We start from the raw sequence: 47,805 nt of genomic DNA on the forward strand, positions 1-47,805 counted from the left end.
TATTGGGCTGAAGCCTGCACCAACCCTGATACCCGTGCCATTCGTACCTGCCCGCTTTTCCGCTCGCGAGGTGAACCACTGGAAGTCGGCTGGGGTACTACGATAAAATTGAGACGTTCCGCCGCGTTGTCTTTGCCCCCCCCCTCCGTGCAATCCCGATCGGGTTGCTGGCGAGCCGTCCATGTCTGAAATCGTCCATTGCCCGAAGTGCCATTCCGCCGTCACGGTCGGTGCGGACCAAGCCGGCAGACGCGTGCAGTGCCCCAGTTGCCTGAAGGAATTCCTCGCCCCCTCATCGCTCGGTGGTGCCGGATCGAGCGATGAAGATGAGGATTGGCTGTCGCTGGCTGATCCAGAGGAGCTCACCGCTCCGCCCACCGCATCCGACTCCGGATCACCGGCGGCAGCGCCACCGGATGTCGACGACGACGACCTGTTCGGCGAAAACCCGTTCGTCGACCTCCCCGACGAGGATGGTTTGGACAGCGAATCGGACCCGACAGATCTGTTCGCAGGACTGCCATCACTGGACGAACTGCCGAGCTTCGCGGGCGGCCCAGCAACGGGCGGCCCAGCAACGGGCCCGACGGCCGGCCCGGCGGCGGCCAAGCCGACGCCGCCACCCGAAGCCGCCGCGACGATCGACCCGAACGAAGAGTTCCGGGTGACCTGCCCGATCTGTGGCAGCATGCTGTCGGCCAAAGTCAAGCAGACCGGAAAGACGATCAAGTGCGGTGACTGCTACAGCGAAGTCCGCGTCCCCAAGCCGCCGAGAAAAAAGATCCAGCCGCAGCGTGACGACAACGCCGAGACGTTTCAATTCGTCGAAACCGGCGCGACCGGCCGGCCGGAAGATCCCTTCAAGAAAAGCGCCGACGAACTGCTGCGCGAGGCCGCCCGGGAGCCTGACGACAAGCAGTCCGAACCGGCGTTCGACGCCCCCAGCACCATCGGATGGTTCAAAACCGTCTTCGGGATCTTCGTCGACCCCGGGGTCATCAGCCATTTTTTTGGACTCTCGATCCTGTTGGCGATTCCCGCGGCCCTGACGGTCGCGCTGCCCGTCTTTGCACTGGGCATGTTTCCACTGGGATTACTCGGGATCACCCTGGCGGTGTCCTGTGGATTCGCGATCCTTTTCGGCGTGGCCAACGAACATGACCGCATCGAAGACTGGCCCACACTCGACCCGACCGCCTGGTTTGAATCGCTGTGGCTGGTCGTTGCGGCGACTGCGATCGCCGTGGGACCGGCCTACGTCATCGCCACACTGTTTGTCGCCGTCCCGGTGGTCAAGCTGGGCCTGGTGATGTTCTCGATCTACGCCGCGTTTCCGATCATCTTGCTTTCGATGTTGGACGAACAATCGATCACGTCGCCCTTTTCCGCCGACGTCAGCAAGAGCATCACGCGGTGCCAGGAAGAGTGGGGTGCCTTCTACTTTTCAACCGGACTGCTGTTTGCCGCCCTGTTCGGCTACTTCGTGATGTGCTCCCTTTCGCCGGCCAGCATCGCGATCGGGGTGACCCTGTCGATCGGCGTGGTGTTCATGTACTTCGCCATCCTGGGGCGGCTGGCGTTGGCGATCGGCGAGGTCGTTGACCTGACGGCCTTGGACTCCGAGGACGACGAAGAAGAAGATTAGTCGGCAAGAAAGTGGCGTAAGCTTCCAGCTTGCGTTCTCGGTTTCACTTGTGAAACGCAAGCTGCACGCTTACGGCACTCTTTATTGTTTTGTGCTTAGGCGTTGCTGCCATAGGGCCGCGTGCTGATGACACCTTCGGCGGGACTTGATGCGGTCCCATAAAGCCGCTTGGGGATGCGGCCGGCCCGAAAGGCGTGACGACCTGCGATCGCGGCATGCTTCATCGCCTTGGCCATCAGAACCGGATCGCGGGCGTGGGCGATCGCGGTATTGAGCAGCACCGCATCCCCGCCGAGTTCGAACGCTTGGCTGACGTCGCTCGCAGTGCCGACTCCGGCGTCGATGATCACCGGGTAATCGGGATCGTCCTCTTTGAGATACTCTAGGATGATCCGCAGGTTATTGGGATTGAGCAATCCCTGTCCGCTGCCGATCGGGCTGCCGGCGGGCATCACGCTGGCCGCGCCCGCCTCTTTGAGTCGTCGCGCCGTGACGGGACAATCGCTGGTGTAGCAGAGGACTTGGAATCCGTCGGCGGCCAGTTCGCGACACGCCGCCACCGTCTCGGCGGGGTCGGGCAACAAGGTCTTGCTGTCGCCGAGGACTTCGAGTTTCACCCAATCCGCGCCGGAGTTACCGAGCGTTTTGAGGATTTCGCGGCCGAGTTTGGCGGCGCGAATGGCATCCGCGGCGGTGTAGCAACCGGCGGTATTGGGCAACAAGGTGTAACGATCCAGATCGATGAAATCCAAGATATTCTTGCCGCCGCGGTCGTAAAGCCGTTCGCGGCGGACGGCCACGGTGACGCAATCGGCTCCGGACGCATCGAGTGAGTCACGCATCTGCTCCATCGTGTCGTAACGCCCGGTGCCGACGATCAACCGACTGGCGAGCGTGTGGGAGCCCACGACGAGCGGTGCGTCATCGGCCTCGGCAGAAGCATTGGGAGTGGATGCGATGGACAATGGATTACCCGCCTCCGACCAAGGTTACGACTTCGACGTCGTCGCCGTCACGAACGATCGTGTCGGCATACGTTTCACGTGGGACCACATCCGCGTTGATCTCGACGGCCAAATAGTTCGGCGGCACCTCGACGGTGTCGAGCAGTTGCTCGACACTCATTTCCGAATCGATTTCGACGCGTCGGCCGTTGACGGTGATAGAGATCATCGGTTGGACTCAGTCATTGTCGTCGTCAAAGGCCGCATCAAAGGCGCGGGTGCTGGGCGAGAAATCCAGCTTCTTGGTGAACTGGCACGCTTCGGCGGCACCGAACTCGCGCTCCATCCCACTGTCTTCCCACTCGATCGACAGCGGTCCGTTGTACCCGATGTCGTTGAGCGCGCGAATGATTTCTTCAAAGTTCACTCCGCCGCGCCCGGGGCTGCGGAAATCCCACCCGCGTCGCGGGTCACCGAAATTCAGATGGCTGCAGTTGATCCCGCTCGTTCCGTCCAAGGTCACGATCGCATCCTTGATGTGCACGTGGTAGATCCGATCGGGGAAACGACGCAGAAACTTGACCGGATCGACGCCCTGCCAAATCAGGTGGCTGGGGTCGAAGTTGAATCCGAATTCGGGCCGGTGGTCGAGTGCTTCCAGCGCTCGCTCGGCGGTGTAGATATCGAAGGCGATTTCGGTCGGGTGGACTTCCAGCGCGAACCGCACGCCGCATTCGCCGAACACGTCCAGGATCGGATTGAATCGCTCGGCCAGCAAATCGAACCCGGCATCGATCATGCTCGGCGGAACCGGCGGAAAGGAGTACAGCAGATGCCAGATGCTGCTGCCGGTGAAGCCGTTGACGACTTCGACGCCGAATTTCTGGGCCGCCCGTGCGGTGTTTTTCAGTTCTTCGATCGCCCGGGTGTTGACCGCATCGGGATCGCCGTCGCCCCAGACGTAATCCGGCAAGATCGCTTGGTGGCGTTGGTCGATCTGATCCAACACGGCTTGGCCGACCAAGTGGGCGCTGATCGCGTGGCACTGCAGTCCGGCGTCGTCGAGAGCCTGGCGTTTCTTGTCGCAGTAATCGTCCTCGGCGATCGCCTTGTCGACTTCAAAATGATCGCCCCAGCATGCCAGCTCGATGCCGTCATAGCCGAATCCGCTCGTTTTTTGGACCATGTCGGTGAACGGAAGGTCTGCCCATTGACCGGTAAACAGGGTGACAGGACGCGACATGAAGCTCTCCAGAGGGAAACGGGAAGGTGAGAAATACGAAAAGATGAAATTGGAAGGAATGCGATTCGATGCTTCCAGCGGTATTTTGCGCACCCACTGCTAAAACCTGCAACAACCCTGAAAACCCTGCAACCACCCCGAAATCGCGGTTCACGGTCAAAATGGTGGTCACCGGACCCAATTTGGGCACCCTGGTCACCGAGAGAGTTTCAATTCAAAGCGGCTGGAGACCACGCCGAGTCCATTGAGCGTTACCATCCTTGGCCTAGAATAAGATGGCTGAAACTCCCACAAGGCGATTTCTGACCCGTGTGCATTTCCGACCCGTGTGTTTGGCCCGGCTCCTCCTTTTTCTGCAAGACTCGAAATGGCTCATAAAAACGGCAAGACGGCTTCGGCTCCCCACCCCACTGGTTCCACCACCGCAGAAGCTGTCGCCAATCGACTCCGCCAATCGCTGCTCCATCAGCGGGAAGAGTTGGAGGTCGATAAACTGTTCCGAGCCCTCGTCAAGCTGGAAGGCAGCGACTTGCACCTCAAGGTCGGCCAGCCGCCGATGGTCCGCGTCGGCGGGACGCTCAAGCCGCTCAACCGCGGCCCGATCGACTCCGAAGAAATGGTCGACCTGTTGCTGCCGATGATGGACGAGCGCAACCTGCTGATTTTCGAAGAGGAAGGCGGTGCCGACTTTGCCTACCTGATGATGGTCGACGGCGTGCGTTGGCGTTTTCGTGTCAACATGCTCAAGTCGCTGGGGAATATTGGCTTGGTCGCCCGGCGGATCAATAACTTCATCCCCGACTTTCGCGGGCTTTACCTGCCCGATTCGATCGAAGGCCTGTGCCACTACGAACAGGGCATGGTGCTGTTGGCCGGGGTGACCGGTAGCGGCAAAAGTACGACGATCGGATCGATGCTCAACTACATCAATTCGATCTACCGCAAACACATTTTGACCCTCGAAGACCCGATCGAATTTATCTTCACCGAAGACAAGTGCCTGATCAACCAGCGGGAAATGGGGCAGGACGTCAAGGATTTCAGCATCGGGATGAAGCATGCGGTGCGTGAAGACCCCGACATCATCTTGGTCGGGGAACTTCGTGACGAAGAGACTTTCATGACGGCGATTCACGCCGCCGAGACCGGTCACTTGGTGTTCGGAACCATCCACGCGGCGAGTGCGTCGACGACGATCGGCCGGATTTTGGACCTGTTTCCCGAAGAAATGCACAACGCGATTCGCAGCGCGATCGCGTTCAACATGAAAGGCATCGTCGCCCAAAAACTGCTCAAAAGCATCAAACCCGGCGTCTCACGAGTCCCGACCTGCGAAGTGATGACGTTCAACCCGACGATCCGCAAACTCGTCCTGGAGGGCAAGGACGAGAAACTGCCCGACGCAATTCGCATCGGTGCCGATGACGGAATGCAGGACTTCACCATGAGCCTGAAAGGCCTGATCGACGACGAATTGATCGATCGTCCCACCGCCTTCGCCGTCGCGCCGAACAAAGACGCGCTGAAAATGGCTCTCAAGGGCATCGATGTGAAAGCCCCCGGTATCTTGTAAGCTCTTGCGGCGACCACTTCCTTTGCCAACTCAACTCATCTGCTCTTGCCCGTAATTGATGGCCGAACAACCCCCACCCCAACTCTGGCAATCCGTTGCCCCCGTCGAATTCTCGCCCAAGCTTAGCGACAACACGAAAGTCCAAGCACTGCTGATCAGCACCCGCCAAGGTGCCGGCTATGAAGTCGCTGCCGGGCAGATCTCTCACGCGATTCAGTCGCGTGCCACCCAGGTCTTGCTCGACTTCACCGCCGCCGGCTGCCAGATGCGGTACATGATCGACGGACTTTGGGAACAGTTGCCGGCACTGGACCGCGAAACGGGTGACGGCATGTTGTTCGCGCTCAAGCAACTGTGCCTGCTCAACCCCGCCGATCGGCGGAGTGCCCAGTCGGGTTCGGTCGCGGTCAAACTCAAGAAAGAAAAGTTTGACCTGGTGCTGCAATCCCAAGGCGTGCCCACGGGCGAACGCGTCCTGGTTCGCTTGGATTCGCTGCAGATCCCATTCGAGACGCTCAGCGATCTCGGCATGCGGGACAAAATGGTCGCCACCTTGAAGCAGCACCTCAACGATGAAGCCGACATCGTGCTGCTGACCGCTCCGAAAACCGAAGGCCTGACGACGACCTGGAACGTGGGCATCAACGCCGCCGACCGCTTCTTGCGAGATTTCCAGTCCTTCGAAGACCAGGCCCGACCGGAACCTGAAATCATCAACATCAGCGCCAATTATTACGGCGGCAGCACGGGCCTGACGCCCTATGAAGCGGTCCGCAAGGCGATCCTCAAAGAACCCGACGTCTTTCTGTTCCCCGGAACCGTCGATGCCGAATCCTTTCAACTGGCGCTCGACCAAGTCAGCAAAGCGGAAAAGAAAATCATCACACGGATGGTCGCCGGCGGGGCGGTCGAGGGGCTGGTGCGTTTGATCGCCCAATACCCCGAGCAACGCGCCAAGATCGCGCAAAAGGTTTCCTGCGTGCTCGGCCAACGTCTCGTCCGCCGACTTTGCGATAACTGCAAAGTCGGATTCCAGCCGCCGCCCCAACTGTTGCAACAACTCGGCATTCCCCCGGGACGGGTCACGCTGTTGTACCAACCCTTCATTCCGCCGCCGATCGAACAACAGGTCGATGAGAACGGTCGCCCCGCACCGATCACGCCGTGCCACAAATGCCAAGGCCGTGGCTACCTGGGACGCATCGCCATCTTTGAACTGCTCACGCCCGGCCCGCAGTTGCGCGACGCCTTGACCAAAACCCAGGACGTCGCACGGCTGGCCGGAATCGCCAAATCCGAAGGTTTCCACGGCGTGCAAACCGAAGCGGTGCTGACCATCGCCCGCGGTCTGACCGGTTTAGATGAACTGAAACGCGCCTTCGCCAAGAAAGCGTAACCGTGGGGTAAGCATCCTGCTTGCCAATCGGAGGCGTTCGCGGAACGGCGTGCGCCGTCCTGTCGATTGGGTGAGCCGTGACGCGTGAGCGGTCGGGCATCCTGGCGTTGCCCGAGGCCTGACGGCCAGCGGCTCACCATTGACTCAGCTGAACCCGATTGAATCAACAGACCGCCAGCCGTCCGGTCTCACCCTCAATCAGAAACGGTGACCGGGCATGCCTCGCGAGCTCGGCAATCGCAAGCTGGAAGCTTACGCCACGTTTAGATCACGCCTTCGAATAGCGCCGACCCGATCCGCACCATCGTCGCGCCCACGGCGATGGCTTCGCGAAAGTCACCGCTCATGCCCATCGACAGTTCGGGCAACGCGTAACGGCCGGATTCGACCAGCCGGTCACGCAAATCCGCGACGCTGCGAAATTGGTTCGCCGCCACGGCCGATTCCGTTCCCCATCCCGCCATCGCCATCAATCCCACGACCCGCACCGCGACGAGTCCGGGAATTTCCAACAACCGGCCGACCGCCTCGGGCGAAAGACCGGTCTTACTCTCATCGCCGCTGATGTTGACCTCCAACAAGACCTCGGCGACGCGTTGCTGGCGACTCGCTTCCTGGTCGATCGCGCGCAACAACCGCTCGCTGTCGACCGAATGGATCAGAGGATCAAAGCGGAGCATCCGCCGGAGCTTGTTGGTTTGGACATGACCGATCATGTGCCAGCGCAAGCTGCGATGGGGGTCGGCGGAGACGGCCGGGGCGATCGCTTCGGCTTTCTGCCACAACACTTGCGGACGGCTCTCGCCCAAGTCGCTGCAGCCGGCGTCAAAGAGCATTTCCGTCGTCGCCGCGTCGACATACTTCGAGACTCCGATCACGCGGACCGAACCGGGATCTCGGCCCGCCGCGGCGGCGGCTTGGCGAACCTCGTCGTTGACGGACATCCAATTACGACGGATCCGTTGGGCGGTCTCATGGGGCTGCGACATCGCGTTCATTGCGTCAGCTGGGATTGTCTTCCACCGTGATCAAGTCCTCGTATGACTCTTCCTTGACATCGAATCGGGCACAATAAAAGTCGGCGATCATTTGTTTGCCCAAGAACGTTCGTGGCCCCGACGGAGCCATCGAACGGTAAAGGATCCAGTGGGACTTTCCCATCTGAATCCGATACGCCGCGGCGGTACGCTGCGGGATCAGTTTCAATTGCTCGGCAACCGTCAGCTGTCGCCATGTTCGTTTCATCGAAAACCGGTCCCGCGAAACGTCCACCCAGAGGGGCACGAACAACTGACCGTGGCCCTGTGAGGCGAGCAACAGGTGTCGATCTTCGGTCGCCCGCAGCCGCGTCGGCGAAGGCGAATTTTTCCATTCCGCTGCCGACAACGGCAACACCAACGCGCGTCGACGATGGTCGCCAAGAAACAACTCCGTCGTCTCCGCTTCAGGCTCCACACCGATCCCATCGGCAAGCGGGAAACGGATCTGATAGTCGATCAACGGCAGGGAGGTCGATATCGCCTCACTGTCAACACCCTGGTTACGGTCGTGCCGCGCGTCGGCGGCCCGATGCAGTTCTTCATGGAACTGTCCCCGAACGATCGCGTCGGCAAAGAAACAACAGCGATCGTCGCGCAGGACCATGAACTGACGCTGCAAAACATAACCCGCCTCGTGCAGTTGCTCCATTTCCAGATAGTGGACGTCGTCGTCGGTGTACTCGCAGGTCGACACCCAGTCGCCCAGGGGTTCAAGGGGCTGACCGTCGATCGCGATAGTGGTTTCACAGCGACCACTGATCACCGTCGATTTTCCTGCGGTCCATTCCAGTCGCGACTGGCGATCGGCGTACTCGACCACCGTTCGCCCGCGCCGCACGTCCCATTCGGGAAGCAGACAGGCCACTTTGGCCTCTTCGTCGTGCAACATGGCTTCCGGCAAACTGACCTGCCACGCCAGTCGTCCCTTCGTCTGCCCTGTCCCCAAAGCGGCCTTGATCGCGGGCTGCAACGTTTCCGGATCCAGTTCAGCGGCGGAGGTCAAAAGCCCGTGTTTTCCCAAGTCATCCTGCACGTCTCGCTCGCTCAAACTTGAGAACGCCTGGACGCCACCGCGACCGGTCAACGCTGCAACCCACGTCGTCAACTCGATCGCGATCTCGTCAATCGCTTTCTCAAAGGCCGTGGAGACGACCGACGTTTTGGACTTTGACTTGCCGTTTTTTCGCTTCGTCTTTTTCGCCGGCTTGGGTGGTTCGACGAACTGCAGCAGACGACGTGAACGCAATAAGGAAGCCAACACGAGCCGGCACTGGTGTGGCCGGGCGAGCACGGCCGAAACGGAAAGATCATCTTGCTCACACCACTTCTTGAGCGCCTCGATGCTGCTGCCGGCCAACCGACGGCACGAGGGCAGCGCGGCGAGACGCTGCGAAAGTGTCAGCCCGATTTCGGCAACGCCGACCAAAACGGCCGGGTGAGTGGGATCACATGGAAGCAGGCCGTCACGAAACTCTTGAATCGTCCCCAACAGGCTCCACCAGTCGGGTTCCTCAAGGTGCTGCAACAATCCCGGCATCGCCGCCGACCAAATCAGGACATTCCAGACGTCGCTCAACACGTCCGGGCTGCGGATCAGTGACTCTTGAAAACGTCGCACCATCACGTCCGGCTCGATCGTGCGAAATCGCTTGCCGCCGGTGCTCGCACCGGCCGCCGTCCGGGTCAACCATTGTGTTTGGATGTCGCAGGGCGTTTGCAACGCGGTCGCCGCCCCCCAACGATAAATCGTTCCCCGCCACACCGCGTCGCCAAAGACCACGCCGATCGGTTGCTTCTGTTGGGCGGCGAGGATCCGTTGACGTAAGGTCGTCCACTGGGCGGACGTCAGAGGGGATTCCTCAAGCACCACCGCGTCATTTCCGGCTGTCGATGTAGCGGCAGCGGCAACCGATTGCGGTGAGGATTCGCTCGGGTCAGGCATTTTGGGTTGTCGACGCTTTCGGGGCATGGGAGGCTGGATTCGGACAGGTCGAAAGGCGAAGATGGAAGACAGACGGCAGCGCGACAAAAAGGGCACCGGTCGATCGGACGCTACCTTACTCGCCATGCTTGACTCTTGCACCCACTGTCCACGCGTCCCATCGCATCCAAATCCAATCTCATCTGCGGCCTTTATGAATAAACGAATCCCACTCGGTTTAGGCTGTTTGCTTCTCGGGCTTTGGATTCCGTTGGTCGGTTGCGGCCCATCGGCCCCCCAAGACGCGACCGACACGGCAACGGAACGCCCCTCCGAACTTTCCGATCCGCTGAATTCGGCAATCGCCGGCGAACCTGAGACGCATCCATCCGATCCGGCCGCCCCCCCGGTTGAACCGCAACCGAAACCGAAATCCCCCGAGCCCTCCGACCTCGTCGCGGCGCCGGACGAAATGGAGTCCGGTCCCGGTCGTCCGCTGCCGTCACCGCCGGACATGTCCCCGAACGAGGACAACGCGAACGCCGAAACGGCGACTGCCGACGCCGCCCCGGAAGCCGCCACGCCCGAGGAAGAGCTTCCCCAATGGGAACCCGACGGGCCGACCGCCGAAGAAATCGCGCGGAAAGCATTTCAGCCGCCGCCGGATGCGAAACAGCTGAGCGCCACCGGTCGACTGTGGATTGATCCCAAACGTCAGCGTGTGATCATCGATGGCTATGTCGCGCTCAAACGCGGGGCACTGGAAATGTTCGCCTGCCCGGTCGGGACGAAAGAACATGAATCGATCGTCGCAGCGCTGGCCCGATCGCGTGAAGTGCACGCCGCCCTGCTGGCGGTCGATGCGACGCCGGGAACCCCGGTGCGATTTCGGCCGGAATTTGCGCCGCCGACCGGCCAGGTGATCCGGGTCTGGGTCTGCTGGTACGATGCCCAGGACGAATTCCACGTCGTCGATGCCCGAGAGTGGGTCCAGGATTTACAGACGGAAAAGGCGATGACGGCCGAATGGGTTTTTGCCGGCAGCGGGTTCTGGCAGGACGAAGAAACCAAACAAGAACACTACATGGCCGACTCCGGCGACATGATCTGTGTCTCGAATTTTTCCAGCGCGATGTTGGACGTAGCGATCCCCAGCAGTGCCGACGCCGACTCGCTGAGGTTTGTGCCGTTCGAATCCAAGATTCCCGATCGCGACACCCCGGTGCGGCTCTTTTTGCTGCCGGTGTCGAATCCGTCGGACGCACCGCCGCCGTCAAAACCGGCCGATCGTGCCGAATTGCCGACCGCGAGGGATGTCCCGCGGGCCCAGTGATCCGATCGACAACATTTGACTGGCAAATAGCCCGCCAACTGCAAAAACCGGTAGAAATGCACAACCGGCACGGCCGCAACATTCATGGTGTCCGGGGGGGCTGATCCCAAGTGAAAGGACGAATCCGGGGATAGGATGAAAAGTGCAACGTAGTGTTCGATGACGAAAACCGCCCGGTCTGGGCGATTCCAACCGTCGGAGCACAACACTATGCACGCGTTGAAACAGAAACTCTCTCGAACGTTCGGCCCGGACAGCCTGATTTTCGGATCGGCGGTCCTCTTTCTTGTCTTCATGCACCAGATGGCGTTCGAGGATCGTTTCGTCCTGATTCTGTATTATCTGGCGGCCGTCGGATCCGCCTATGCGCTGGTCCGTCGTCGCGCCTTGGGACTTGCCAGCGCGATTGTCGCCGTCGTCACCGCGACGATGTTCGCCCAGCTCTACTACGCGGCTGAACCGACGACCTGGAGTCCGATCTTCGACGCGGTCCGGGACATGGCCGCCCTGGGTGCGGTGCTGTTTCTCACCGTCCGCGTGTTGATGGCCAGCTATCGGCTGCAACGTGAAGAAAAACAGCGGGCGCTGGAAAACCAAATCCAGGAACAACTCGTCGCGATGCGTGCCCAGGCCCTCCGACAAACCTCCCATGAAGTCCGCACGCCGCTGTCCACCATCACGGCCATCAGCGAAACCTTGCTCGACGGAAGCACCGGCGAGCTGAACGAATCGCAACGTGAGTTTGTGCAAGACATCGATGATTCCGCTCAGCATCTGTTGGCGCTGGTCAACGACATCTTGGATTATGCCAAAGCCGAAGCAGGCATGATCCGCTTGGCACCACAACCGGTGGCGTTGGCCGAATTGGTCTCCCAGTGTGTGTCGATGGTCAGCGTCCGGGCGAAAGACGAAGAGATTTCGATCACCGCTCAAGTCGACGTGGAGTTGAACGAAGTGATCGCTGACCCATTGCGACTGCGACAAATCCTATTGAACCTGCTCTCCAACGCGATCAAGTACAACTCCAGCGGCGGCAGCGTGATCGTACAGATCCGCCCCGACGAAAAGAACATGTTCCGCATCAGCGTGCGAGACACCGGCCGCGGCATCGCTCCAGAACACATGGAGCATTTGTTCGAGCCCTATTATCAAGCCGCGATCGCCGACCAAGGCATCGGCACCGGACTCGGTTTGGCGATCATCAAGCACCTGACCGAACTGCACGGCGGAACCATCGACGTCGAAAGTGTCGTCGACACCGGAACCATGTTCACCATCCGTTTGCCGCGTGAAGCGGAAATGTGCGACGAACCGGCCGGCGAACGAACGCTGCGTCCCGAAGACGCGGTGTTGAATCTTGATCTGGCAGGTGTCTAGTGCTTCGTCAATGTTTAAACAGAGGGTGCCGCGGAAAAGGGGTCAGGTACCAAAAATGCGGAGCACCCTGCGGGCCATTTGGTTTTTGTACCTGAACCCGTTTCCGATCCAAAACTTGAGCCAGCACGGGAATAGAAAGGTTGATCATGATCGAACGCAATGAATTGAATACAGGTTTCGCCGAAGGGTTCGCCGAATCGTTTTCGCAAGCGGCCGTGGATGCCCAACGCAAAATGCGAATCCTGGTCGCCGACGGAAACGCAACGATTCGCAAGCTGTTGCGGATGGGGCTGGTCGGAGAATCGTACGAGATCATCGAGGCCACCAACGGGCCCGACGCCTACGCCTGCGCCACCGCCACGCCGGAGCCACACGCGATCCTTCTGGACGCCGGCTTGGGCGGAGGGATGGACGGATTGAAAGTTTGTCGCGAATTGAAAAGCGACATGCAATACCGCACCATTCCGATCGTCATGCTGACGACCACCGGATCGAATGAAGAAATCAATGAGGCGGTCGAGGCCGGCGCCGACGAGTTTCTGAGCAAACCCATCAACCGCGGCGAATTGAAAGTCCGCTTACGATCGATCACGCGGCTTCACAAGGGCAATGCGGAATTGATCGGAGCCGAAAGCGTGGCGCTGTCTCTGGCCCGTGCCGTCGCCAGCAAAGACGGATACAGCAGTGGCCATGTCGAGCAAGCCGCCAACTTCGCCGTCGCGTTCGGGAAAGCCATCGGCCTCGACGCGGCGGAACTCAAGATGCTTCGCTACGGAGCGATCCTTCACAACGTCGGAAAGATCGCGATCCCCGATTCGATTCTGGAAAAGACGGGACCACTCACCCCGCGCGAGCGCGCCCTGTTCCACCAGCACCCGCGAGTGGGCTGCGATATCTGCGCGCCGCTGAAACCGTTGGCCCCCGTGCTGCCGATCATCCGACACCACAAAGAACACTTCGATGGAACCGGCTATCCGGACGGTTTGCGCGGCAACGAGATTCCGCTCAAGGCTCAAATCGTCGGCATCGTCGATGTCTACAGCGCCCTGACCAATGATCGCCCGTTTCGACGCGCCAAGTCGCAAGCCGAAGCCGTCGAAATCTTGCGACATCGCGCCAAGCAGGGAATTCACGACCCCGAACTGGTCGACAAGTTCTGCGAAATGATTCAAGACGAAGCCCCCGAAGACGCCGCGGATGCTTCGACCCACTCCGTTCCATCGCACCTCGCGACTCCCGCCATTTAACTTTTGTTCTGCCGAACTGCCATGCCCACCGAAAAACGAAAAGTGCTGATCGCCGAAGACAATCCCGGCTTGGCTCGCGTGTTGTCGTTCAAATTTAAATCCTGCGGATTCGAACCGATCACCTGCGGCAACGGCGGCGAGGCATGGAAATCGTTCTGTGATAGCCAAATCGCTGCGGTCGTCAGCGACCATGAAATGCCGATCATGTCGGGGATCGAATTGATCGAACGCGTCCGCGAAATGGACGCGACGCTGCCATGCTTTTTGGTCACCGGACGTCAACTGGAATTGTCGCGTGACCCCCGCGTGGCCAAGTTGAAGATCCATACGGTGTTCGGCAAACCCTTCAGCCCCGGAACCGTCGTCTCCGCCGTCAGCGACGCCATCAATCAACATGCGTCCGGAGTCGCCTGCCCACCCGCCTCCGCTGCATCCACGTCGACCGGGGGAGTGCCGTCGACCGGTCAACCAGGAGCAACTGCATGAGTCCAGCGGTCGAGCAAAACGGTACGCCCCGAGGCGATGCAGACGAGGCAGCGGTTTCCGAGGCAGCGGCTTCCAACGTCAAAGTCTGCACCTACGACCAAGGTGGGCTCGACGGTTCACTCGCCCATATCCTGGCCGAGGGGATCGGTTTGTCGGTCACGGTGGTCGAAGCACGTGACGGCGGACACCCCTTGATCGTGCAGGCGACCGCCGACCCGCATCGCGTGCACACCGAACACTCGACCGGCACCGCCACAGTTCGCCAAGCACTCGCGCTGCCCGCCGGAGGGATCGCCGTCTGGTCGGCGCCCGCGGACCATGCCGAACGAATCGGCCGCCACGCGTTGACACTGCTCGACCTTGAAATCTCACGCAACGAAACCAAACAGTTACTGGCCGAAGTCGATTCGTTGACCAACCAGGTGATGCAGGACTTTGAAGAGTTGTCGCTGATCCGCGCGCTCGCCTCCAGCCTGGAACTTCCACAGACCGAAGAGGACACTGACGGTTTCGTGCTCGCCTCGCTGATGCCCTTGGTCAGCGGCGTGGGCGCCGTCTCGATCGCCGCCATCTTGGTGGATGATTCCGGACGACAGCAACGTCGCCCTCTCTGGACCGGAACGCAACTGATCCAAGACGAATCGGTGTTGGAACTGATCCAAAGCCATGCCGCGGAATTGAGTCAGCAACCGGTCGTCCGCAATCGCAATATCGGCGACCAACATTGCGGCGTCGCCGGATTGGACGAATACGTCATTGTCGAGTGTTCCAGCGAAGGGCGTCTGCACGGCTGGGTGATGGCGTGCAATCGGGTGAAAGATGATGTCGATGACGTGCCGTGGGCTCAGCTCGGATTCACGACCGTGCAAGCGTCACTGATGGAAACGGCAACCAATCAGTTGGCCGCTCAACTCAACAACATTCGCTTGCTTCGGCAAAAAGAAGAACTGTTTACCGATGTCATCCGCGCACTCGTCAACGCCGTCGAAGCCCGCGACCCCTACACCTGCGGGCACAGCGAACGCGTCGCCAGCTTCGCCCGTTGCCTGGCATCGAAGATCGGGTTCACGTCCGCGGAATGCGAACGGATTTACTTGACCGGTCTGTTGCACGACGTCGGCAAAATCGCCATCCCCGATGGCGTGCTGCAAAAACCCAATCGGCTCAACGACGAAGAACGCGCGATCATCGAAACGCACACGGACTCCGGCTGGCGCATCTTGCAAGAACTCGATGCCCTGCAGGACATCTTGCCCGGTGTGCTCTACCATCATGAACACTGGAACGGTGAAGGCTATCCCGATCAATTGGCCGGGGAAAACATCCCGATCGATGGTCGGATCCTGGCCGTCTGCGACGCCTTCGATGCGATGACCAGTGATCGCCCCTATCGTCAAGGCATGTCGATCGACCGCGCGGTCACGATTCTCACCGACGGCGCAGGCACATTCTGGGATCCCAACCTGATCCAAGTCTTTCATCGGAACATCGACGAAATCAACGAAATCCGCATCAACCACCAGCCGCGTCGACCCGCGACCCGACCGGCCCCCATCGATGGGCGGCCCATCATCGGGACCCCGGGATTCACCGTCCCCGCCGAGACGCCCCAACCATCCACGCCCGGCCAGTCGTAGGCATGCGTGTCGACACCGCTTCAGTCACCCTCCCCGGGGGACGTCGATTCTTTTACTGCGGGATTTAGCAACTGATTTCGATTCTCTCCCTCTGGGAGAGACGGCGTTTGCGCAGCAAGCAAACGCCAGAGAGGGCCGGCGTTACCCAAGTCTTGGCGACTCCCGCTACGATCAACTCCGCCACTGATACAATCGACGTCCCGCAGCGAGGGCAGGGTCGAACGACCGGGGAGCGTTCGCGGTGGCTCAACACCCTCTGTGACGACAAACACTTGCGACTCACGCCGCGCGACGTTGCGTCAATCCGCTCGCGCCGGACGCCCGATCGATCAGCAATGAGAAATCACCCGGCTTGGCGATCACCAGGTCGACCCCGGCCTCCATCGCCGCGGACTTTGCTTTCGGCGTGATGTTTCCGCTCACCCAAACGTGCTCCCGCGGCGGATCCACCAAGCGGTCCATCAAGCGGTCCCAGGGCTGACCTTGAGTCGCCGAATCATCCCACCAGATTTCGTCAAAGCGATGCAGGGTCGCCAACTGGTCGGGCCGGCACCAGATCGCCGAGGCCGGGCCGGAGGAGGCGATCGACAGCAACGCCGACGCGTTGGCGTAGCTCGACGCAACGACCGCGATACTTTGCGGCGCGGCACTGGGCGGGTTGGCCCATCCGCAGCGTCGTAGATACCCCGGCAAAAACGATTCCCACTGATGCCAATGAATCGTCGGCACGTCAAACAGATCGGCCGGCGAAGGTCGCGCACCGGCACACAGCGGCCCCAACAACAACACCGCTTTGGCATCCCCATGCAACCGACAGAGCGTTCGGAATAGCTCGATCGATTCGGCCGAGTCATTGTCGCGGCAACACAAGATCGTTCGCACCGCCGACGCCGGACGCAGCAATGCTGATTTTAGATCCGCGCGATAAGCCAGCTGCGAAACGTGCGACTCGCAAAAGTCATAGGCATCGCAGTACGCGTTTGAATCGCGATCGCCGATCCACAGCAACGTCCCGTGATCCGTCACACCGCCGTGATCGACCAAATGCATCGACATCTCCCCACCCCGAAGTCCTGTTCGCTTCCATTATGCCGACAACAAAACGTCTGCCTCTTGCAGGCAATGCCATGCTTCGCCCGGGTTTTCACAAGCCCGCAACCGGTTCAGAAATGATTCCATCGCGATCAGTCGGCTGATCTTGGCCAGGGTACGAAGGTGTGCCGAATCGTCGTAAGAGCAGATCAGAAAAAAGACATCGGTCATGTGTCCGGTGTCGGAGAAGGGGATCGGCGCCTGGCTGACGGCCAAGCCGACGACGGTGTCGGCCAAAATCGAGGTTTGGGGGCGACGGGGGTGCATCAGCGCCACGCCACAGTCCAACGCGGTGGGATGCATTTGTTCACGGCTCTTGACGGCCTCCGCCATCGCCGGCGCGTCCCACATCATTCCCGAAGCGGCGACCAGGTCACACATCGAGCGAATCACCGATCCGCGCGTCCGAGCCCGCAACGGAATCTCGATGGTGTCGACGGTGCATAATTCATGCAACTCTCGGTCCTGCGTCTCATCGGTCATGCGGTCCACCACGCGTTGGACGCGTTCCAGTTCAACGCTGTCGTCGCTGGCACCGATTTGATCCTCCAGCCAGTGATGGATCTCGGCCTCGTTGAATCGCCATTGCCCGCCCACCTTGCGCCCCGGCAGACGACCGCGGAGCACCATCTTCTCCACTTTTGCAGGCGTGATATGGAGGTATTGCGCTAATTGGGCTAAATCAAATTCTTCCATTGTCGGCCTAATCAGTTTCTTGGTTGACGCACGTGTTGGCTGATTTCTTTGGTCGACACCGTTCGGAAAAGGTCCCAGAAAATCTTGTTGCGTGTTGTCCGTCCGCAGACGCGGAATTCGCACGAAGCGTCTGATCAATTCGCACGCGTGTCGGTTTCGTTGCCGCGTATGGTGACTGACCGGCACGGGTTTAGGGAGGTCCAAAAACTCCGGATTCTCGGTGAAATCTTTTCAGATTCACTCAAGTTTCATCGCTCCGAAGCCGGTCTCGGTCTTGACCGTGATCACCGATGGAAGCTATTCCCGAGTTCAAGCAGAAGATTTTGACAGCCCCCAACGCTTTGCGGCATTCGTGTGACACTCAGCTCGCCCAGTCCCAGTCCGGCATCGACGCGGCCCTTCCGGCTTGCGGGAAGGCCCGATGGAGCAACGTCCCTGTTCCGCCTGGCGGGCGCGCTTGCATGGCTGGGCTGGATCGCAGTCGCGGGAGCGTCTGCACAATCGCCTGGCAATTCGCTGGATGTTCCACAAACACGTCTCGCCCCGATCACCGCCCCGACCGGCCCCGTCGCGTCCCCGCCGGCAGCTTCGGGACAGGGCTACTCGGGACAGGGCTACTCGGGGCAGGGCTACTCGGGGCAGGGCTACGGGTCGCCCTACAACAGCGCGGCAGGCGTTTCCCAGTTTGATCCCTATGCCGGAGCGCCGGCGTCGGGGTTTGTCCAACCGTCCACATCCGCGCCGATTTTGGGCTCGCCGTCGGGACTGGGCGGCGGTTTATTCGGCGCCCCGACCACCGTGGCCCCCCAAGGTGGATTCTTCGCGCCCGCTTCGCCGCAAGCCACTTACGGAACGCCGATCTACGGTGGACTGGCCAATCAACCGCCACCGATGATCGATGCGGGAAACCTGTTCGGCGGCAACGGGTCGGCGGGCCTGCCTTTGAATCCGTCCAGCAACTATGCCGCTCCGCCGTCTTACGGATATCCGTCGACCGCCTACCCCAGCGGCTCGCCTTCGACGCTGTTCCCCGGCGGACTATTCGGCAACACGCCTTCATTTTCACCGCAGCTGAATCCCTATCGTTTGATCCAACGGATGCGGTTTCGCCACACCTACCTTCAGGACGGCAACGGTAGCGACGACCTGGGGATCAATGACACCGATTTGGCGTTGGCGTTTGCGATACCGAGTTTCCTGTATTCGACTCAACCATTGTTCATCGCGCCATCGTTTTCGATACACCTGTGGGACGGCCCGCAATCGATCACCGGCGCTGATTTGCCGGGCAGCGCCTACAGCGCCTTTTTGGACTTCGCCTGGCAATCCGATCCCAATCGAATCCTGGGCGTCGACTTGGGCCTCAGCGTGGGGATGTTTAGCGAGTTTCAATCCCTCGACATCGACGCCTTACGAGTCCGTGGTAAGGGGCTCGGCACGTTTCGCATCACTCCGGCATCAACGTTGAAAGTGGGCGTTTATTATTACGATCGTGTCGACATCAAACTGCTGCCGGCCGTAGGTCTGTTCTGGCGTCCCAACCCGTTCACGAAAGTCGATCTGTTTTTCCCCCAGCCGCGTTACTCACGTTATCTGTCCACGGTGGGTACCAACGACGTGTGGTGGTACGTCGCCGGTGAATACGGTGGCGGGTCGTGGACCATCGAACGAGATGGCAAAGGCGAAGATCAGGTGGACATCAACGACATTCGCTTGACGACCGGTTTTGAATGGGGCGAAAGCCAGCGGATGCGCGCCGGGCTGCGGACGTGGTTCTTCGAATTCGGTTACGTCGGCGACCGGAAACTCGTCTATCGTCGCAACCCTGCCGACAACCTCAGCGTCGGCGACACCTGGATGTTCCGCCTAGGCCTGGGATATTGATCCGCCGCACCGTGTGTTGCGAAATGGCAACGTCGCGGCGCGACGTGACGTGGCGAATGATCAACACGACGGCCGTCAACGTCTTGATTCACGAGAGAAACACGGCCCGAGATGCCGTGGCACGCCGGTTGCGTCTGTCGCATCGGCATGAACGTCTCTTCCATCGATCGACTCATCTCGCCGCCCCGTGCCGCCGGTGCGCGTTTCCTGCTGCTCAGTTTCATCGGGGTCAGCTTGCTCGGCCTGGCCGGCTGCTCGCCTCCCGCGCTGTTTGAAAATGAATCCGGCGCCTTCGTCCCGAGGATCGACTCCGACGCCGTGATCCCACGCGGAATGCGGCGGACCAAGAACGGTTGGGAAGACGCGTCGCTGTGGCACGTTTCGACGGAGTTTCAATCGCGATCGATCCAGTGCTGGCTGGACATCCAACGGCACCGAGAACCGCACTGGTTGAGGAAGTTTTTTGAACGGATTCGGACGACACCGCCGCTGATGATCGCCGTCATCCAAATCACTGCGATCGCAGCGATCGTCCACATCAGCCAAGCTCACAAAGCGGAACCGGTCAGTAATTCGGCTAAAACTTCCTCTCAACCGTTGCCCTGATCTATGATGCACTGCTGCACCCTCCATCCCGTCTCCGCCACACGCACCCGGCGCAGGTTACCGTGACTCGCATTCTTATCACCGCATTTGAGCCCTATGACCGTTGGAAGCAAAACTCCAGCTGGTTGGCGCTGGTCGACCTGACGAGTTGGTACGAAGGCGCGTTGGAGATCACGACACGTCGCTACCCGGTCGATTTGCCGAAACTGCGCGAGATGCTCGAAGCCGACTTGGCCCGCAACTACGACTTCGCGATTCACCTCGGTCAGTCGCCCGGATCACCCGTGATCAAACTGGAATCGGTCGGACTGAATCTGCGAACCAACGGCGAACCCTTGCTTGTCGATGCGCCGGCGGCCTATCGTTCGACGCTCGATCTGGACGGTTGCCTGGAACGCTTGACCGCGGCGGGAATTCCGGCCCAGATCTCCCACCATGCGGGCACCTACCTCTGCAACGCCGCGCTGTTTCTGAGCCAACACTATGCCGAGATGATGGGGCGTCGAACGCAGAGTCTGTTCCTCCATCTGCCGCTGACACCGGCACAAGTTGCCGCCGACGGATCGGCACTGGCCAGCATGAGCACGCCGATGCAAAGCGCCGCGATCGCGGTGGTCAGCGAGCATCTGGCACAAGCCGATCGCTAGTGCGTTGTGACTGCTACAGCGAGTTGGAGAATGCCGACTGCGTGTGCTCTTGGCTGGGTCGGGCGGTGGGCAAATTCTTGTGGCTGAATGGCGTCAATGCGCCAGCGGGAAAGTAAAATGCCTTGATATCGGGGTGGCGAGAATCCGTCATCGCGCCGACACGAACGACCGTGCCATCAGATAACTCAAGCGTGTAGTCGCAGTCTTTCATTGTTCACCTTCCTGCGTGCAGCTGGACACCAAATCGATTGCCCCCATGCCTCAAGCGTTCCGATCAACAACAGTGGCTTGGACACTGAAGTAACGCGGCAGTGCATCACAAGTCCGCATCGAACTGCCAGGATTTTTGGGAAATGTTTGATTCTAGCTTTCCCCCCGAGACGAACTCTCGCCGAACCGGGTGAAGCGACATGGAGGACGACACGGGAGAACCGCGTCAAAGAATCCTAGACCATGTTCAAGCCAACGCCGCACGTGAACCGCTCGCGCGGCGGTTAACCGTCAAGACCATATTCTTTGATCTTCTTGTGGAGCGTGTTGCGATTCATTCCCAGCCGAGTCGCCGCTTTGGTTTGCACACCGCCGCAGGCCTGAAGGACTTGCGCGATCAACTCCTTCTCCACCACATCGACGACACCACGATGGACATCCGTCGAGTCACGTCCGGCTTGGTCCAATCCGAGTTGCACGACGGTCTTTGTCATCGTTTCGAAGTCAACCGGCCCGGCCGCCTCCAGATCCGCCGCCGGGATCGGCTGACCACTCGTCACGCAGTCGGGCAACAGCTCCACGAGCAACTCGTCGGTTTCAGCCATCACCACCGCGCGCTCGACATAGTTCTGCAACTCGCGCACGTTTCCGGGCCAATGATAATCTCCCAATGCTTCCATCGTGCCGGGGCCGATGTGGGCCACGTAGCGATCGTTCAGCTCGTTGTAGTAGTCCAGGAAATGCGAAACCAACGCGGGGATATCGTCGCGGCGATCGCGCAGCGGTGGGATCTCGATCGGCACCACGTTCAACCGCCAGTAAAGGTCTTCGCGGAAGCGTCCCGCACGAACTTCGCCCATCAGATCCCGGTTGCTGGCCGCGATGATTCGAACGTCGGTTCGAAGCGTGGTGGTGTCGCCGACGCGTTCGAATTCTTTCTCCTGCAACACGCGAAGCAGTTTGACCTGCAGCGTCAGAGACGTGCTGTTGATTTCATCCAGGAAAATCGTACCGCCCTGGGCGGCTTCGAAGCGGCCGGTCCGATTGCTGACCGCACCGGTAAAGGCGCCGCGAACGTGACCGAACAATTCGCTTTCGAGCAGACTTTCGCTTAGTGCCCCGCAGTTGACTCGTACAAAGGGACGGCCGCTGCGATGGCTCAACTGGTGAACCGCACCGGCGATCAATTCTTTGCCGACCCCGGTCTCACCGAGCACGAGCACCGAAGCGTTGCTGACCGCGACACGTCGGGTGATGCGATAGACCTCCCGCATCGCCGAGCCATTTCCGATGATTCCCGGCAAGGGAGCGTTCTGAAGTGTAGTTGCGGGGTTGCCGAGCATTGCCATGAAGCGATCACGGCGGAACCGGACTCTCAATCGAGCCTCGATCACCGCAGGCGTTTCGCCTGATCCAGGAAGTCGTGAAGATTCCGCCCGTTCCGCCAGCGCATCGGAGTGCCCCAATGCCAACGAGCAATCGTGCTACCTCAGCACTGCCGCGAAATTAGCGTTTTGCGGCGGATCCCGATACCGGGTGTGTTTTAACGAGGCTACGAATCACCTTGGAGGGCTGCTGCGCCGGTCATGCGAAAACGGGTCCGCTCACCGATCGAAAGCGGTGGCAATCGACGCTTCGACTCGATTTCGAACAACACATCGGTCAGCGCCGCCGGACTGCCCGGCAGCGGGACCAGGTGAACGGCGGGCGTGTCGTCGCTGATCCAGCGATTGGAGGTGGTCTCCAACTCGGTCCGCCGGAGACTTTTTTCGCTCGTTTCCGCGTCACTGTAGAACACAATCGGAATCCGCTTGCCCTTGGGCTGACGCCTGACCCGATCGACCAATTCGGCCGGTGCCGCATCGGCAATCCTGATCTTGCTGACAACCATTCGCAGGTCCCCGCCACGCTCAATCGCCCGCTCGACCGCGATCGCCGACGTCACCCGCTCGACCGCGTACCCCATCTGGTTGAGGATCGATTCCTGACGGAGTGCGACGACCGGACGCGTTTCCAACAAGATGACCAGCGGGGGGGAATCGAGTGACGCCATCTCCGCCAACGTCTTGCGAACGTAACTCGCCCCTGGAAACGCGAACCCCCTCTCCGACGTGGAAACAACCTGCCAAAGACTGTCCGCCGCCTCATAACGAATCCGCGGCTGGGGATCCCGAACCGCCTCGACCAACTCAGAAAACCCACCATCGCGACTGACCAGCAACTCGGAACCCGCGTTGCCCGAAGCGATGGAATCCGACAGCAGACGCACGATGCCGACCGAGGCGGGGATGTCGTTCCGACTGCGTAGCTCTGCCAGTGCGACCAATAGCGATGATGGATCCAATTGATCGCGATACAACTGCCGGACTTGCTCGACTTGGTCAGGATCCCCCCAATTCACGTCGACCATGACACGATAAGCCAGATCAGCGGCCAACACGCTGCGGGCGACCGCAGGGGGCAAACTTCCCAGCCGCCGCAATCGTTGCGCTGCGTCATAGGCCTCGCGGTATCGCCGAAAAATCTCCGTGCTGCGGTTGGGCTGCACTCCCGTGCGATCGTCATTGACCGACCAAAGGATCGCCGGTGACAAGTCGTTCGGCGTTCGCATCGCAACCGCCCGCAGCGTGTTTAAACGATCGGCCAACACCGCGATGGCGTCGTGCTTTTCAAACCCCTGGGGAAACACCGAGGAACGACGCGCGACTTGGGCTTCCTCCGCCGTCGCATCACTCGCCAACGCCGAAGAGATCAACGTGTCGGTTGCCACGGCAGGATCGAGAACCCGCAGCGCGTCCAAGGCCGTGGCACGAACGCGCGGGGCTCCGTAGAGTGCGAGCTGATTGAGTGCTTGAGCACCACCGTCGCCGAGCGCTTTGAGCACGCCGAGCAACTTGGCGCGATGACCAACTCCCACCCCCCCGGCGATCGCGGAGACGATCGCTTCAATCGCGGCGTTCCCCCCCGCCATCAAGGTTCGATTGGCGCCAAGATTGGCATCAATCGCATCGCCGGCAAGTTGATCGATCGCGGCGCGGAGACGCTCCGGCGACTGCTGGTTCGCCTTCGCCGCAGCCGTCATCTTTTTGATCGCTGAACGGCTGGCGTCACTGAGATCGCTTCGAAGCGAGATCCGCAACAGCAACTCGTTGCCGATCGCATCGGCTGCTTGGGCCAGCTCGGTCGAATCGCCGACACCATCGATTTTCGCCAGCCAACGGTCGACTTGGGGCCAGGCTCCGATTCGAGCCAGTGAGCCGATCGCTTGGGCCCGGTCGAGCCCGCCCCGGGCGGCGGTCGATTCGAGCTGACGGACCAGCTCGTCGGTTTTGGCCGAGACCTCGGTCGGATCAGAGGCCTCCGAAGGCCCGTCGTCGAATTGACCGGGAGCGCCGGCGGCCAGGAAAGCCACCGACGCAAGAGAGACGGCGATGATCAAGACGTGAAACCGCATGATGGGCAAACGGGGGGGGAGAGGAGTGGAATAGTGCCGGGGGACCCAGCGATATCTTAGTCACCGAAAGTCCGATGTGCGCCTCATCCCTTTGCGTTTGGCCGAAGGGGACGCCGCGTCAAACCGCGAATCGTCGTTTGACATCACCATTTGGCGCGAGTCGGCGGGCCCCCACCGATGGGAACACCGCTTCACTTCGCGGTATTGCACTGGGGCCGAACCGCAAGAAAAGACACCAGGCGACGGAGTCCTTTGACAGCCACCATCCCGAGTGGCCAGGCGGCATGCAGCCGCGGATCACTCCTCGCTCGGGGCGTCCGCCATGACCTTTTCCAAATCCTTCCAATTCTGCCACTCAATCGTGCCTTCCTGAGGCACCGGATCGCCCGACTCCCTGACCATCTGATTGAGTTGCTTGGTGCGTTTTTCGACCCGCCGTTGCCACTGTTGATGCAGCTCGTCTTTCGTCCGACCCGACGTCTTGGGGCGATTCTTGTCTTGGACGCGAGCGAGGAACCTGCGATCGATGTCGCGGGTGTAATTGACGTATTCTTCGGCGCTCAATCGTGCCTCATACTCCTGGCTGGTGAGCGTGGCGTGCGCCGACGAAAGGCCCCTCTCCTTGCCCGTCAGAGCTCCCGAGCGAAAGGGCAGGGTGAAGGCCCATGCGATCAGTCCGGTCGAAAACAAGAACGAGCCCAGGATCGCGAACTTCGCAACGTTGCTTCGTGGCAACGGGTGATTGCGATCACTCTTGCGTCGGCCACCGACCTGAACGCCGCTGTCGTGACCGGTCCGGTCACTTTCGCGGCGGTTCAGCTCGGGCGGTTCGCCCGGCGTTGCGTTACTTTTCTCTGGCATGGATGCTTCCCCCGACAGGTTTGGACGTGGACTACTTGGTCAAGATGGTGGGCAAGTTATTGGCGATCTCCTCAAAGATCCGCACGAGATCCTCGCCGGTCGCCGCGTGATAATGCTTTCCGCCGCCGATCGCCGCGACTTCACGCATGTCCTGCTGGTTGGCGCCGTCGCCAAAGGTCACGGTGTGGATCGTCAACAGATAATTGTTGACCAGCGACTGGGCCACGTTTTCGGCCCACGGAGTTTGGTTCTGATTGCCGTCGGTCATCACGACCATCGTCTTTGCCGCGAACGGTCGTGCCCGGCTGTGAATCAAGCCCTCGATGCCTTCTTGCATCCCTTTGCCGATCGCGGTGTTGCCACCGGTATTGAGCTGAGCAACTTTGTCACGAACGATCTGAAGATCCTTTTCCAGCAACGTGTCCAGGGTCGCGCTGCTGGAATAGCTGGCCAGTGAGACCTGTTCTTCTTGGCTGGTCTCATCCAGCACATCCAAGAACGCGTTGACGGCGACTTCAAGATCCTGCCAGGCGTTGGTCGGCGGCTCGCCCTTGTTGAAGTAGTTCTCGTACATGTATTGCTGGTAGGTCACCGAGTCATGGCCGTTGGCATAGGAATAGCGCCAGCGCCCGCCGGACCACCATCGATTCAGTTGACCTTGGCCGGCCGCCCAATCCTTGGCATCGGTCGAGAACGGGTTTTCGTTGTAATCCCAGTCGAAATCGATGTCGTCCATCGACCCCGATCGATCCAAGATCAACGAGATATCGCGGTCCACCTGCATCGCGACCGAGTCGTGTTGCGTTTCAAAATCGTTGGTGCTGAGCAAACCGGGGATGATCAAAGGGACGTTGCCCGACAACGAGTCTTCCAGTCGTTTTCCATGGACACGAACGGCGCTGGCAACCGTTCCGTTGCGAACGGCCGGGGTCGGGATCTTGACGAAGTGATAACGGCTTCCGTCGCCGCCATGTTGCACCGTTTTGCCGAATTCGATTTCGCCGTCGTTGTCGCCCGGACGCAGCCGAAGTGGTTCGCCGTCGACCGTGTTCAGCGCGGCGGTCGCAACGGCGGCATCAACCGCGGCGTCGACGGTTTGCACCTCGCTGAACGCACGACCGGCAGAGCGTGCCGCCGCGTCGGTCGCGATCGACAGCTCCGTACGGGTCAGTTGCATGTGCGCGGCGTTGATTGCAAACGCGGCCAGGATTGCAAGAACGGGCAACACGACCGCGGTCATCGCCATGACCGTCCCGCGACGGTGTTGCGATCGGGCGTGGTTCACGCGTCCTTTTCGAGGAGATTTGACGTTCATGGTGTAGCTCGCGGAAATGGGACGAAAAGGAATGTCAGAGGAGTGGAAAAGGAAGACAAGGGTTACTGTTCGTAGAAACCGTCGTAGCGTTCGGTCCGGATCCGAGCGGTCGATTCGATCGTCGCATTGGGCAAAAACATCGGTGCAAAAAGTGCGATTTCGTCGAAATTGACAGTCACGGTGACCACCACATCGGGCGCGTCCGCATCGAGTGGCTCGACGTTGACCTCGTACCCCGCGTTGGTCATCATCCCCATCACTTCGTCCGCCGCAGCCTCCGCTTCTTCGACCGTCGCCCCGGGCACCATCGCGCGGCGCGCGGCGAAGTAGGCTGCATCTTGTGCCAGGTTTCGGATCATGTTCATCCGAGCGAATTCCATGCAGGTGAAGATCAGCACGAAAAAGATATTGGCGCAAATGGCGAATTCCACGGCAGCCGCTCCGCGTCGACGATTGCCGGTGCGTCGACGTTTCGATCGAGGCTTACATCTGGAACGTGGTTTCATGGCTGGGGTCCGCAGCGGAAATGATGGGGCAAGCAAGCGTTGATTCGGGTGGAGCGGTCAGTTGTTCGGCAGATTCTTGTACTCTTTGCGTAACGTCACATCCGCGGAAAGACTGGTCCCTGAGAACATCACCGAGGGGATCAACAGGTTTCCATCGCAGGGCACGGTGACCGTCGTGGTGACGTTTTCCAGTGTGTCCGCGTCGGCAAAATCCGGCGAACTGAACGTACAGGGATTTCCGTCGTATTGAATGTTCCGCTCGTCCAAGAACTGCTGCACCCTGGCGATCACATCGGCGTTGGTGCGGCCCCGCGCGACACCGCGACGCGCCCCTTCATAGGCCGCCAACTTGATGGACTCTTTCAAGAACAACATCGAACAAAGATCGATGGTTCCGATCGTCAGCGCGATCAGTGCCGGCAGGCAAACGGCGAATTCGACGGTGGCGGCACCACGACGCCTGAATCGGCGGGAGGGACGACACGAATTCGTGTTACGACGCTTGGAAAGAATCATGACGAGAGGCGATGAATTGAGGGAACGAGTGAATTCCGCTGTCGGAACCCTAGCTCGCAATCCTGTCGCAAGACGGACATTTCATCCGTCACCTCTCACAAAATTGACGCAGTTTTTCCGTCACCGGCTAAAGACAATCGGTGCGGCCGGACTCGTTCAATCGCTTGACGGCCTCTCGCACTCGCTCTTCGGCCGATTTGGGCGCCACCAGTGTCGCGTCCTTGGTCTGCACGACGATCAAGTCCTCGACTCCGATCGTAACGATCGTGTGGCCGGGTTCGCCAAAAATGATTGAACCGGTCGTATCGATCCCCAGATGCTCGCCGACGACCGTGTTGCCGTCGGCATCGGCTTCGTGCAACCGTCCCAGCGATTGCCAACTGCCGACGTCATCCCATTGAAACGGAGCCTCGATGACGGCGACGTTGGAATACGATTCCATCACCGCGTAGTCGATCGACGTCCCTTCGATCGCGCAGAATTCTTTTTCAAGGACCTTGTCGTAATCGGGCGAACCGATCGCGTCGGCAATGGTCTGGATGTGCGAATACATCGCCGGCTGGTTGGCCTTGATCGCCTCAAGGATGACTGAAGCCCGCCACAAAAAGATGCCGCTGTTCCAATAGAAGTCACCCGACTGCAGATACCGCGTCGCCGTTTCTTGGTTCGGCTTTTCGCGAAACTGGTCGACCTGATACGCCTTGACCCCGGACGCGCCAGCGTCGGGACCGCCAGATTCGATCGCCGGTCCCCGCTGAATGTAGCCGAAGGATTCGGCCGGATAGGTCGGTTTGATTCCGAAGGTGACGATCCGCTCGGGATCATCGATCACCAACCGTTCGGCCGCCGAGATCGCACTGCAGAATTGCTCGTCCGTCCCGATCACGTGATCCGACGGCATCACCGCCATGATCGCGTCGGGATCCTGGTGAGCAATCAACGCGGCGGCCAATCCGATGCACGGAGCGGTGTCGCGTTTGGCCGGTTCGCCGATCAAGTTTTCCGCCGGGTGCGTCGGCAATTGTTCCGCGATCGGATCGACCAAGATCTTGTTGGTCACGATCAGCTGCCGCTGCGGCGGTACCAGCCCGGCCAGCCGATCGCTGGTCGACTGGATCATCGTCCGTTGCCCGGAAAGGGCCAGCAACTGTTTCGGCCGCAACGTCCGACTCGCCGGCCAGAACCGCGTCCCACTTCCGCCTGCCATGATCACCGCGTACAGCATGTCCGATCTTCTTGAATCGTGTAATGAAGTGTCTTGGGCAAACCTAGCGAATCATTCGGCGAAGGGTAAGCCGTCAAGGCGATTAGGGTTTGGTCGCCCAAAAGTCCAGCACCCGTACTTTGTCCAACACCGGCTTGAGCACCTCCACAAACGCCTGGTGATCGGGATGCGGCAGATACGCTTCTCGCCCCTCTTCGCTGTCGAAGGTGACCAAGAAACAGTGGGTGAATCCGTCGTCGTGCGTTTCCGGGCTGTTGTTGGTCGACCATTCGAACGCGCGAATCGTGTCGATCTTCTCCGGCAGTTCGGCAAATGCTTGTTCAACGTTCTTCACTTCTTCACGCGACGCGGAATCCTTGAACTTGAAGAACACCGCATGCTGCAGCGCTTTCTCCGGTTGCTCCTGTTTCGAATCGCCCCAATAGTCCAACACAAACACGTCCTTCATGTGCGGCCGCAACACATCGCCGAACGCCTTGTGCGCCGGATGGGGCAGGTAGGCTTGACGCCCCGCGTCGTCGGCGAACGTCAGCAAAAAGCAATGCGTCAATCCGTCATCCAAACCCTCGGGGCTGTTGTTGACCCCGTACTGAAAATCGATGATCGAATCGATCTCGGACGGCAGCTCGGCGAACGCATCGACCACGCCCTGAATGTCCGCTTCGCTCGAAGACTCTTTGAACGAAAAGAAGACTGCGTGTCGTAACATGCCGCTGTTGATGTTGTCGGGGTTTTCGGGGTGGACGGTTTTGTCGGCCGATTCGCTCGCCGGTGGGTCGGCCGATTCGCCGTTCGGTTTGTCGGTCTCGGGCTCCGCCGTGGCTGCATCGGCGGCCGCGGCGATTGGCTCGGCCGTCGCCACCGCGTCGGGATCGTCGGGGGCACCGCAACCACAGGCGGCGATCAACAAACAACAGCCGATGACGAAATCAGAACGAAACATCTAGGCAACCTTGTGGGGAAATGGAGAACAGAAAGCAGCATCACGCGTGCGGTGCTTCAATCGTAACACAACCGGCTGCGATTCAGGCAGACTTCTGGACGGCCAAACGCAGCTTTGCCTGCCGTGCCAAGAGCTTTTTCTGATAATTCCCCTGGACGACGTCGACGATGATCAACACGGCCAGCACGAAGTAGAAGGTCGATTTTTGCATCGCTTCGACGTGATAACCGAACAGCTGGATCTTGGCCAAGTGACCGCCTTCGCTGACCAGCATCACACCGACGATGAACAGGATGAACAGCCCCAGCACCTCGTACATCCGATTCTTCTTGAGAAACTCGGCCACGTGATCGGCCAACCAAATCATCAAGATGCCGCTCAAGATGATCGCGGTGGCCATGATGGCGAATGATTTCGTCAGCGCCATCGCGCTCAAAATGGAATCGAAGGAGAACACCAGGTTCATCGTTACGATCAACGAGATTGCCTTGGTGACCGAATTCCCCTTTTCCCCCTTGTCGCCTTCTTCCCCCAGATCCGAGACCGCCAGCAAGTGATAGATCTCTTTGATCGCCGTCCAGAGGATGAATGCGCCGCCGCCGATCACGATCAAACTGTGCCCGGAAAGATGCATTTCCAGCGGATGCGAAATCAGATTCATGAACGGGTCTTCAAGTAACTTGATCAAATTGACGACCACAAACAACAAGATGATCCGGAACACGATCGCCAGACCGATCCCCCACTTCCGCACCATCGACTGTTTCGATTCTTCGACCCGTTTGCTCTCGATCGAGATGTACAACAGGTTGTCGAAGCCGAGCACCGCTTGCAGCACGATCAGCATCCCCAGCGTCAGAACACCGCCGACGGAGAACAAACTCTCTTCGGACGGTTCGGCCAAATCTCCCGCGACCACTTCCGGCGGTGCGGTCTCGGCCAACAACATCAGGGGCTCGGTGAGCATCCCCAACGAAAATGGGGTGCTGAAAATCGAACTGACGGTTGAGCAAAAATCGAATTCGAGCATCGGGTCAGCCAGTCGCTGGGGTGGTTCAGAATTCCCGGCGGGCACAATCCCCGCCGGAGTGGTGACGGGATTATGATGCCATCATCGATTCCACCTCAACCCCGCAGAAAACGCCGGTCACGTCATCGCACGCCGACCGCGAGAGTCAAACGATGAAAAAAAACCCACGTCGACAACTCCTGATCACCGCCGCATCCCTCCTGACGCTTGCCCTGTTCGGTCCAAACGCCGCCCCAGCCGCTGAATCGGAAACGCCAATGACGAAGCAGTATTATGAAGTCCGCACCTACCTGCTGGGCGACAACGGCGACGCCGCAGCGGTCGACCGGTACTTGGAGCACGCCTTGCTGCCGGCATTGGGGCGATTGGACATCGGCCCCGTGGGCGTTTTTTCGCCGGCGGCAAACGACACCAATGACCGCGACAGCATCATCGTCGTGATTCCCGCCCACAGCGCCGAGCAACTTGCCGGCTTGTCGACGCGGCTCCAAAACGACGAACAATACCTCGCCGACGCCAAAACCTACCTGGAACGCGGCCCCCAAGACGCTCCGTTTGCCAGAATCTCCAGCGAACTACTGGTGGCGATGGACTGCATGCCGACGCTGAATGTCCCCGCAGGCACCTTGGACAACAACGATCGCGTCTACGAACTGCGGCTGTACGAAAGCGCCAATGAGCGACTGGGCGATTTGAAAGTCGACATGTTCAACAATGGGGAAGTACCGATCTTTCTCGATTGCGGCATCGCCCCGATCTTCATCGGCCAAGCCGCCATCGGTCCCCAAACCCCAAGCCTGACCTACCTGACGGTCTACCCCAACGATGCGGCACGACTGAAAGCCTGGGACGCCTTCCGCGCCCACCCCGATTGGCAGGTTCTGAAAGACGTCGCCAAGTACAAGGGCACCGTCAGCAAGATCGACAAACACATCCTGACGGCCAAACCGTATTCGCAGATGTAGCGGGCGACGTGCCGGGCCGGGCCGCCGCCACCGTGCAGGGCTGACCGGCTCCGCCGACGAGCCGGCCACTACGCCACCTCACCGCCGTCGCCCCGCAACTTGGCCGAAGGAATGTTGGTCAATTGAAACGTGTTGCGAAGGATCGTTTTGTCTCCACACGTGATTCGCGCATCGAACTCAAACACATTCCCGACGATCTCCGCCAGGTCCACCACGATTCGCAAGGAGTCACCGGGCCGAGCGAAACCGCGGAAACGCGCATGCTTGACCCGCACCAGCACTCCGAGCGCGTACTCGTTGAAGAAGGGATCGTGCGTGTCGAACGATTCCATCGGATTGTACTTGGCGGCGATCAAGATGCCCGCCGATTGCGTGGCCATCTCCTGCATCATTGCCCCCGGCAAGATCGGCGCGCCCGGGAAGTGACCGGTGATGAAAAAGGCGTCGGGTTTGACGAGGGCCCGAGCCGCCACCGACCCGTCGTCGATCGATTCGATGGAGTCGATCAACAGGTAGGGCGGACGATGATGCAGGTAGTCTTCGACGCGATCAAATTGGTGCTGAAAGTATTGCATGGTGCCAGAAATTCGAAGCGGATATGAAACGACCCGATGCACGCTTGGGATCAAGCATGCATCGGGCCATTGTCGGTGACGGTCAGGTGACCGTGTCGTTCAGTCGTAACAGCGGAGCGAATTAGGCAGCCGCGTTCTTCTCTTTGGCTTTCTTCTCTTTGGCATTGCGATAGTCGACCACGTCCCAAACCAGACCGAGCGTTCGGAACAGACGAATCGCTTGCCAGGTAATGTCAAATTCCCACCACTTGTGACCATGCTTGGCCATCCGCGGGTGAGCGTGGTGATTGTTGTGCCAGCCCTCGCCGTAGGCGATGATCGCAACCAGCCAGTTGTTTCGACTGTCGTCGGTCGTTTCGTAGTTCTTGTAGCCCCACATGTGCGACGCACTGTTGACCATCCAAGTCGCGTGCAACACGCCCACCAGTCGGACAAACAGACCCCACACCAGCAACGAGGCGCCGAAGGAGGCACCACCGAAATAGTACCCGACGCCGAACAGGATCGCTCCGCTTGCGATGTGAATCGGCAGGAACAGATAGTCCATGATTCGCATGCCACGAAGTTTGTAGAGATCCGGAGCCCATTTCTGAAGGTACGCTTTGCGATCGCCGTTGTGGGTGTGAAAGGCGAGCCAAAACATGTGGCTCCACCAACTGCCGTCATGCGGCGAATGGGGATCCCCTTCCTGGTCGCTGTGTTTGTGGTGCTTTCGGTGGTCGGCCACCCAATCCAGCGGCGTGCCCTCGCCGGCGAGCGATCCGATCCCGGCCAACACGTATTTGAACCAGGTCTTCGTTTTCATGCCGGAGTGCGTCAACAATCGGTGATAACCCAAACAGATCCCGATGCTGCCGGTCAACCAGTGCAGTCCCAACATGACCGCCAGTCCGGTCCAGGTGAACGTGTACCAGGCAAAGCCGAGCACGACGGCATGGGCCAGCCCCAACCATCCGATGGCCCACCAGGAGATGTTGGCGAAACGCTTGCGATCGTTTGCCGTCTCCACATGCCCCTCAGGCTTGGACTGCTTGACCTCCAGCGTGTTGGGATCGTTCCAAGGTTCAGCTGCATTGGGTTCGAGTGATCCGGCGACCTGTTCCCCGGCGACTTGCTCCAATTCGGGTAACTCGAGCTTGGTTGAATTCTCGGATGGGTTCCGGCGCGATTTCCGCGGTGTCTCTACTACGTTCGCCATATCGACGATTCCTCGATCAGGACGTTGCATTGTGCTGAGCGGCATTCGGTTGCCACTCGGGTCTGGGAAAGTCTAAGGATTTACGGATCCCTGTCTGTCTCGATCGGGGCATTTGAATGTAACGGAGATGTAAAAGATTTGGCTGAACCCCTCCGGTGAGTGTCGCAGCACCGGCGATCCGCATGCGACAAAGCGTCGTCCCAACCGATTCGGGCGTGCGCGCGTCGTGAATTCGCCAGACCGGGGTCACAGCATGGGTGGCGACGCGATGGGTGATCGAAAGGATTGCGCGACGGGATTGCGCGACGGGATTGCGCGACGGGGGGGACAACCGACAGCCGGAAAACTCAACGCAGGGCGATCGACCGGAAGCAAAACGCGGTCGCGGAAGACGATTCAATCGCAGCGGTTGTTTCAAACCGGAGCTCGCCGCAAATCTCGTCCGATGAAACGAGTTACCGGTGAGAGTCTGCTGTTCAGCGGACTCGGCGCGGACGAATAGGAGGGAGGTGCGGTGGGCTCACTGTGGGAGTGAAATCGTCGTCACCGACCACTTGCGATTCGGTTTTCAAACAACGGTCGAGTTTCGCTTTCGAGTGAAACCCGACCGTTTTCTTGTTATCAGGGTCAGCAAGAAAGTGGCGTAAGCTTCCAGCTTGCGTTTAAACGTTGACCGAGCACTAGTGCGCCGGCGGTCTTTTGAACGGGTTTTCGTATCCCGGCGTGTCGCCAAAGCAGATGCCCATCGCCCGGGCGGTCTGAACGGCCGAGCCGGACGGATCGACGGTGCGAATCTGGTCGACCGCCTCGGCAATGGAGACATCGCGGATGTCCGGCGGATCGCTGCACACCATTTGCCCAAATTGACGTTCGGTGATCAGCCGCACCGCATGGGCGCCGTATTCGCTGGCCAAGACACGGTCAAAGGTCGTCGGGCCGCCGCCACGCTGCAGGTGCCCCAGCACGACGAATCGGACATCCTGTTCGATCATCCCCTCCAGACGCTCGGCGACGACCTGGCCGATGCCGCCGAGACGGACCTGTTTGTTTTGCACCCCCGCCCGTTCCTCGACGACCAGATCCCCGGAAGGCAAATGGGCCCCTTCGGCCACGACGACCAGCGTGAAATACTTTTCCAGTGCCCGACGTTCGGCGATTTTCGCAATGATGTTGTCATAGGTCCATTCGATCTCGGGAATCAAAATCACGTCCGCACCGCCGGCGATCCCCCCGTGCAGGGCGATCCAACCGGTGTGCCGCCCCATCACCTCTAACACCATGACCCGCTGGTGGCTTGCGGCGGTCGTGTGCAGCCGATCGAGCGCGTCGGCACAGCACAGCACGGCGCTATTGAACCCGAACGTGAAGGCCGTCGCTTTGAGGTCGTTGTCGATGGTTTTTGGGACCCCGACCACCGGTATTCCCGCTTCGTGAAATTGCAGCGCCGTCGACAGCGACCCGTCTCCGCCGACGACAATCAGCCCCTCGAGTTTCAAGCGTTCGACCGTCTCGGCAACGCGACCGATCAATTGCGGATCCAGCTCGGCGCGGCCACTTTCCCCCACTCGAGCCGCAAACCGACCCTTGTTGGTCGATCCCAGGATGGTGCCCCCCTGAACCAGAATGCCCGCGGTGTTCCGCGGGCTGAGCACTTGATAGCGGATCGGATCGACAAGCCCCTCGAATCCGTCCCGAAACCCGACCACGTCATAACCCAGCCAAAATGCGGTTTTGGTCGTCGCCCGGATCACCGCGTTCAGCCCCGGACAATCGCCGCCGGAGGTCAGAATTCCGATCCGCGGTCGCTCCCCCAGTCGCTCGCGACCGTAGATGTGGATCTCGCCATTTTCAGTGATTTCAACGGACATCCCGCGATTACTCCTGCCTGCCGATCGTTGTCAGAACGCCCCGCCAAAGGGTCCCGGGGCGTTTTCCCCTGCGAAAGTAGACATCGAGGACCGATTCCAATAGCCCAAAATGCAATTCCTGAAGACGATTTCACTTGGTTCTGCGAGGACGCCGATCTATGATGGGGTCGGCAAGAGGAACGATTTGCGATCATCCCCTGGGGAGGTTCGGGCCGCGAATCCAAACGCCTTATTCCTCTGGCCCGGTTTCATCCACCCCAATCGACGCTGCGCGCGGCGTCAGGCGGGGTGTCGAAGGTATCCCCATTTCATGGTCGCATCCGGGCGTTAATCTCATCACCGTTGCGGCTCCAATCGCACAAGGAATTCGAACGTGTCCTATCGCACCCAATCAATCCCTGCCCGTCTCGTTACTCGCCGCATGTTCGCCGGCATGTTGTCACTCGGTGTTGCCTTGAGCGCCGGCCTGGCGTTGGCAGACGCTCCCGCAGCCGACGAAACCGTCCAAGCCGAACTGTTTGCCGCGATCGACGAGGGAAAAATCGACGTCAAATTCATCCCGCTGAACACCACCAGAGCGAACGTCATCGTCAATAACCTGACCGACAAGCCGATGACCCTGCGACTGCCCGCGGCGTTTGCCGGAGTCCCGATCAACCGCCAAGGAATGATGGGTGGTATGGGCGGCATGGGCGGCGGCATGGGTGGCATGGGCGGAGGCGGCATGGGTGGCGGCGGTGGCGGCCAAGCCATGGGTGGCGGCATGGGCGGCGGTATGGGAGGCATGGGCGGCGGCATGGGCGGCATGGGCGGCGGCGGCATGGGAGGCTTCATGCGAATTCCCCCGCAACGTCAACAAAAACTCGCCGTCACCACCGTTTGCCTGGAACACGGACGCCCCGATCCGACGCCCAAAATGGCCTACAAAATTGTCCCCTTGGACTTCGTCACCCAAGACGACCGCGTCCATGTCCTGTGCGAAGCGCTCGGCAATCGCCAAGTCGCTCAAAACACCGCACAAGCCGCAGCCTGGAACTTGATGGACAAGCTGCCCTGGGAAACCCTGGCCGCCAAGAACCGCGTCGAGAGCAAGTACACCGGCAACGTCCGCTGGTTCTCGCCGATCGAGATCCAATCAGCCATCGCCGTCGTTCGTGAAGCCACGCGGATCGCCGAATCGCGCAGCGAAACCGAATCGGAATCCAGTGACTCTCTCTCCAGCGAGTCTCTCTCCAGCGATAGCTGACCGCCCGCACGGCCGAGCGTTTGATCATGCTCGGCGGCCCGTCGGATCACACCAACGGCTGACGAACTCCGGTTCGCCAGCCGTTTTTTTATGTGCCACCCAGTGGGTGCCCCGATTCTGTGCAACCGCCCCGTGCAGTCCCGGCAGCCGGCTTCCCCTCGCCAAATCCGGGATTCGCTGCCCAAGCAACGAAACTGCCCTGGCAAGTGAAAATGTGACGGTTGTATTGAATATCAAGCGGTCGATCTGCCGATAAGCCCCTTTGATGGATGCCCTGTCGTGAACTGTGCGCATGGAGGCGCACTGAAATGGTCATATTTTCGCTCAAGCTCTTCAACAACGTCCGAAAAGCGATTGCGGGACGACGATTCCCGCACCAATTGGCCGGCGGTGTTGCGTTGGGCGTGCTGCTCGGAATCATCCCGCACGGCAACTTGATGGCCCTGATCGTGTTGGCCGCGCTGCTGTGTTTCAAGGTCAACCACGCCCTGATGGGAGTGGTGGCGATCGCGGTTTCCTTCGTGGCCACCCGGCTGGATCCGTACTCGCATCAAGTGGGCGAATACCTGCTGACGCATCCGTCGGGCAGCCAATGGGCGGCCCAGGCTTGGTCGTTACCGGTGGTGCCGTGGACCGACCTGAACAACACCGTGGTGCTGGGCAGCTTTGTGATCGGGTCGCTCTCGGTGCTCCCTCTCTTCGCGATTTGCTTGCCGCTGTTTCGATTGGCCGCCCCAAACGCAGACAGCGCGACAAACAAGGAAACCACCGGCGAACCGGAAACAGCCGACACCGTGACACACACTTCGCCCGCGGCGGACTCGGTGACAGGCCATGACCGCAAAGACGGCGAACACGAACTGCGGTCACCCCGCCGATCGACTGCCGAGGATTCCGAAGACGTCAGAGCCCCCGAGGTCAGAGCCCCCGAGGCGGTGTCCGTGCTGATCGATCAGCAGGATGCAGTGCCGCCGCCACGCTTCGCGCTCCGCAAACGCGACTTGACCGAACCGAGCGCGACCGACCCGACGACGATTCCGATTGACAATGTGCTGGCCAACGAGCCGATCTTTCTTCCGATCGACGCGTCTGAGGACAGCGACGACAGCCCCGCGGCCGATCTCGCCGCGACGAGAGCCGAAAGCAATTTGTCCCACGAGCTCCCCACCAACGAACAAATGGTCTCCGTCGAAACTCGGATCGACGTGATTCGGATGAAGGATTTTCGCGACGACGAAGCGACGCCCGGTGCGTCGGATCGCGACGTCGCAAACCATGAAACCGAGCAACCGATGGACGAAGCACTCAACTATCTGCTTCGTCAATTGCGTCACTCCCAGGAAAGGAAAGCAGCAGGATGATTCGCTGGCGATTTGTTGTAACACGACTGTTGATCGTTTCGGCTGTGCTCGTGCTGTTGGGTCTGGGCCTGGGCCCGGTCGCCCGGTACGTGACGGTCCTTGGATTACAGAGCGCAACGGGCGCGAAAGTGGAGATCGGAACGACGCAAGTCAAACTGTTTCCGCCCACGATTCGCTATGAAGATTTCCGTGTCGCCGACCCCCGCGACGCCAAGGAGATGCGCGACGCATTCCGCGCCGACGCGATCGAACTGGCGCTCGATGGAAACGCGATCTTGCATCGACGTTGGGTTGCCCGCGAAGGCAGCATCACGGGACTGCAAATCGGCGCCAGACGCGACACGAGCGGACACCTTAGCAGCGACGAAGATTTCGAAGCTCCCAGCTTGTCCGACAAGCCAGGGGTCCTCTCCAATCTGCTCGGCAGCATCACCGACCGGCTTGGCGACCAAGCCGAACAAGCCGCCAAGGACTTGGAAACCGTTCGCCGCAGTGAAGCGATCAAGGCACGGTGGAAACGTGAATACGAGGCGCTCGCTAAACGAGCCACTGCGTTGGAACAAAAGGTTCGTGATTTCAAGTCCAACGCGGGTGAAATCGAAAACCCGCTTCGCGACTGGGACAAAATCGGCAAAACGGTCGGACTGGCTGACGAAACACGCGCCGAACTGAAGTCGATCCTGGCGGCACTCGATGCCGTCCCGGCCCAATTCCAAGCCGATGTCGCGTCCTTGCAACAAGCCAAACAAATCGACCTCGATCGTATCGATCAATACGTCCCCGGCAACCTCAACGAATCCCAAAACTTTGGCATCGACTTGATCAGCGAAGCGGTTCAGAACCAAATCGCCACGATCCGTGACTACTGGGAAGGCGGACGCACGCTGGCCAACTACACCATCGTCGCCCCCGAAACCGAACGCGGACGCGGTGTCGATATCGATCTGCTCGGCAGCAAGCGTCAACCGAACATTCTAGTTCGCCGCTGCAAGGTCCAAGGTCTGATGCGTGCCGACGGCAATGCGTACTCGCTGACCGGCACGGTCGAGAATCTGACTCCCGACCCACAACTGCTCGCCGAACCGCTGCGGGCGCAACTCCAACTTGATGGCCCCCAAGTCGTCAACGTCGACTACATTCGCGACCGACGCAATGACTCGGACATCGATCGCTTGACCTTGCACTGGCCACAATCACAAGCTCCCGAGACTCGGCTCGGCGACGATAGCCGCGCGATGGTCAAGGTTAGCGGCGGGAAACGCGAGATCTGGGTGCAAATGCGAAGCGAAGGCGAACAGATCCAAGGGCGTTTCGTCAGTAAACAGACCGGCGTTCGGTTGGATCTCGACGTCGATTCAAGATACGAATCGCTGTCGGCAACCCAAGCCTTACGCGAAAGCCTGGCGGCAGTCGACGCGGTCACCATCGACGCCGGATTCGAAGGCCGATGGGACCACCTGTCGATGAACATGGAAACCAACCTCGGTGACATCCTTCGCGACGCCGCACAGACTGCCATCACACGGCAAGTCGCTGCTTCGAAACAACAGATGAAACAGAAGGTGCAACAGACCTTTGACCAGGAAGAAGCCAAACTGGCCGCCTGGTTCAATCAACAACAGGTGGCCGCCCAGTCGTTGACCGCGAAAGCCGACGGGCTGCTAGAAGACCTCGGCAAAAAACTGCTCGATGGCGTGGACTCCTCCGAAGTCACCATCGGCAGGATGAACGAATTCCTCAACGGTCGGTTCCGATGAAATGGAATCCGATCCCCGAGTCCGCAAGTCACTGCACCAGATCAACAACGACCTTTCGATCGCCTCGATGAGGCTCGAATTGATCACCATCAAACTGCAGCGGGAGCCCGAAAGTCCGCTGCGTGAGGAGTTGCTGCAGTCCTGTGCCGACGCCCTGGACGCGGTCAAACGGGCCGGCCGGACCGCCAATCAAACACTCCACCAGAATCCCTGAACGCTATTCCCGGGATCCGAATCGGCACCACAAACTCCGCCGCATCTGCGTCTCATCCCAGTTTTTGCTAGACTCAACGGCAAATCAGCATCGGTTGCGCTTTTGCGAACGCCAAAGGATCGATTAAAGTGTGGCTGACGAGAAATCCGTCCGAGACATGTCGCCAGCAAGACCGTCAGACGATCTCACCGCGAAGGATGGCAGCAGAACCCAGGGCTGATTCTGGAAAAAGACCCCATAGAGGGACCCTCACAGAACGATTTCACGAGACCTGAATTCTGTGGGCCACTCTCGTTCATCACTCCAACCTTTTGAACAGCCAAGATGCCGCTGATCAGCACGAATCTGGTGAAAGAACTTGTCGCCCCCGATGAAGCCAGTCGCCTGTACATCGTTGATGATGAAACGGAGCTGCTCACAACCCTGGCCGAATCCCTCCGAGAGCTGGGATTCTCCCCCCAGACGTTCGATCGGCCCGAGGATTTGCTTCTGGCCACGTCGGAGAACGAGACCGGCTGCGTCATCACCGACCTGCGGATGCCCGGAATCGGTGGCGTCGAGCTGCTCCGACGCCTCAACCAGCGTGACAGCTGCTTGTCGGTGATCCTGTTGACGGCGTTTGCCGATGTGCCGACCGCCGTCGACGCGATGAAACTCGGTGCCGTCAGTGTCGTCGAAAAACCCTTCGAACTACACGCCCTGGCGGACGAAATCAATGCGGCGATGCGATGCAGCGAACAAGCCTACGCCAGACGCCAAGACCTCCGCTCGGCCAGAGAACGCCTGGACCAACTCACCAACGAAGAGCAGGCCGTGCTGGACCTGGCCATCGAAGGACGCCCCAACCGCGAAATCGCCGAACAGCTGGAAATCAGCCCCCGGACCGTCGATCGCCGGCGACAATCCGCGCTGCGAAAACTCGTCGCCGAGTCGGTCGCCGAATACGCCGTCCTGAAAACCCGCGCCGGCCGGGACTGAATCCCCCCCCCAACCCTTCAGCGCATTGCTCGCAGACTCCCTCCCCGGCAGAGAGGTCGCGCAGGTCTCGGCGTCACCCTGCTGGCAGGAAGGTCGAGCGCAGCAAGCGGGCATACGCACCACGTTGAGCAATCCGTTCATCAACGAAGTTGTAGTCACCCTCCCTCTGGGAGGGTCGCGGAGGAGTTTGCGACGACGCGGGGAGGGTTACCTGGGATGTCTAGACACCAATGCCCAGGGGAAGAGTGACGAAAACTCCATAAACAGACGTGAGTTTCCCGCCGTCTGGCGGATTCCCGACTCCAGCCGACACAGAGGGTGACAATTCACCCACTCCAGGCCATTTGCCAACCACCCTTAATGGTGTGCCTGCGCAGTCGGTTCAAATTACCGAAAAAAGTCGGCGAGCAAGCTCCTGGACTTAACTCGTCATCGCTCAACGAGTTACCGTCACGGTGCTGCATTGGCGTTCTCAAAACTCCAGAATCTGCGGTTGACCACACCGTCTGGCTGCGTACTCTTAGGCTACTGATTGGGTTGAATCGCCGCAGCTCTGGTGGCCGCTGGAAATCCACTCCCGGAACGTAAACCATTGCTATCTATTGGTTTGCGGAAAAAGGAGGTCCTGGGAAACCACTCCGGCACCGCGCCGTCGATTCGATCTCCTATCTTCCGCGAGTTCGCCTCGCGTGGGGTTCACGCGGTCAGCTTGCGGCCACGGGCTGACGATCGTTGATGGCACGGAGTCCTCCGCTACAGTCATCTCCGAAAACCTCACGGACCGGGTACACGAAGTGCCCGGTCGCGAACGCTCGCGAAGGTAGACCTTCTATCTCCGCTCGGCCACACGCAGTTTTGCGCTGCGGGATCTCGCGTTGACCGCCACCTCTTCCTCGCTCGGCCGCAACGGTTTCTTGGTCAACACATTCCAGCGGTCGTCATCACGGAACGCATTCTTAACGATCCGGTCCTCCAGCGAGTGAAAACTGATCACGGCAAGACGCCCCCCCGACGACAGCCACTGGGGCGCCTGCTCAAGCGTCCGTGACAGGATTTCCAATTCACCATTGACGGCGATTCGCAATGCCTGGAACGTCCGCGTTGCGGGATGAATGTCGTGATGCTTGCCACGTGGGACACAACGACGACAGATTTCGACCAGTTCCGCGACGGTGTGCACGGGCTCGCGACGTTTGCCGCGCGCGACAATCTCGCGTGCAATCCGCCGGCTAAACCGCTCTTCGCCAAACTGGTAGATCGCATCGGCAATCGCCTTCTCACTGTTCCGGGCCAGCCATTGACTGGCCGGAATCCCGTTCTCCGGATCGAACCGCAAATCGAGCGGACCGTCGTGCTGAAAACTGAATCCACGATCCCGGTCGGCCAACTGATCACTCGACAGACCGAGGTCCAACACCATCGCATCGGCGTGTTCCAACCCGCTGGCCTCGAGCGCCCGGGCAGCCTGCTCGTAACTGCCCAAAAACACCGACAAGCGATCGACCGGGGGCTCGGATTCGACGCGAGCGAGCACCGCGGGATCGCGATCAAGCCCGATCACCAGCCCCTCTTCGCCGACCACATCCAACAACAGACGCGAATGACCGCCGGCCCCATAGGTCCCATCGATCACGACCTTCGGGGAACATTCACTCAACCAATGAACGATCTCATCGGGCATCACCGAGACATGGCAGGGGCGATTGTCGTTTTGCTCAGTCACGCGTGTCAGGCCGAGGGAAGAGGTTTGTTTTGTACGACGGGCCGATAGCCTTGTTTCCGGGCTCTGCCCTACGCCGTGAACGACTTTTTTAGCGGTAGGGCGCGAGCCCTCCGGTGTGTTGGCAACGATGTGGAACCGGAGGGCTTGCGCCCTGCCGCTAAAACCTCGTCAAACACAGGAAATAAATCGTTCACGGCGTAGGGCTCCGCCTGGGAACACACGGTTTGGAAGGCTCCGCCTTCCGAGTGCACCGGCAGAGCCGGCGGCCACCCGTCACGCACAGCGTGACCTACTTGTTGACCGAACAGTGCAGGGCGGCTTCCATGTTGTCGGCGACTTCCTTCAACCGCGCCGCATCTCCGCCGCCGACTTCGGCCGCGCACCAACCCTTGAAACCGATCTCCCGCAGCGCCGCTTCGACGGCCGGCCAATCGACATCTCCCTCGGTGATCTTGGTGAACTTGTTCTCCGCTCTCGAAAAGCCTTTGATGTCCAGTTTCTTGATTCGCGGCCCAAGCTCCCTGACCCACTGGGCCACGTCGCCATATTTCCAGTGGTTGCCGAGGTCGAACTGCAACCCGACCAGGGGTGAATCGAATTGGTCGATGTACTCGGCCAGCGGTTCGACCGACTGATCGCTTCCGCCCTCGTGGTCATACAAAAAATGGTTCCAAACGTTTTCGACCAGGATCGCGATGTTGTGCTTTTCGGCGGTCGGCAACGCGGCACGGATGTTGTCGCTCGATCGCTGGTAAACCTCTTCATGCGTGCCGTCTTTTCCGTGACCGACGACCAACAGACAAGAATCACCGCCCACCGCAGCGGTCTCTTCGATGCCACGCTTCAGATTGTCCAGTGCCTTCGCGCGGACCTCCGGGTCGGGATCGCTGTGGCGAATGTTCCAATGCGTGCCGCCCACGCTGCCATCGACGATCAATCCCGACGCCTTGGACGCTTTGTTGACTTCGTCGACATTGATACCGGGAACGTTAACTTCGACGCCTTCAAACCCGGCCTCTTTGGCCGCCCGAAATTTTTCCTCAAGCGAACCCTTGACTCCGATCATCCCGATTTTGAGCGTCTTGCGAAGCCAATCGTGTCCGTCGCCGGATTCGGCAAACAGCGGCGTTGTTCGCATCGCCGCGGAAAGCCCGGCAACACCGAGCGTGCCCATGGCTTGAAGTACAGTTCGTCGTCGCATGTCGAATCTCCTCGTCGTGTATGGGGGCGTCTAGGCGAATCAGTGGGATAGGCTTTCAGCCTGTCGATGCGGAAACGACGAGCCTGGAAGCCTATCCCACGTCATCTCCACGGATTGCTTTTTCGATTCTACTCGGCTTTCTTGGCCAGGCTACGCAAATGCAGTTCGGTCAACTGATCTTGATCGACCGACCCGGGAGCCTCGGTCATCAAGTCCGACGCCTTTTGCGTCTTGGGAAACGCGATCACTTCGCGAATGTTCTCCAAACCGGCCAGCAGCATGACCCAGCGATCGACGCCCAAGGCGATCCCGCCGTGGGGCGGTGCACCGAACCGGAGCGCGTTGAGCAGGAACCCGAAACGATCCTCAGCGGTCGCCTCATCGATCCCCAACAACTCAAACACTTTCGATTGCGTTTGCTGGTCGTGAATCCGAATCGTGCCGCCGCCGGCTTCGCTGCCGTTGATGACCAAGTCGTACGCTTGGGCGCGACAGGCCCGCGGATCGCTGTCCAGTTTTTCCAGGTCGCTTTTCAGGGGAGCGGTGAAGGGGTGGTGCATCGCCACCCATCGGCCCGATTCCTCGTCACGTTCGAACATCGGAAACTCGGTGATCCAACTGCAATGGAGCTGATCGGCATCGTAGAGCTTGAGCTCCGCACCGAGCCGTTTTCGCAGTGCATACAGGCCCTTGCAGGTGACTTCCCAACGATCGGCCAGGAACATCAACAAGTCACCGGGCTCGCCAGCCATCAAGGTCTTGATCTCGGCCAGGTGTTCGGCATCAAAGTTCTTCGCCACCGGACTCCACAGCGAACCGTCTTCTTCGACGCGGAACCAGGCAAGCCCTTTGGCGCCGAAGTCCTTGACGAATTCGGTCAGCTCGTCGATCTGGCGACGGGAGTACTTTTCGGCGGCCCCTTCGGCGCGGATGCCACGGACGAAGTTGCCGGCATCGGCGGTCGCCCGGAACACGCGAAACTCGGTCTTCTTGGCGACGGACGTCACGTCGACGATTTCCATGCCGAATCGCAGGTCGGGCGCGTCGTGGCCGAACCGCCGCATCGCCTCGTCATAGGTCATCCGTGGTAGCGGCAATTTGATTTCTTTGCCGAGGACATTCTTGGCCGTTTGAGCGACCAAGCCGTCGATCAATCCCATGATGTCGTCGGCATCGACGAAGGACATTTCCAGGTCCAACTGGGTGAATTCGGGCTGGCGGTCGGCACGCAAGTCTTCATCGCGGAAACACTTTGCGACTTGAACGTAGCGATCGAACCCGGCGACCATCAAGATTTGCTTGTACAGCTGCGGGGACTGTGGCAACGCGTAAAAGCTGCCGGGGTGCACGCGGCTGGGGACCAAGTAATCGCGTGCGCCTTCGGGCGTGCTGCGTCCCAAAATCGGTGTCTCGACATCGATGAAATCATGCTCGGCAAAGTAATCGCGCATCTCCTTGATGATCGTGCTGCGAAGCACCATCGCCCGCAGCATTTCCGGCCGTCGCAAATCCAGAAAACGGTACTTCAGCCGCAGGTCTTCACCGGGAAGATCGGCTTGGCCGGGCGTGAACGGAGGCGTCTGACAGGCGTTGAGGATTTCCAGTTCGGGACAACGCACTTCGATCGCACCGGTCGCCAGCTTGTCGTTGGTCTTGCCTTCCAAGCGGTTGGCCACTTTGCCACGGACCAGGATGACGCTTTCGGCCGGGACGTGTCCCGCCGCATCGATCTGAGCCTGATCCGCCTCGGGTGGACCGATCACGACCTGGGTCAATCCATATCGGTCGCGCAAATCGATGAACACCGCGCCGCCGTGATCGCGTTTATTCTCAACCCACCCACAAAGAGTGACTTCGGTTCCGACGTGTTCTTTGCGGAGCTCTCCGCAGTTGTGGGTGCGTAGCACGGATCTTGACTAATTCGGGGGAAGGAAAAGGGGATCAAAACGGCCGCTGGGGGCGGATTCTAAACTGTGGCGACCGAATTGCTTAGGGGCCCCAGGGCGGCTGGTAAAAATCCAACAAAAAACGCCCCGAATCCAGCTGGAATCGGGGCGTTGAACGCGAATTCTAAAGTCCGGCCGACCGGATCAATACTCGGCAGGACCGGTCTGGGCGATCTCCTCGGCTTTCTCCGGCGGCACCTGCTTGGGTGCCTTGAATCCGAACAACAAGATCAAATACAGGACCGCCATCGTTGCCGGAACCAAGGCCGTTACTCGAATCGCCATCCGGCTCCCGTGCAGCGTCGCTTCGGCGACCGGCTCGGCATCCACCGACGCGTACTCCTTGTTCTCTTGCCACCATTTGTACTGCGCCCGCAACCCCTTGAACTCTTCTTCTTCGATGCGATCGCCGGCGATCTCGACGTCCGACATGATCGACTCGCCATTGTCGGCAAGCATCCCCGCCTTGGCACCGTCGATCCCGGTGATCGGAGGGAACACCAAGAACTGGTTTTCGTTGGGCGCTTTGACGCGCTGGAACGTTTCCGGCGCCTGCTCCTGGATGTACTGCGATGCAAAGTAATCCTGCTTGTAACCGATCCCCGGACCGCCGAGTGAACCGGCCGACGTCATCCCGACAAATCCCATCAGGGCCATCGCGACGGTCGCACTTTGCGGGAACCGCTCCCCAACGACACCCAACATCGTGGGCCACAAGAACGTCTTGCCCAACGCGTAAACCGTGGCGGCGAAGAACATGAACGGCACGCTGTCGCCGATGCTGATCAGATAAAGCCCAACGGCACCGGTACAGGCACTGATCAACAACAATCCCAACGACGAAATCTTGTGCACGATCGGCCCGGCAAAGAAACGCAGCCCGGTCATCAGCAAGGACGTGTAAATGAACAGCGCCGTTCCCAGGAAGGCACTCTTGAGAATGCCGCCGGTGATCTTGTTGATCCAACTGTCGGTCCCCAATTCCACGTACCCGACACAGGCGTGAGCGATCAACAGAATCACAAAGAACGGACCGATCAGCTTGGCAAACATCCCGCCGTAAGAAATCGAACCCTGCTGGGCATCGGTCTGCGGAAACGGCTCCTTGACGGAGATGAAACCGTACATCGCCACCGGGATCAAATACGTCGCCAACAGGATCTCCCAACCCACGTAATCCTTCAGGAACACGATCAGGCCTCCGAGCACGAGCCCGGCCGGCCATCCGGCGTGCAGAATGTTCAAGTAGTGCGTCTTCTGTTCCGGGTAGATCGCAGCGGTCAACGGATTGATGACCGCCTCACAAATCCCGTTGCCGACTGCAAAAATGAACGCCGACCAGAACAAGATGTTGTAGACCGCGTCCTTGCCCGCCGCATTAAACACCGGCGTCGCCGAAAACAGCATGACCGCTGAGATCAAATGGCAAGCCATTGCGATGACCAACAGCGTCTTGTACCCGACAAAGTCGACCAGCAAGCCCGCGAACAGAATCACCAGACCAAACCCCAGCAACCCTCCACCGGTGATCTGGCCAAGCTCGGTCATCGTGAACCCGTACTGCTTTGACCATACATCCAACAGCCCGGCCCGGACTGCAAATCCGATCCCTGCGGCAATCAGGGTCAGAAACCCTGCGGTGAGAAGCTTTTTCCGGTTTTCCATCGTCAATATCTATACGGGGGGAGGAGAGAATTGGAAGGCGGTCGAGATGCTGCCACTACTGGCCAGCCAAGTCAAGCAATTACGACGTTAAATGACCGAATGCCAAACGTAATCCCCGCGGCCCCCCGTCGCCACTAGCACCCCCGCTATACTCCCCGCAGAAGTCAAAATTTGTGCGAAAAGACGCGTCCACCGTTGGTGTCCAGGCTTCAGCCGCTTCCCCACCGTTGGTGTCCAGGCTTCAGCCGCCTCCCCGCCGTTGGTGGCTAAAGCCCAATACC

Annotated in this window: 41 protein-coding genes; 17 read left to right on the forward strand and 24 right to left on the reverse strand. The window is 59.8% G+C overall.

Annotation, left to right across the window (positions count from 1 at the left end; all coding sequences use genetic code 11):
- The first annotated feature begins 181 nt into the window (after positions 1-181).
- Entirely contained in the window at positions 182-1,645 is a 1,464-nt protein-coding gene (locus tag NZK35_RS20395; protein ID WP_259634371.1) for a hypothetical protein, read from the forward strand.
- A gap of 95 nt (positions 1,646-1,740) precedes the next feature.
- On the opposite strand, the gene NZK35_RS20400 is transcribed toward NZK35_RS20395, so the two are convergent.
- Genes NZK35_RS20400 through NZK35_RS20410 form a run of 3 tightly spaced genes read right to left on the reverse strand, consistent with a single transcriptional unit; the run spans position 1,741 to position 3,832 of the window.
- Entirely contained in the window at positions 1,741-2,610 is an 870-nt protein-coding gene (locus NZK35_RS20400) for a thiazole synthase (RefSeq protein WP_261364800.1), read from the reverse strand.
- A gap of 4 nt (positions 2,611-2,614) precedes the next feature.
- On the reverse strand, positions 2,615-2,818 hold the full coding sequence (thiS, locus tag NZK35_RS20405; RefSeq protein WP_259634372.1) for a sulfur carrier protein ThiS: 204 nt from the start codon (positions 2,816-2,818) through the stop codon (positions 2,615-2,617).
- A 9-nt stretch (positions 2,819-2,827) separates the two neighbouring features.
- Entirely contained in the window at positions 2,828-3,832 is a 1,005-nt protein-coding gene (locus NZK35_RS20410; RefSeq protein WP_259634373.1) for a sugar phosphate isomerase/epimerase family protein, read from the reverse strand.
- A 367-nt stretch (positions 3,833-4,199) separates the two neighbouring features.
- Here NZK35_RS20410 and NZK35_RS20415 point away from each other — a divergent pair, with 367 nt between their 5' ends.
- The gene (locus tag NZK35_RS20415; protein ID WP_259634374.1) at positions 4,200-5,405 is read left to right on the forward strand and encodes a type IV pilus twitching motility protein PilT; all 1,206 of its coding nucleotides are present in this window, start codon (positions 4,200-4,202) and stop codon (positions 5,403-5,405) included.
- Positions 5,406-5,463: 58 nt separating this feature from the next.
- Positions 5,464-6,801 carry an ATPase, T2SS/T4P/T4SS family gene (locus NZK35_RS20420; RefSeq protein ID WP_259634375.1) on the forward strand — a complete coding sequence of 446 codons (1,338 nt, stop codon included), beginning with the start codon at positions 5,464-5,466 and terminating at the stop codon, positions 6,799-6,801.
- 263 nt (positions 6,802-7,064) lie between these two features.
- Here NZK35_RS20420 and NZK35_RS20425 read toward each other — a convergent pair whose 3' ends face one another.
- Both NZK35_RS20425 and NZK35_RS20430 read right to left on the reverse strand, forming a co-directional pair.
- Positions 7,065-7,790, reverse strand: a complete 726-nt coding sequence (locus NZK35_RS20425; protein WP_259634376.1) for a YggS family pyridoxal phosphate-dependent enzyme — start codon at positions 7,788-7,790, stop codon at positions 7,065-7,067.
- 13 nt (positions 7,791-7,803) lie between these two features.
- Positions 7,804-9,783 carry a hypothetical protein gene (locus tag NZK35_RS20430; protein ID WP_259634377.1) on the reverse strand — a complete coding sequence of 660 codons (1,980 nt, stop codon included), beginning with the start codon at positions 9,781-9,783 and terminating at the stop codon, positions 7,804-7,806.
- A gap of 193 nt (positions 9,784-9,976) precedes the next feature.
- On the opposite strand from NZK35_RS20430, the gene NZK35_RS20435 reads away from it, so the two are divergent.
- From NZK35_RS20435 to NZK35_RS20455, 5 genes are all read left to right on the forward strand, one after another.
- Positions 9,977-11,095, forward strand: coding sequence for a YdjY domain-containing protein (locus NZK35_RS20435; RefSeq protein WP_259634378.1), 1,119 nt, complete (start codon positions 9,977-9,979; stop codon positions 11,093-11,095).
- Positions 11,096-11,305: 210 nt separating this feature from the next.
- Positions 11,306-12,472, forward strand: coding sequence for a sensor histidine kinase (locus NZK35_RS20440; protein WP_259634379.1), 1,167 nt, complete (start codon positions 11,306-11,308; stop codon positions 12,470-12,472).
- 146 nt (positions 12,473-12,618) lie between these two features.
- Positions 12,619-13,719, forward strand: coding sequence for an HD domain-containing phosphohydrolase (locus NZK35_RS20445; protein WP_259634380.1), 1,101 nt, complete (start codon positions 12,619-12,621; stop codon positions 13,717-13,719).
- A 21-nt stretch (positions 13,720-13,740) separates the two neighbouring features.
- Positions 13,741-14,205, forward strand: a complete 465-nt coding sequence (locus NZK35_RS20450) for a response regulator (protein ID WP_259634381.1) — start codon at positions 13,741-13,743, stop codon at positions 14,203-14,205.
- Positions 14,202-15,842, forward strand: coding sequence for an HD-GYP domain-containing protein (locus NZK35_RS20455; RefSeq protein WP_259634382.1), 1,641 nt, complete (start codon positions 14,202-14,204; stop codon positions 15,840-15,842). The genes NZK35_RS20450 and NZK35_RS20455 overlap by 4 nt, the downstream gene beginning before the upstream one ends.
- Positions 15,843-16,121: 279 nt before the next feature.
- Here the strand turns inward: NZK35_RS20455 and NZK35_RS20460 are convergent, their stop codons facing one another.
- Positions 16,122-16,898 (reverse strand): hypothetical protein, encoded by a 777-nt coding sequence (locus tag NZK35_RS20460; RefSeq protein WP_259634383.1) that lies wholly within the window; start codon positions 16,896-16,898, stop codon positions 16,122-16,124.
- Positions 16,899-16,928: 30 nt separating this feature from the next.
- Entirely contained in the window at positions 16,929-17,630 is a 702-nt protein-coding gene (locus NZK35_RS20465; protein ID WP_259634384.1) for a PTS sugar transporter subunit IIA, read from the reverse strand.
- A 354-nt stretch (positions 17,631-17,984) separates the two neighbouring features.
- On the opposite strand from NZK35_RS20465, the gene NZK35_RS20470 reads away from it, so the two are divergent.
- From NZK35_RS20470 to NZK35_RS20480, 3 genes are all read left to right on the forward strand, one after another.
- Entirely contained in the window at positions 17,985-19,514 is a 1,530-nt protein-coding gene (locus NZK35_RS20470) for a hypothetical protein (RefSeq protein ID WP_259634385.1), read from the forward strand.
- A 111-nt stretch (positions 19,515-19,625) separates the two neighbouring features.
- Positions 19,626-20,120 (forward strand): hypothetical protein, encoded by a 495-nt coding sequence (locus NZK35_RS20475; protein ID WP_259634386.1) that lies wholly within the window; start codon positions 19,626-19,628, stop codon positions 20,118-20,120.
- A gap of 62 nt (positions 20,121-20,182) precedes the next feature.
- Entirely contained in the window at positions 20,183-20,767 is a 585-nt protein-coding gene (locus NZK35_RS20480; protein WP_259634387.1) for a pyroglutamyl-peptidase I, read from the forward strand.
- Positions 20,768-20,780: 13 nt separating this feature from the next.
- On the opposite strand, the gene NZK35_RS20485 is transcribed toward NZK35_RS20480, so the two are convergent.
- The 10 genes from NZK35_RS20485 to NZK35_RS20530 all read right to left on the reverse strand — a co-directional run bounded on the left by NZK35_RS20485 (position 20,781) and on the right by NZK35_RS20530 (position 30,827).
- Complete coding sequence (locus tag NZK35_RS20485; RefSeq protein WP_259634388.1) at positions 20,781-20,978, reverse strand: hypothetical protein; 198 nt, start codon at positions 20,976-20,978, stop codon at positions 20,781-20,783.
- A gap of 283 nt (positions 20,979-21,261) precedes the next feature.
- The gene (locus NZK35_RS20490) at positions 21,262-22,251 is read right to left on the reverse strand and encodes a sigma-54 interaction domain-containing protein (RefSeq protein ID WP_407699811.1); all 990 of its coding nucleotides are present in this window, start codon (positions 22,249-22,251) and stop codon (positions 21,262-21,264) included.
- A gap of 278 nt (positions 22,252-22,529) precedes the next feature.
- A complete protein-coding gene (locus tag NZK35_RS20495) occupies positions 22,530-24,431 on the reverse strand; it encodes a hypothetical protein (protein ID WP_259634389.1) in 1,902 nt (633 codons plus the stop codon).
- A gap of 297 nt (positions 24,432-24,728) precedes the next feature.
- Positions 24,729-25,292 carry a hypothetical protein gene (locus NZK35_RS20500; RefSeq protein ID WP_259634390.1) on the reverse strand — a complete coding sequence of 188 codons (564 nt, stop codon included), beginning with the start codon at positions 25,290-25,292 and terminating at the stop codon, positions 24,729-24,731.
- A 31-nt stretch (positions 25,293-25,323) separates the two neighbouring features.
- Positions 25,324-26,607, reverse strand: a complete 1,284-nt coding sequence (locus tag NZK35_RS20505) for a vWA domain-containing protein (protein ID WP_259634391.1) — start codon at positions 26,605-26,607, stop codon at positions 25,324-25,326.
- 62 nt (positions 26,608-26,669) lie between these two features.
- The gene (locus tag NZK35_RS20510; RefSeq protein WP_259634392.1) at positions 26,670-27,038 is read right to left on the reverse strand and encodes a TadE/TadG family type IV pilus assembly protein; all 369 of its coding nucleotides are present in this window, start codon (positions 27,036-27,038) and stop codon (positions 26,670-26,672) included.
- Positions 27,039-27,170: 132 nt separating this feature from the next.
- Positions 27,171-27,629 (reverse strand): TadE/TadG family type IV pilus assembly protein, encoded by a 459-nt coding sequence (locus NZK35_RS20515; protein WP_259634393.1) that lies wholly within the window; start codon positions 27,627-27,629, stop codon positions 27,171-27,173.
- A 127-nt stretch (positions 27,630-27,756) separates the two neighbouring features.
- Positions 27,757-28,854, reverse strand: coding sequence for a mannose-1-phosphate guanylyltransferase (locus NZK35_RS20520; protein ID WP_259634394.1), 1,098 nt, complete (start codon positions 28,852-28,854; stop codon positions 27,757-27,759).
- 82 nt (positions 28,855-28,936) lie between these two features.
- Positions 28,937-29,797: a Dabb family protein gene (locus NZK35_RS20525; RefSeq protein ID WP_259634395.1), complete on the reverse strand. Its 861-nt coding sequence runs from the start codon at positions 29,795-29,797 to the stop codon at positions 28,937-28,939.
- A gap of 82 nt (positions 29,798-29,879) precedes the next feature.
- A complete protein-coding gene (locus NZK35_RS20530; protein WP_259634396.1) occupies positions 29,880-30,827 on the reverse strand; it encodes a TerC family protein in 948 nt (315 codons plus the stop codon).
- Positions 30,828-30,979: 152 nt separating this feature from the next.
- Here NZK35_RS20530 and NZK35_RS20535 point away from each other — a divergent pair, with 152 nt between their 5' ends.
- Positions 30,980-31,792 (forward strand): NIPSNAP family protein, encoded by an 813-nt coding sequence (locus tag NZK35_RS20535; RefSeq protein WP_259634397.1) that lies wholly within the window; start codon positions 30,980-30,982, stop codon positions 31,790-31,792.
- Between the two features lie 68 nt (positions 31,793-31,860).
- Here the strand turns inward: NZK35_RS20535 and NZK35_RS20540 are convergent, their stop codons facing one another.
- From NZK35_RS20540 to NZK35_RS20550, 3 genes are all read right to left on the reverse strand, one after another.
- Positions 31,861-32,367 carry a 3-hydroxyacyl-ACP dehydratase FabZ family protein gene (locus tag NZK35_RS20540; protein WP_259634398.1) on the reverse strand — a complete coding sequence of 169 codons (507 nt, stop codon included), beginning with the start codon at positions 32,365-32,367 and terminating at the stop codon, positions 31,861-31,863.
- A 121-nt stretch (positions 32,368-32,488) separates the two neighbouring features.
- Entirely contained in the window at positions 32,489-33,565 is a 1,077-nt protein-coding gene (locus tag NZK35_RS20545; protein ID WP_259634399.1) for an acyl-CoA desaturase, read from the reverse strand.
- A 680-nt stretch (positions 33,566-34,245) separates the two neighbouring features.
- Complete coding sequence (locus tag NZK35_RS20550; protein ID WP_259634400.1) at positions 34,246-35,433, reverse strand: 6-phosphofructokinase; 1,188 nt, start codon at positions 35,431-35,433, stop codon at positions 34,246-34,248.
- A gap of 373 nt (positions 35,434-35,806) precedes the next feature.
- On the opposite strand from NZK35_RS20550, the gene NZK35_RS20555 reads away from it, so the two are divergent.
- From NZK35_RS20555 to NZK35_RS20575, 5 genes are all read left to right on the forward strand, one after another.
- Positions 35,807-36,679, forward strand: a complete 873-nt coding sequence (locus tag NZK35_RS20555) for a hypothetical protein (RefSeq protein ID WP_259634401.1) — start codon at positions 35,807-35,809, stop codon at positions 36,677-36,679.
- A gap of 308 nt (positions 36,680-36,987) precedes the next feature.
- Positions 36,988-38,040, forward strand: coding sequence for a TIGR03546 family protein (locus NZK35_RS20560; protein WP_259634402.1), 1,053 nt, complete (start codon positions 36,988-36,990; stop codon positions 38,038-38,040).
- Positions 38,037-39,797, forward strand: a complete 1,761-nt coding sequence (locus tag NZK35_RS20565; RefSeq protein WP_259634403.1) for a TIGR03545 family protein — start codon at positions 38,037-38,039, stop codon at positions 39,795-39,797. The genes NZK35_RS20560 and NZK35_RS20565 overlap by 4 nt, the downstream gene beginning before the upstream one ends.
- 1 nt (position 39,798) lies before the next feature.
- Positions 39,799-40,011, forward strand: coding sequence for a hypothetical protein (locus tag NZK35_RS20570; protein ID WP_259634404.1), 213 nt, complete (start codon positions 39,799-39,801; stop codon positions 40,009-40,011).
- A 324-nt stretch (positions 40,012-40,335) separates the two neighbouring features.
- Complete coding sequence (locus NZK35_RS20575) at positions 40,336-40,989, forward strand: response regulator transcription factor (protein WP_259634405.1); 654 nt, start codon at positions 40,336-40,338, stop codon at positions 40,987-40,989.
- Positions 40,990-41,818: 829 nt separating this feature from the next.
- On the opposite strand, the gene rsmH is transcribed toward NZK35_RS20575, so the two are convergent.
- The 4 genes from rsmH to NZK35_RS20595 form a co-directional block, all read right to left on the reverse strand.
- Complete coding sequence (gene rsmH / locus NZK35_RS20580) at positions 41,819-42,721, reverse strand: 16S rRNA (cytosine(1402)-N(4))-methyltransferase RsmH (protein ID WP_407699812.1); 903 nt, start codon at positions 42,719-42,721, stop codon at positions 41,819-41,821.
- Positions 42,722-43,001: 280 nt separating this feature from the next.
- The gene (locus NZK35_RS20585; protein ID WP_259634406.1) at positions 43,002-43,913 is read right to left on the reverse strand and encodes a sugar phosphate isomerase/epimerase family protein; all 912 of its coding nucleotides are present in this window, start codon (positions 43,911-43,913) and stop codon (positions 43,002-43,004) included.
- A gap of 128 nt (positions 43,914-44,041) precedes the next feature.
- Positions 44,042-45,820 carry an aspartate--tRNA ligase gene (gene aspS, locus NZK35_RS20590; protein WP_259634407.1) on the reverse strand — a complete coding sequence of 593 codons (1,779 nt, stop codon included), beginning with the start codon at positions 45,818-45,820 and terminating at the stop codon, positions 44,042-44,044.
- Positions 45,821-46,003: 183 nt separating this feature from the next.
- A complete protein-coding gene (locus NZK35_RS20595; RefSeq protein WP_259634408.1) occupies positions 46,004-47,524 on the reverse strand; it encodes an MFS transporter in 1,521 nt (506 codons plus the stop codon).
- Between the last annotated feature and the right edge of the window lie 281 nt (positions 47,525-47,805).

This window comes from Stieleria sedimenti, assembly GCF_025060895.1.
In the GTDB taxonomy this organism is placed as follows: domain Bacteria; phylum Planctomycetota; class Planctomycetia; order Pirellulales; family Pirellulaceae; genus Stieleria; species Stieleria sedimenti.

What these genes read in the sequence shown, in the direction of transcription:
- NZK35_RS20395 (WP_259634371.1), top strand. Translation starts at nt 182, where the DNA reads ATGTCTGAAATCGTCCATTGCCCGAAGTGCCATTCCGCCGTCACGGTC.
- thiS (WP_259634372.1), bottom strand. Translation starts at nt 2,818, where the DNA reads ATGATCTCTATCACCGTCAACGGCCGACGCGTCGAAATCGATTCGGAA.
- NZK35_RS20410 (WP_259634373.1), bottom strand. Translation starts at nt 3,832, where the DNA reads ATGTCGCGTCCTGTCACCCTGTTTACCGGTCAATGGGCAGACCTTCCG.
- NZK35_RS20415 (WP_259634374.1), top strand. Translation starts at nt 4,200, where the DNA reads ATGGCTCATAAAAACGGCAAGACGGCTTCGGCTCCCCACCCCACTGGT.
- NZK35_RS20420 (WP_259634375.1), top strand. Translation starts at nt 5,464, where the DNA reads ATGGCCGAACAACCCCCACCCCAACTCTGGCAATCCGTTGCCCCCGTC.
- NZK35_RS20425 (WP_259634376.1), bottom strand. Translation starts at nt 7,790, where the DNA reads ATGTCGCAGCCCCATGAGACCGCCCAACGGATCCGTCGTAATTGGATG.
- NZK35_RS20430 (WP_259634377.1), bottom strand. Translation starts at nt 9,783, where the DNA reads ATGCCTGACCCGAGCGAATCCTCACCGCAATCGGTTGCCGCTGCCGCT.
- NZK35_RS20435 (WP_259634378.1), top strand. Translation starts at nt 9,977, where the DNA reads ATGAATAAACGAATCCCACTCGGTTTAGGCTGTTTGCTTCTCGGGCTT.
- NZK35_RS20440 (WP_259634379.1), top strand. Translation starts at nt 11,306, where the DNA reads ATGCACGCGTTGAAACAGAAACTCTCTCGAACGTTCGGCCCGGACAGC.
- NZK35_RS20445 (WP_259634380.1), top strand. Translation starts at nt 12,619, where the DNA reads ATGATCGAACGCAATGAATTGAATACAGGTTTCGCCGAAGGGTTCGCC.
- NZK35_RS20450 (WP_259634381.1), top strand. Translation starts at nt 13,741, where the DNA reads ATGCCCACCGAAAAACGAAAAGTGCTGATCGCCGAAGACAATCCCGGC.
- NZK35_RS20455 (WP_259634382.1), top strand. Translation starts at nt 14,202, where the DNA reads ATGAGTCCAGCGGTCGAGCAAAACGGTACGCCCCGAGGCGATGCAGAC.
- NZK35_RS20460 (WP_259634383.1), bottom strand. Translation starts at nt 16,898, where the DNA reads ATGTCGATGCATTTGGTCGATCACGGCGGTGTGACGGATCACGGGACG.
- NZK35_RS20465 (WP_259634384.1), bottom strand. Translation starts at nt 17,630, where the DNA reads ATGGAAGAATTTGATTTAGCCCAATTAGCGCAATACCTCCATATCACG.
- NZK35_RS20475 (WP_259634386.1), top strand. Translation starts at nt 19,626, where the DNA reads ATGCCGTGGCACGCCGGTTGCGTCTGTCGCATCGGCATGAACGTCTCT.
- NZK35_RS20485 (WP_259634388.1), bottom strand. Translation starts at nt 20,978, where the DNA reads ATGAAAGACTGCGACTACACGCTTGAGTTATCTGATGGCACGGTCGTT.
- NZK35_RS20490 (WP_407699811.1), bottom strand. Translation starts at nt 22,251, where the DNA reads ATGCGGGAGGTCTATCGCATCACCCGACGTGTCGCGGTCAGCAACGCT.
- NZK35_RS20495 (WP_259634389.1), bottom strand. Translation starts at nt 24,431, where the DNA reads ATGCGGTTTCACGTCTTGATCATCGCCGTCTCTCTTGCGTCGGTGGCT.
- NZK35_RS20500 (WP_259634390.1), bottom strand. Translation starts at nt 25,292, where the DNA reads ATGCCAGAGAAAAGTAACGCAACGCCGGGCGAACCGCCCGAGCTGAAC.
- NZK35_RS20505 (WP_259634391.1), bottom strand. Translation starts at nt 26,607, where the DNA reads ATGAACGTCAAATCTCCTCGAAAAGGACGCGTGAACCACGCCCGATCG.
- NZK35_RS20515 (WP_259634393.1), bottom strand. Translation starts at nt 27,629, where the DNA reads ATGATTCTTTCCAAGCGTCGTAACACGAATTCGTGTCGTCCCTCCCGC.
- NZK35_RS20520 (WP_259634394.1), bottom strand. Translation starts at nt 28,854, where the DNA reads ATGCTGTACGCGGTGATCATGGCAGGCGGAAGTGGGACGCGGTTCTGG.
- NZK35_RS20525 (WP_259634395.1), bottom strand. Translation starts at nt 29,797, where the DNA reads ATGTTTCGTTCTGATTTCGTCATCGGCTGTTGTTTGTTGATCGCCGCC.
- NZK35_RS20530 (WP_259634396.1), bottom strand. Translation starts at nt 30,827, where the DNA reads ATGCTCGAATTCGATTTTTGCTCAACCGTCAGTTCGATTTTCAGCACC.
- NZK35_RS20535 (WP_259634397.1), top strand. Translation starts at nt 30,980, where the DNA reads ATGAAAAAAAACCCACGTCGACAACTCCTGATCACCGCCGCATCCCTC.
- NZK35_RS20540 (WP_259634398.1), bottom strand. Translation starts at nt 32,367, where the DNA reads ATGCAATACTTTCAGCACCAATTTGATCGCGTCGAAGACTACCTGCAT.
- NZK35_RS20545 (WP_259634399.1), bottom strand. Translation starts at nt 33,565, where the DNA reads ATGGCGAACGTAGTAGAGACACCGCGGAAATCGCGCCGGAACCCATCC.
- NZK35_RS20550 (WP_259634400.1), bottom strand. Translation starts at nt 35,433, where the DNA reads ATGTCCGTTGAAATCACTGAAAATGGCGAGATCCACATCTACGGTCGC.
- NZK35_RS20560 (WP_259634402.1), top strand. Translation starts at nt 36,988, where the DNA reads ATGGTCATATTTTCGCTCAAGCTCTTCAACAACGTCCGAAAAGCGATT.
- NZK35_RS20565 (WP_259634403.1), top strand. Translation starts at nt 38,037, where the DNA reads ATGATTCGCTGGCGATTTGTTGTAACACGACTGTTGATCGTTTCGGCT.
- NZK35_RS20570 (WP_259634404.1), top strand. Translation starts at nt 39,799, where the DNA reads ATGGAATCCGATCCCCGAGTCCGCAAGTCACTGCACCAGATCAACAAC.
- NZK35_RS20575 (WP_259634405.1), top strand. Translation starts at nt 40,336, where the DNA reads ATGCCGCTGATCAGCACGAATCTGGTGAAAGAACTTGTCGCCCCCGAT.
- NZK35_RS20585 (WP_259634406.1), bottom strand. Translation starts at nt 43,913, where the DNA reads ATGCGACGACGAACTGTACTTCAAGCCATGGGCACGCTCGGTGTTGCC.
- NZK35_RS20595 (WP_259634408.1), bottom strand. Translation starts at nt 47,524, where the DNA reads ATGGAAAACCGGAAAAAGCTTCTCACCGCAGGGTTTCTGACCCTGATT.